Source organism: Kitasatospora sp. NPDC096204 (assembly GCF_044763205.1).
GTDB lineage: Bacteria > Actinomycetota > Actinomycetes > Streptomycetales > Streptomycetaceae > Kitasatospora.
The window spans coordinates 112,088-153,291 of sequence record NZ_JBIWFT010000022.1; the positions used below are offsets into that span (position 1 = coordinate 112,088).

Below are 41,204 nucleotides of genomic sequence, written 5' to 3' on the forward strand. Positions count from 1 at the left end.
TATGGCAGGGTCGCGCACCAGGTCGGGGGCGTACTTCAGCTGCGAGGTCTGCTCCTCGTCGAACATCCAGCCCATGTGGGCCCACCACAGGCCCTTCATCAGCGCCGGGACGCTCTCCCCGTAGCGCCACGGCGAGTGGGGGTCGCCGTCCTTGTCGCTGAACCGGTGGTGCTTGCGGTGGTCGGCCACCCAGCGCACCAGCGGGCCCTCGACGGCGAGGCTCCCGGCGATCGCCAGCGCCAGGCGCATCGGGCGGCGGGCCTTGAAGGCGCCGTGGGTGAAGTAGCGGTGGTAGCCGATGGTGATGCCGTGGCAGGTGAGGTAGTACATGCCGACGGTGATCGCGAGGTCCGTCCAGCCCAGCCCCCAGCCCCAGGCCACCGGGACGGCGGCCACCAGGGCGGCGAACGGCACCAGGATGAACAGGGAGAGCGCGACCCGCTCGGCCGGGCCCTGCTTCTCCCCGCCGCGGGTGGCGGACAGTCGGGTGGCCGCGGTGTCGGGGTCGGCGGTCCCGGCGGTCGGGACGGTCTCGACGATGTCGGCGGACTCGATGACGTCGGCCGGGTCGGAGTCGGGCGACGGAGTGCGGGACGCGGCGTTCCCCGCGCGCGCCTCGCCTGCCTGAATGGTCATGGGCGTCCCTTTGCGGCGTCCCGGAACGGGAGAGAAGCGGAGTTACGTTGGCGTAACCTACGGCATCGTAGGTTGCGCTCCGTGCCCAGGGGAACACTCCGCCGCGCGGCGCTTGAGTGAATTCACCCGACTGGATGGATGAACCGCGGGTCCGGCGGGTTCGGCCGCCGGAGGCCGAATCGGGGCCGTGGATCGGTGCAGTTCGATACCCACGGCAGGGCCCTCTCGGGTAGGGTCTGACACGACTGTCCGCCGTGGTGTAATGGCAGCACAGGGCCCTTTGGAGGCCTTTGTCTGGGTTCGAATCCTAGCGGCGGAGCCTCTGCGCGCCTCGGGTTCGGGCGTTTTCCCCCGCGCCGGTATTGTCGGTGCTGCTCGGCGGACTGTGCGAATGGCGACCGGCCTGGGTCCGGGCCGGGCCTGCTCTGCCCTCTCTGTGAACCTACCGAGGAGCCTCCCCGCATGGGTGCCAATTCGCTTGCCGCCGTTGTCGTGCTCGCCGCCGGTGGCGGGACCCGGATGAAGTCGAACAAGCTGCCCAAGGTGCTGCACGAGGTGTGCGGGCGCTCGCTGGTGGGTCACGCGGTCTCTGCGGCCCGGGAACTGACCCCGGGCCAGCTGGTCGTGGTGGTCGGACACCAGCGCGAGCAGGTCGTGGCGCATTTGACGGAGCACTACCCGGCCACCCGCACCGCGGTGCAGGAGGAGCAGAACGGCACCGGGCACGCGGTGCGCACGGCGCTGGAGTCGCTGTCCGCCGACGGCGTGGCGCTGGACGGCACGGTGATCATCACCGCCGGCGACTCGCCGCTGCTGACCGGGGAGACCCTGCGTCGGCTGGCCGACGCGCACACCGCCCAGCAGAATGGCGTCACCGTGCTGACCGCCGTCGTCCCGGAGCCCTTCGGCTACGGCCGCATCCTGCGGGACGAGGACGGCACCGTCGCCGCGATCGTCGAGGAGCGCGACGCCAGCGCCACCCAGCGCGCGATCACCGAGATCAACTCCGGCGTCTTCGCCTTCGACGCCAAGCTGCTCACCACGGCGCTGGGCGAGCTCACCACGGACAACTCGCAGGGCGAGGAGTACCTGACCGACACCCTGGAGATCCTGCGCAAGGCGGGCCACCGGGTCGGCGCCGTGGTGGCCGAGGACCACCGGGACATCCTGGGCATCAACGACCGGGTCCAGCTGGCGCACGCCCGCCGGCTGCTGAACGACCGCCTGCTGGAGCGGGCGATGCGCGAGGGCGTCACCGTGGTGGACCCGGCGACCACCTGGTTCGACGTGCAGGTCAGCTACGAGCCGGACGCCGTGGTGCTGCCGAACACCCAGCTCCAGGGCGCCACGCACCTGGGCGAGGGCTGCGAGGTGGGCCCGAACTCCACCCTCAGGGACACCCTGGTCGGCGCCGGTGCCCGGGTGAGCAACACCACGGCCGACCGCGCCGAGGTGGGCGAGCTGGCCACCGCCGGTCCGTACGCCTACCTGCGTCCGGGCGCCAAGCTGGCCCGCAAGGCGAAGGTCGGCACCTACGTCGAGGTGAAGAACTCCGAGCTGGGCGAGGGCGCCAAGGTGCCGCACCTGTCCTACATCGGCGACGCCACGATCGGCGAGGGCACCAACGTCGGCGCGGCCTCGGTCACCGTGAACTACGACGGCGTGAACAAGCACCGCACGGTCATCGGCGCGCACTGCCGGACCGGATCGGACAACATGTTCATCGCCCCGGTCACTATCGGTGACGGCGCCTACACCGCGGCCGGCTCGGTGATCACCGGCGACGTCCCGGCCGGGGCGCTCGGTGTGAGCCGGGCCACCCAGCGCAACATCGAGGGCTGGGTCGAGCGCAAGCGCCCCGGGACGGCATCCGCGCAGGCCGCGCAGGCGGCGGCGGGCGGGGCCGAGCAGGCCTGAGCGGGCGGCGCCCCGGGGCAGTCGGTAGTCCCGGGGCGGACGGTTTCTGCGCGGGCGCGTAACCTTGGGGACATACGTGCGCCACTGGGCTTACCGCCCGTGTCCAGGCGTACCGATATTTCCCCTACCCGTGCCGCGAGCGGGCCGCGCCTGCCCGCTGCCGGGTCGAGGGTTCAGCGTCCGCAACGCGAGGAGACGGTGCAGTGAGCGGGATCACGACGTCGGGTGAGAAGAAGCTGAAGCTCTTCTCCGGCCGTGCCCACCCGGAGCTGGCGAGGGAGGTGGCCGAGGCGCTCGGGACCGAACTGGTGCCCACCAAGGCCCTGGACTTCGCCAACGGCGAGATCTACGTCCGCTTCCTGGATTCGGCCCGCGGTGCGGACTGCTTCGTGATGCAGAGCCACACGGCTCCCATCAACCAGTGGATCATGGAGCAGCTGATCATGATCGATGCTCTGAAGCGGGCCTCCGCCAAGAGCATCACCGCGATCCTGCCGTTCTACGGCTACGCCCGCCAGGACAAGAAGCACCTCGGCCGCGAGCCCATCTCGGCCCGCCTGATCGCCGACCTGCTGCGCCAGGCCGGTGCCGACCGCCTGATGGCCGTGGACCTGCACACCGCGCAGATCCAGGGCTTCTTCGACGGCCCGGTGGACCACCTGTTCGCGCTGCCGCTGCTGGCCGACTACATCGGCGAGAAGGTCGACCGCTCCAAGCTGACCGTCGTCTCGCCGGACGCCGGCCGCGTGAAGGTCGCCGACCAGTGGTGCGACCGGCTGGACGCCCCGCTGGCGATCATCCACAAGCGCCGCGACATCACCCAGGCCAACACCATCCTGTCGGCCGACGTCGTCGGTGACGTCAAGGACCGGGTCTGCGTGCTCGTCGACGACATGATCGACACCGCCGGCACCATCTGCGCCGCGGCCGACGCGCTGTTCGACAACGGCGCCGCGGACGTCGTGGTGGCGGCCACCCACGGTGTGCTCTCCGGCCCGGCCGCGGACCGGCTGAAGAACTCGCGGGTGAGCGAGTTCGTGTTCACCAACACGCTGCCCACCCCGGCCTCGCTCCAGCTGGACAAGATCACCACGCTGTCCATCGCCCCGTCGATCGCCGCCGCGATCCGCGAGGTCTTCGAGGAGGGCTCGGTGACCAGCCTCTTCGAGGGTGTGCACTGACGAAGTCCCGTGCAGGCGGCCCCGGTCCGGACGGACCGGGGCCGCCGCCGATTTCACGGGAGGCCGCCGGTGCGGTTAGACTCGTGAAACTGCTCGGCGAGGGATGCCGTGTGCCCGCTCGCCGGGTGCCCGCTCCGTGATCGACGCGCTGCCGGTGCCGGACTCCCGTCCGCCCGGCAGGCCGTTGCCGCCGAGTGACCCCCGAACGTACTGAGGGTGTGGTCCCGGCGGTTTTTCGCGTTGCCTGCACCCCCGCGCCAGTTTCCACGAGGAGTGCAGTCGTGTCCGAGATCCGTATTGCCGCTGAGACCCGTTCCGAGTTCGGCAAGGGTGCCGCCCGTCGTGCCCGTCGCGCCGGCTTCGTCCCCGGTGTCGTCTACGGCCACGGCCACGCCCCGGTTCACCTGAACCTGCCCGGCCACGACCTGATGATGGCCCTGAAGACCCCGAACGCCCTGCTGGTCGTCCCGATCGAGGGCAAGGACGAGTACGTGCTGCCGAAGGCCGTCCAGCGCGAGGCCATCAAGCGCACCATCGAGCACGTCGACCTGCTGCTGGTCAAGCGCGGCGAGAAGGTCACCGTCGAGATCCCGGTCCACACCGAGGGCGAGCTGGCCCCGGGCGGCAACCTGGTGGAGCACGTCCTGCAGGCCCTGCCGATCGAGGCCGAGGCCACCCACCTGCCCGAGTCGGTCACCGTCTCCATCGAGGGCCTGGAGGCCGGCGCCTCCGTCCACGCCAAGGACATCGTCCTGCCGGCCAACGTCTCGCTGGCCGTCGAGGCCGACGCCGTCGTGCTGCAGGTCATCGCCGCCCAGGCCGCCCCGGCCGAGGACGAGGCCGCCGAGGCCGAGGGCGCCGAGGCCTGAGCCTCGCGTCACTAGCTGAGACCGCTGCCCCGGTCGCTCCCGCTGGAGCGGCCGGGGCAGCGGTGTGTCCGGGATGATGGCAGGGCCTAGCGCGAAGGAGGAAGAAGGCATGGCGGACGAGTACGAGGGCCCCTGGCTGGTGGTGGGGCTGGGCAACCCCGGGGAGCAGTACGCCCGGAACCGGCACAACATCGGCTTCATGGTGGTGGACCTGCTGGCGCAGCGGATGGGCGCCAAGTTCAAGGCGCACAAGAGCCGGGCGCAGGTGGCCGAGGGGCGGCTGGCGGGCAAGCGGGTGGTGCTGGCCAAGCCGATGTCCTTCATGAACCTCTCCGGCGGGCCCGTGACGGCGCTGCGCGACTTCTACAAGGCGCCGGCCTCGGCGCTGATCGCGGTCCACGACGAGCTGGACATCGACTACGCGGCGCTGCGGCTGAAGCTGGGCGGCGGGGACAACGGCCACAACGGCCTGAAGTCGATCACCAAGTCGCTGGGCCCGGACTACCACCGGGTGCGGTGCGGGATCGGCCGCCCGCCGGGCCGGATGGAGGTCGCGGACTTCGTGCTGAAGGACTTCTCCTCGACCGAGCGCAAGGAGCTGGAGTGGTTCGTGGACCGCTCGGCGGACGCGGTGGAGGCGCTGCTGTCCGAGGGGCTGGAGCGGGCCCAGGGCACGTACAACTCCTGACACATGCTGACGAGCCGTCAGAACGCCTACGCGGTACGCAACGGTCGTACAACGCTTGCCCGTCCAAACCTGAATCCGTGTGAGAACCCTGTGCGGGATCGGATAGCGTCGGTCCCGTACGCGAACGAGTCCTGGGGAGTTCTCGATGCGGGGAATGCGTCCGGTCCGCCGGGTGGTCGAGCTGAAGCGGCTCGGACGGCGGGTCGGTACGGCCGGTGCGCTGGGAGTGGCCGGGGTGCTGCTGTCGGGCGGCGCGCTGGCGCACGCGGATTCGGCCGTCGAGTCGGACCCTGCGGTCTCCCCGGAGCCGGCGGCGGCGCAGTTCGGCCCGGTGCTCGGCGATTCGATGGGCCCCGACGCGGGGCTGCTGGCGGTCGGCGGCGGCCTGGTGGTGGCGGCCGGTGGCGCGGCGCTGTGGCTGAAGCGCAGGCGCGCGGGCGAGGGCGCGGAGTAGGGGCCTCACCCGGCGCCCACACGGCCTCACCCAGTGCCCCACGCGGCCCACGCGGCGCCTCGCGGAGCGGGAAGCCCGCGGAGCAGGAACCTCACGGCCGAGGGCCGGTGTCCCGGACGGGACACCGGCCCTCGGCCGTTCGCGGTCCGGCCGTCAGCCGGTGTTGCGCAGGCCGGCGGCGATGCCGTTGACGGTCAGCAGCAGCGCGCGGGCGCGCAGCGGGTCGTCCTGGCGCCCGGCCGAGAGCTCCTCGCGCTGGCGGCGCAGCAGCGCGACCTGGAGGTAGGAGATCGGGTCGAGGTAGGCGTCGCGGACGGCGAAGGTCTGCTTCAACACCGGGTTGTGCTCCAGCAGTTCGCTCTCGCCGGTGAGCCGGAGCACCTCGCGCAGGGTGAGCGCGTGCTCGGCCTTGATCTCGTCGAAGACGTGGTGCAGCTCGCCGGGCACCAGCTGCTCGACGTAGTGGCGGGCGATCCGCAGGTCGGTCTTGGCCAGCGTCATGGCGACGTTGGACAGGAAGTTGCGGAAGAAGTGCCACTCGCCGTACATCTCGGTCAGCACGTCGCCGAGGCCGGCCGCGCGGGCGGCGGCGAGGCCGGAGCCGACGCCGAACCAGCCGGGGACGATCTGCCGGGACTGGGTCCAGCCGAACACCCACGGGATGGCCCGCAGGCCGTCCAGGCCGGCGCCGGAGTCGGGGCGGCGGGACGGGCGGGAGCCCAGGTGCAGCGAGGCGAGCTGGTCGACCGGGGTGGAGGCGAAGAAGTACTTCGGCAGGTCCTCCTGCTCGACCAGGGCGCGGTAGGCGGTGTGGGCGGCGTCGGAGACCCGGTCCATCGCGGCGTCCCAGCGGGCGAGTTCCTCGGGGGCCTGGCGCGGGGCGGTGTGCAGCGCGGAGGCGGAGAGGGTGGCGGAGAGGGTCAGCTCCAGGTTCTCCCGGGCCAGCGAGGGGAGCAGGTACTTGTCGGAGATGACCTCGCCCTGCTCGGTGACCTTGATCTCGCCCTCCAGGGTGCCCCAGGGCTGGGCCAGGATGGCCTCGTGCGAGGGGCCGCCGCCGCGGCCGACGGTGCCGCCGCGGCCGTGGAACAGGCGCAGCCGGATGCCGTAGCGGTGGGCGACGTCGCGCAGCCGGCGCTGGGCGCGGTGGATCTCCCACTGGGAGGTGGTGATGCCGCCGAACTTGGAGGAGTCGGAGTAGCCGAGCATGACCTCCTGGACGTCGCCGCGCAGCGAGACGAGCAGGCGGTAGGACGGGTCGGAGAGCATCTCGTCGAGGATGCGGTCGGCCTGCTGGAGCTCGTCGGTGGTCTCCAGCAGCGGCACGATGCCGATCTTGGCGAGACCGGCGTGCAGGTCGATCAGGCCGGCCTCGCGGGCCAGCACGGTGGCGGCGAAGACGTCGTCGGCGCCCTGGCACATGGAGATGATGTAGCTCTCGACGATCTCGTCGCCGAAGCGCTCGAAGCCCTCGCGGATGGTGTTGAACACGCCGAGGGTCTTGGTGCCGGCCTCGTCCAGCGGGGCCGGGGTGGGGGCGAGCGGGCGGCGCGAGCGGAGTTCCTTGGCGAGCAGCTTCTGCCGGTACTCGCGGGGCATGTCGGCGTAGCGCCAGGCCTCCTCGCCGAGCCGGTCGAAGAGCTGGCCGAGGGCGTGGTGGTGGGCCTCGGCGTGCTCGCGCACGTCCATGGTGGCGAGCTGCAGGCCGAAGGCCTCGACGGTGCGGATGGCGCGGGCGAGGCGGCCGTCGGCGATCAGCTCGCCGCGGTGGGAGCGCAGCGAGTCCTGGATCAGCCGCAGGTCGGCGATCAGCTCGCGGGTGCCGAGGTAGTCGCGGCCCGGGACGTGCGGGGTGCCGCCGGCCAGCCGCTCGCGGGTGTTCTCCAGCTTGAGCCGGATGCAGGTGGCCTTGAGGCGGTACGGCTCCTCGGCGTTCATCCGCTTGTAGCGCGGGCTGAGTTCGGGGAGCAGGTGCAGGTCGGTGTTGAGCGAGGCGAGCAGCTCGACCGAGGCGCCGGCCAGCCGCTCGGAGGTGGAGAGGGTGTTGCGCAGGTCGTCGATCGCGTCGAGCGCGTCCTTGATGCCGTACTCGTGCTGGAGGTTGAGGACGTCCCAGGTGACCTTCGGGGTGACGTTGGGGTTGCCGTCGCGGTCGCCGCCGATCCAGGTGCCGAAGGTGAGCGGCCGCACGCCCTCGGGCAGGCTCAGGCCGACCCGGGCGAGCTCCTCGTGCAGCTCCTCCAGGACCTCGGGGACGGCCTCGCGGTAGAGCTCGTCCAGGTAGTAGACGGCGTTGCGGGCCTCGTCGGTGGGCTCGGGGCGGGCGATGCGCAGTTCGTCGGTCTGCCAGAGCAGGTCGATGACCTCGGCCAGGCGGCGGTCGGCGGAGCGCTTGGCGCTGCTGGTGCGGGCCTGGTCGGCGGCGGCCAGGCCGGAGGTGACCTCGTCGCGGTGGATGCGGTCGAGGAGTTCGCCGATCCGGCGCAGCTTGTTGAGGACGCTGCGGCGGGCGGCCTCGGTGGGGTGGGCGGTGAAGACCGGGCGGACCGCGAGGTGGGCCAGGGTGTCCTGGAGGTGCTTGGCGTCGGCCTCGGCGAGCTGGTCGGCGGTCTGCGCGAGCAGCGAGCCCTGCCGGGCGCGGCGGGTGGCGAACTCGCGGCCGCGGTGCACCTGCTCGGTGACGTTGGCGAGGTGGAAGTAGGTGGAGAACGCCCGGACCAGCTTGGCGGCGGTGTCCAGGTCGATGTCGGAGAGGAGCTCGGCGGTGGCCTCGCCGTCGGTGCGGCTCAGCAGGCGGACCTGTTCGACCAGGCCCAGCAGCTGGGGGCCCTCCTGACGGACCAGCGTCTCGCCGAGCAGGTCGCCGAGGCGGCGGATGTCCGCGCGCAGGGCGGCGTTGTCGGCGCTGACGGGCGTGGGGTTGTCCGCCGGGGCGGGGACCGGAGCGGTCACGGCTGGCTCCCTGTGGTGGTGGGGGTTCGGCAACGGCTCATCGTCACGGTCCACACGCGTGTGGCCGGCGTGACGCGTGCGGACCGCGCTGTCCGACGCGACCCAGCATAGGTGTCGGGGCGGATGCTGTCCGCGAGGTGGCCGGATGGCGGACAGCGCCGCCGAAAACCACCTGTGGTCTGGACCACTTGACGGGTTCGTGGAGTGTGACGGGCAATCCCGGTGGGGAGGGGAGGAGGTTGCCGCTTACCCTGTGGGGCATGAGCAAGTCGCCTGGGGAGCGCGTGCCGGTCCGGTCGTTCTGGTGGTGGAAGCGGCCGCGCAGCGCTTTCCTGGACATCGGGCTGGCGATGCTCGCCGCGGTGGAGTGCGCGGTCAGCACGATCGCCTTCCTCTCCGCCCGGATCCACGTCAGCACCGCGGGAGCGGTCGGGATAGCCGTGCTCGGCACGCTGGCCGGCGGCTCGCTGATGGTGCGCCGGCGCTGGCCGGCCGTCCCGGTGCTGGTGACGCTGCTGGTGATGCCCGGGATGCTGGGCGTGGTGCTGCTGGTGGTGGCGCTGTACACGCTGGCCTCGACCTGGGAGTGGCCCTCGCGCCGCCGCCGGGTGGTGGCGCTGTCCGCACTGGCCTTCGCCGAGGCGGCCGCCGTGATGACGGTGTCGCTGATGACGCCCGGCGACGCGCCGGTGGATCCGCCGCCGTGGTGGGGCCAGATCCTGCTGTCGCTGCTGGTGTCGGTGGGGCTGACCGTCGCCCCGGTGGTGACCGGACTGTACGTCGGCGCGCGGCGGCGGCTGATCGAGTCGCTCAAGGACCGCGCGCACGGCCTGGAGACCGAGCTGGACCTGCTCGCCGAACAGGCGCAGGAGCGCGCCCGCCGGGCCCGCCTGGAGGAGCGCACCCGGATAGCCCGGGAGATGCACGACGTGGTGGCGCACCGGGTGTCGCTGATGGTGGTGCACTCCGGGGCGCTGGAGCGGATCGTCGCCAAGGACCCGGAGAAGGCCGCGCAGAGCGCCAAGCTGATGGGCGAGGTCGGCCGGCAGGCGCTGAACGAGCTGCGGGAGATCCTCGGGGTGCTGCGGATGGACGACGAGCGGCAGCCGGAGCCCGACTCGCTGGCCGGACTGCCGCGGCTGGTCGACCAGTCCAGGGCGGCCGGGATGGCGGTGACGCTGACGGTCAGCGGCAGCCGGCAGGAGTTCACCGGCGAGGCCGAGCAGACCGCCTACCGGGTCGTCCAGGAGGGCCTGACCAACGCCCACAAGCACGCGGGCGGCGCCCAGGTGTCGGTGCTGCTCTCGTACGCGCCGAACGGGGTGCGGGTGGCCGTGGTGAACGCCTGCCCGGGTGGGGAGCGGGGCGCGGCGAAGCTGCCCAGCGGGGGCAACGGGCTGGTCGGGATGCGGGAACGGGTGATCGCGCTGGGCGGCACCTTCTCCTCCGGGCCGGAGGCGGACGGCGGGTTCCGGATCGAGGCGGTGCTGCCGTCCCGGCTGGCGGTGCGGGCCGAGCGGCTGCGCTGAGCGGCCGCGCCGAGCGGACGGGCCGGGCGGTCCCCGGGGCTGCTCGGCGCTCTTCCGGGGCCCTCAGTACGCGTCGGCGGTGCGCAGCAGCTCCGGGGCGGTGCCCAGGACCAGCGTGGAGATCGCCTGGTCGATGCCGTGGCCGAGGAACCACTCGCCGGTGTGGTCCAGGCTGTAGACCCGGCCCTCCTCGTCGACGGCCAGCAGCGCCTGCCCGTACGCCTCCTCGCCGAGCGGGGCCAGCTGCGTCCCCAGCGCCCGGCCGAGGTCGAGCAGGGTGCGCGGCTGGTGCAGACCGCACAGCGGGTCGATCAGGAACGGGGTGCGGGCCAGCTGGCGGCCCGGGCCGGACAGGTCGAAGGCGAGGCCGCCGAACTCGGCCCAGGCCTCCACTGCCGCCGGGAACACCGCGTGCCGGACGCCGGTGGGCGCGCCGTGCCCGACCAGGGTGTCGGCCCACTCCTCGGCCTGCCGGATCTGCCAGCGGCCGGGGTGCCAGCCGGCCGCCTTGAGCTCGGCGGCGACGTCGGCGGGGAAGCGGGGCCGGGTCCGCGTGCCGGCGGGGGAGAGGGTGGCCGGTGCGGGCGGGATGGGCGGGTTCAGGGCGGGCTCCAGGGCTGGGGGACGGGGATGTGCCGGCCGCTCGGCCGGTCAGTGCGCGGGCGGGCCGACGGCGACGCTGCGCACGGTGAAGTGCTCCAGCATCGGGGCGCAGGAGCGGCACGGCGGCGCGTGGCTGCCGTGCGCCGGGTCGCCCTCCTCGCGGATGCGCACGGTCGTCACCCGGGAGCCCTTGAGCGCCTTGCGGGCCTCGTGCAGCGTCATCGGCTTGCGGGCGGCGCGCTTGGAGCGCCTGCCGTCGACGGCGGTCAGGTACTGGGAGAGCAGGACGGCCTCCGGGCAGCGGCCGGTGAACCGCTCGCGGGCCTCGGCCGGCAGGGTGTCCAGGAACTCGGCGACCAGGTGGTGCAGCACCGGGCGGCGCGGGTCCTTGTCGCCCGCCAGGGTGTGCACCTCGCCGCCCTTGAGCGACAGCGCGGCGGCGACGGCGGGCAGCAGGCTGTCGCGGTGGTGGCGCAGCACGGGCGGGCCCGCCGGCTCACCGGTGGTCATCCGTCGTCCTCCTCCTCGTCATCCCGACGTCGGCCGCGGTGGCCGGGCCGGTCCGGGGCAAGCCTGTCAAACGACACCGACAACCGCACATCCGGGGTGCGGCGCAGGCCGGTGCGGCGACGGCCCGGCCGCCGCCGCACCCGATGCTGTCGAACGCTCACCGGTCCGTCACGACTTTTCCGTCGATGTACCGAAACGGCCTCCGGGCCCGGCTCGCGGCCGGTACCGTTCCGGCCGCGAGCCGGAGGGGACACGGCCGACCGCCCGGGGGCAGGTGCCCGCCGGTGGGCCGTGTCCGTTGCCCGCGCCGGACGTCGGGGCCACCGGGATCCGGGCCGGGGCGCGCTGCCCGGTGCCGGTCCACCGGCAGCCCGCGTTCCGTCACCTCGGCCACCGCGAAGGGGCGTTCCCGGTCGCCGGGCGGGCCGCCCGCGCGGGTGCCGGGCGGTCGCCGGTGACGGCGGTGGGGCCGGGTGGTGCGCCGAGCCCGTCGTCCGCCTGGCAGCCCGGGGGTTGAGGGCAGGCCCTAGGCTGGTGCCCAGCAGGCACCGTATTTTGCAGCAGCCAGTGGGGGCTCCCAGATGACGACAGGTCGGCCCGGCGTCGCCGCCGCACCGAACGCGGCGTACGCAGGTCAGGTGGTGCAGTTCCCGGACCCGGTCCGCGCGGAGCGGCACCCCGCCGGGGTCAGGGTGGACGAGTACGGCTTCCCGGACTTCGGCCCGTACGCCGCCGCGGCGGCCGAGGTGGCCGACCCGCCGGAGGGCTTCGGCGTGGACGAACTGCGGCTGACCGACTACGTCTCGGCCAACGCCGCGCTCTACACCCAGGGCCACCCGCTCTGGGCCGACCTCCCGACCGCCGTCGCCACCCCGCCCGGCTGGACCTGGCACCACGCGGTCGGCCGGGCCGCCCCCGGCTGGCGGCGGATGGAGCTCGTCCCGGTCGAGGTCAAGGCGCTGCTGCGGCACCACGGCGGCCTGGCCATGTCCGGCGCCGACCACACCCGCCGAGGCACCCGCCCGCTGCAGGAGCGCCGGCCGGTGCACTTCTCGCTGGCCGGGGACGGCGGGGACCCGATCGGCGTCCCCGAGGACCTGGTGCAGCGCGCCGAGGAGCGCCTCGGCTACCGGCTGCCCGACGCCTACCGCACCTTCCTCAAGCTGGGCGGCGGACGCGCCCCGGTCGGCGTGGGGCTGGACACCGAGCTCGGACTGCTGCTCGACCAGCCGTTCCTGACGCTCACCGAGGAGTACGGCACCCAGGACGTCGTGTACGCCAACAAGTGCCTGCGCGACCACCTCACCAAGGACTACCTGGGCATCGCCTACGCGCAGGGCGGCCTGGTCGCGCTCAAGGTGCGCGGTGAGCGGGCCGGCTCGGTCTGGTTCCACCTGTACGACGACGCCCGCGACACCGGCGCGCCGGAAGCCCCGGAGGACCGCTGCGCCCGGCTGCTGCTGCCCTGCGGCGAGGACTTCGACGCCTTCCTGCTGCGGCTGGCGGGCAGCCCGCCGGAGCTGGAGACGGTCGCGGCGCTGATGGTGGACGGCGGGTTCGCCCGGGCCGTCCCGGTGGGCTGAGGCGCGTGGTCGCGGTGGTCGCGGTGGTGTCGGTGGCCGCGGTGTGCGCGGTGGAACGGGGGACGAAGAGGATGCGGACAGGGGTGAACCGGGCGTGGTGACGTACGCGCAGGCGCAGGAGCTCGCCGAGGAGTGGATCAACGGCGGGGTGCCGCGCACGCGGCAGCGCGAGGTACGGGTCCGGGAGTTCGACCTGGGCTTCGTCTGCTGGGCGGTGGCGCCCGCGGGCTCGGCCGAGGGCACGGGCGAGGGCACGGGCGGTGTGGGCGGCGGCTCGGGGGAGGCACGGCTGGTGATCGCCCGGGACTCGGGCGCCAGCACGCTGTGGCCCGCGCTGCCCGTCAACGAGGTGGTCCGGCAGTACGAGGAGGCCTACGGGCGGCCGGTGGCGGCCAACCCGGCGGGGGCGGCGAAGCCCGCGCCCGGGCCGGTGGAGGCGACCTCCTTCCTGCTCAGCCCGCCGCAGTGGCTCCAGGAGGCGGGGGCCGCGGCGATCGCGGCGGAGGCGGAGCGGCTCGGGACGGCTCCGGCCGCTGCCGCGGCCGCCGCGCCCGTCGAGGAGCCGCCGGCTCCGGCGCCGCAGGCCGTGCCGGCCGAGCCGGTCGCGTACTCCGTGCAGCCGGCGCCGGCCGTGCTGACCGAGCCGCCGGTCTCCGACCGGCCCGCCGGGGACGCGCCGACCATGCTCGCGCCGCCGCCGGGGCAGGACGAGCCGGCCGCCGTACCGCAGCCGGCATCGGCACCGGCCCCGGTGCCGCACGCGGCCGCACCGGTCACGCCTGATGTGCCCGCCGCGCCCGTGCCGCCCGTCGCACCCGTCGCACCCGTGGCGCCGGGCCCGCCGGCCGGGGCCGAGGCCGCGACCATGCTGATGCCCGAGGGGCTGCGGACCACCGGCTCGGATCTGCCCGAGCCCGCCGCGCCGACGGGTGCCGAGGCCGCGACCATGCTGATGCCGCCGACGGGTGGTGGCTACGGCATGCCCCCGGTCCCGCCGGCCCCGGTGCCCGCCCCGGCCGCCGCGGAGCAGCCGCCCGTCACCCCGCCGGCCCCGGTGCCCGCCCCGGCCGCCGAGCCGGCGCCCACGCTGCTCGCCTCGCCGGACGCCATGCCCGGGCTGATGGGCCTGCCGGGCGCTCCGGCCACCCCGCCCGCCGGTGGTCCGCAGGTGGAGCACGCGCCGACGATGCTGGCCCCGCCCGGCGGTCCGCCCGGTCTCGCCGGTCTGCCGGGCGCCCCGGCCCCCGGTGCCCCGATCCCCGGCGTTCCGGCCCCGGGCGCCCCGGAGGGCGGCGCGCCGCAGGCCGGGCTCGGCCGGGGCGCGGGCTCCGGCCCGCCGCCGCCCCCGCCGGCCGGGCTGCGCGGTGGCCCCGCCGGGCCTGCCGCCGCGGGCGCCGCTCCCGCCGGGCTGGGACGCAACGCGGGTTCCGGCCCGCCGCCGCCCCCGCCCGCCGGGCTGAAGCACACCCCGGGTTCCGGCACGCCCGTCGCCGGCCCCGGCGGCCGCGGTGCCGCCTCCGCCCCGCCGCCCCCGCCCCCGGCGGGCCTGCGCGGTGGCGAGGCCCCGGTGGCCCCGCCGGGCGCGCCGACCGCCGGCCCGGCCGCGTCCGGGACGGCGTACGAGGCGACCCAGCTGGCGGGCGCGATCGACCCGGCGCTGGTGGCCGGCCCGGCGGACCCGGGCACCCCGCCGTCCGGCGGTCCCGCCGTCCCGCCGCCGCCCGGCGGCCCGGCGGCCCCCGTCGCGCCCGCGGCCGGCTACGGCTACCCGAACGCGGGCGGCGCCGCCGGTGTCGTCCCGCCGGCGGTGGTGCCCGGCTCGCCGCAGCCCGCGCCGGTGCCCCCGGGCGTGCCCGCGGTCGGCCCGGGGTACTTCGCCGCGCTCAGCTATCGGGGCCCGGACGGCTCGGAGCAGAAGCTGCTGCACCGCAGCGAGCCCGGCACCCCGCACCCGGAGTGGAAGATCCTCCAGGACCTGCGCCGGCTCAACGTGCCGCCGGAGCAGGTGCTGGAGCTCTACACCGAGCTGGAGTCCTGCGACCTGCCGGGCGGCTACTGCAACCGCATGATCGCCGCGTCCTGGCCCAACGTCCGGCTCACCCACACCGCCCCGTACGGCCGCGACCACGCCTCCCGGCAGGCCGGGATGTCCGAGCTGCTCGACCACCTGGACGAGCTGCACCAGCTGGCCTCCGGTGCCCAGCGGGTCCGCCCGTTCCGGGTGCCGGCGCCCGCGCCGGGGACGGTCCAGGCGCTGCCGCCGCTCCCGCCGCAGCAGCTCGCCCAGGAAGTCGGCGCCGCCTTCGGGCAGAACGTGTTCCGCTACGAGCAGCGCGCCGTCTCCCGCCAGGGCGTGCCCGAGCCGGTGTCCCAGAGCCTGATGTGGGCCGGGCTGCCGCGCGACTTCGGGCCGTTCTTCTGGGCGCAGGCGCAGGAGGGCCGCCCGATCCCGACGCTCGCCGAGCTGGCCGCCGAGCGCGGCCTCGGCGCGGGCCCGGACTTCGGCGGCTACCTGGTGCTGGGCAACGACTACGGCCGCCAGCTGTGCGTCCAGTACGGCACCGCGCACGTGGTGGCGGTGGACATCGATGGAACCGGCCAGCCGCCCCGGTTCGTCAACAGCGGTGTACCGGAGTTCGTCCGCTCGCTGGCCCTGCTGGGCCGGATGTGGCGGCTGCGGTACGGGCTGACGCCGGACCAGGCCGGTCGCTGGACGACCGACTTCCAGGCCCAGCTCGCCGCGATCGACCCGGCGGCCCTGCAGAACGCGGACACCTGGTGGGCCGTGCTGCTGGAGCAGTTCTGGGACGGCCTGCTGTAGCGGTCCGTCGCCGATCCTCGCAGGTGGGGAGGGGTCGTTCCGGTGTCCGGGACGGCCCCTCCGGCATGCCGCCGCAGCCGTGCCTCGTTGGGGTTTCGCCCGGATCTGCGCAAAATAGGTCAAGAGGATGGGTCTATTCGTCCCGTCCTCGACGCAATCCGGTCCGTAGGACAGCGGAATCCGGCCCCGGCCTCCCAACCGGTTCCGGATCCGACCGTTCCGTCCGATCATGGGCTCCGCAGCCCGCGAAACGAGGGGAAGAGCCCATGAGCGACGCCGTCCCCCAGTACGGCTTCACCCAGGCCCGCAAGGGCTACGCGCCCGAGCAGGTCGACCGAGCCCTGGCCGCGCTCACCGCGCAGCGCGACGAGGCGTGGGAACGGCTGAGCGTCCTGGGCGCCGGCATCCGGCAGATGGAGGCCCGGCTGGCCGACATCCGCCGGACCGCCGAGGAGGCCCCGGAGCCCGACTACCAGGTGCTCAGTGAGCAGGCCGCCGGACTCGCCGCGATGGCCGAGAACGAGGCGCGCGCCGTCCGGGAGAAGGCCGAGCGCTTCGCCGAGGACCTCCGGGACGAGGTCTACGAGGCCGGGCAGGCGGCCGACCGCGCCGCCAGGGAGTTCAGCGCCACGACCCGTACCGCCGCCGACGCGGCCGCCCGCCGCACCGAGGAGCGGACCCGGGCCGAGGCCGAGGGCATCCGGTCCGACGCCGACCGGGAGAGCCGCGCCATCCGGGACGCCGCCACCGCGTACGCCGCCAAGGTGCGGGTCGCCGCCGCCGAGGCCAGCGAACAGGCCGAGGCCGAGCTGGCCACCCGGCGCCGCAAGGCCGACGAGACCTTCGCCGCGGCCCAGGCCAAGGCCGACGGCGAGGAGGCCGAGGTCTCGGCGACCGCCGAGCGCCGGGTCAAGGAGGCGGAACAGCAGCGGGAGACCGTGCTGAACCGGATCAAGCAGCTGGAGACGGACGCCCAGGCCAAGGCCGACCAGCTGATCGAGCAGGCCCGCCGCGAGGCCGAGGAGGTCAACGCGGCGAGCGAGCGCGAGCAGCGTGAGTTCGACACCCGGCTGGAGACGGTGCAGCACCACCTGGACCACATCAAGGCCACGCTGGCCTCGCTCACCGGGGCGGCGGTCGGCCAGATCGAGCCCGAGGTGGCGGCCGCGGCCGTCGCGGCGGCCCGGGCCGCGCAGGGCTCGGCCGGGGAGCCCGCCGAGGAGTCCGCCGGGGAGTCCGCCGAGGCCACTACGGCCCCTGTGGCCCTGACGACCCCGACGACCCCGACGACCCCGACGACCCCGACGGCCCCCGCTCCGCGGGACGCGATCGAGGACGCCGTCGCCGACACCGCGCCGGTGGACTCGGAGGCGGACACCGGGGAGATCCCGGTGGCGAACCTGCGCAAGGCCCTGGCCACCGCGGCTCCCGCCGGAGCCAAGGCCTCCGCCCCGGAGAAGCCGGCGCCCGTGCTGCGGACGCCGGTGGTCGGCAGCAGCGCCACCAGGGCCATCGGCGGGCCCGTGGAGACCGGCCCGGTGCCCCCGAAGCCGGCCTCGCCGCCCGCCGGGGAGACGGTGGCCTCCGACGCCGCCGCTGCCGGGACGGCCGCCGAGGGACGGGCGGAGGACGAGACCCGGATCGTTCCGAAGATCATCATCGTGGACGACGGAAGCGGCTACGCGACCCCCCACACGGTGAGCTACCGCCGCCGCTGACCGGCCGCCGACCGTACGTCGTCGCGAAGGCCCCGGCCGCTTCCCCTCTGGGGAGGCCGGGGCCTTCGCCGTGCTCGACGCGGCCGTGTTCGACGCGGCCGGGCCCGCCGAACGAGCCTGCCGGAACGGGGCGCGGGAAGCGCGGACGAAGGAAGCGGGTCGAGAAAACGGGCCGGGCTCCGGGATAGGGCGGCGGCCGACCGGGTAGGCCCCGGGAGCGAAAGAGGCCGAGACCCGTGGCGCCCTCCAGGAAAGGGCGCCACGGTTCCCGGCGCTTGGGCGGGCGCCCCCACCCAGGGCCGCCCGGCCTCGCACCTCCGACCCCCATCGAGGGTGCGACAGTGCCCCCACAGCCATCCCCCACGGTTGGGTGCGGCGGGCACGTTCACCATGGTGCGCGATCTCCATGGACGGCCAGTGACAGGAGTATGTCCAGTTCGTGGCGGATAGCCGTGCCCGGTTCGGTGGTGCTCCGGGTTGGTTCGTCCACCGGCCGGTCCGGTGTTCCGTCCAGTCGTTCGTTCCCGGACGTGCCCCTGACAAAAATCGGCGAGGGGGTGAACGTCCGCCCGGCGCTCCGGCCCCGCGTCGGCCCCGCGCCGATCCCGCTCCGGCCCCGCCGACGTCGTGGACCGCGTGCCTGTCCGTGCCGCGGCGTAGGCTGGAGACCCCCGGCCGCTCGGCGCGCCGGGCCGTTCGCGTTGCCCCGGCGGGCCTTCGACCGCCCCGGGGCGGCACCAGCCACGGGACGAAGAAGAGACCCCAGATGAGCCTGACCGGACTGCTCGATGTCGTCGCGCGGGACGCGGCGCTCGCCGAGGCTATCGAGGCGGCCACCGCCCCCGGAGCCGCGGCCGGCGGACGCCGCCACCTGGACCTGGTCGGGCCGCCCGCCGCCCGGCCGTTCGCCATCGCCGCGCTGGCCCGCGCGCTCGCCGGGCAGTCCGCCGGGGAGCGGGGCCGTCCGGTGCTCGCCGTCACCGCGACCGGTCGCGAGGCCGAGGACCTCGCGGCCTCGCTGCGCTCGCTGCTGCCCGCCGACACCGTCGCCGAGTTCCCGGCCTGGGAGACGCTGCCGCACGAGCGGCTGTCGCCCCGCTCGGACACCGTCGGGCGCCGGCTGGCCGTGCTGCGCCGGATCGTCCACCCGCGGGCCGACGACCCGGCGGCCGGGCCGGTGCAGGTGATCGTGGCCCCGGTCCGCTCGGTGCTCCAGCCGCAGGTCAAGGGGCTGGCCGAGCTGGAGCCGGTGGCCGTCCGGCGCGGTGGGTCGTACGACCTGGAGGAGGTGGCCCGCCGGCTCTCCGCCGCCGCCTACGCGCGCGTCGAACTGGTCGAGAAGCGCGGCGAGTTCGCCGTCCGCGGCGGCATCCTGGACGTCTTCCCGCCCACCGAGGAGCACCCGCTGCGGGTGGAGTTCTGGGGCGACGAGGTCGAGGAGGTCCGGTACTTCAAGGTCGCCGACCAGCGCTCGCTGGAGATCGCCGAGCACGGCCTGTGGGCGCCGCCCTGCCGCGAGCTGCTGCTCACCGACGAGGTGCGGGCCCGGGCCGCCGAGCTGTCCGCCGAGCACCCCGGGCTGGCCGAGATCCTGGACAAGATCGCCGAGGGCATCGCGGTCGAGGGCATGGAGTCGCTGGCGCCGGTGCTGGTCGACGACATGGAGCTGCTGCTGGACGTGCTGCCGCTCGGTTCCGTCACCGTGGTCTGCGACCCGGAGCGGGTCCGCACCCGGGCCGCCGACCTGGTCGCGACCAGCCAGGAGTTCCTGCACGCCTCCTGGGTCGCGGCCGCGGCCGGCGGGGACCGGCCGATCGACCTGGAGGCCATCGACGTCTCCGCCGCCTCGCTGCGCTCGCTCGCCGAGGTGCGCGAGCACGCCGACGAGATCGGGCTGCCCTGGTGGTCCGTCAGCCCGTTCGCGACGAGCCAGTCCTCCGTCGACGGCATCCTGGAGTTCGACGCCAACACGCTGACCCTCGGCATGCACGCCGTCGAGGCCTACCGGGGCGACACCGCCCGGGCGATCGCCGACGCCAAGGAACGGCTGGCCGCCGACTGGCGGGTCGTCATGGTGACCGAGGGCCACGGCCCCGCCGCCCGGCTCGCCGAGGTGCTGGGCAACGAGGGCATCCCGGCCCGTCTGGTCGCCGACCTCGCCGAGGCGCCCACCCGGGACGTCGTCCACGTCTCCTGCGGGTCCATCGAGCACGGCTTCGTGGACGAGAACCTCAAGCTCACGGTCATCACCGAGACCGACCTGTCCGGGCAGAAGTCCTCCACCAAGGACATGCGCCGGATGCCCTCGCGCCGCCGCAACGCGATCGACCCGCTGGCGCTGGTGGCCGGCGACTACGTCGTCCACGAGGCGCACGGCGTCGGCAAGTACGTCGAGATGGTGCAGCGCACCGTCCAGGGCGCCACCCGCGAGTACCTGGTGCTGGAGTACGCCCCGGCCAAGCGCGGCCACCCCGGCGACCGGCTGTTCGTGCCGACCGACCAGCTGGACCAGGTCACCAAGTACGTCGGCGGCGAGGCCCCGACGCTGCACCGGCTCGGCGGCGCGGACTGGGCGAAGACCAAGCAGCGGGCCAAGAAGGCCGTCAAGGAGATCGCCGCCGACCTGATCAAGCTGTACTCGGCGCGGATGGCCGCCCCCGGCCACACCTTCGGCCCGGACACCCCGTGGCAGCGCGAACTGGAGGACGCCTTCCCGTACGCGGAGACGCCGGACCAGCTGACCACCATCGCCGAGGTCAAGTCGGACATGGAGAAGTCCGTCCCGATGGACCGGCTGATCTGCGGCGACGTCGGCTACGGCAAGACCGAGATCGCGGTGCGGGCCGCCTTCAAGGCCGTGCAGGACGGCAAGCAGGTGGCCGTCCTGGTGCCGACCACGCTGCTGGTGCAGCAGCACTTCTCGACCTTCGCCGAGCGCTACGCCAACTTCCCGGTGACGGTGAAGGCGCTGTCCCGCTTCCAGACCGACACCGAGGCCAAGGCCGTGCTGGAGGGGCTGTTCGAGGGCTCGGTGGACGTCGTGATCGGCACCCACCGGCTGTTCTCCTCCGAGACCAGGTTCAAGGACCTCGGCCTCGTCATCGTCGACGAGGAGCAGCGGTTCGGCGTCGAGCACAAGGAACAGCTGAAGAAGCTGCGCGCCAACGTGGACGTGCTCACCATGTCCGCGACGCCGATCCCGCGCACCCTGGAGATGGCCGTCACCGGCATCCGCGAGATGTCCACCATCACCACCCCGCCGGAGGAGCGGCATCCGGTGCTGACCTTCGTCGGCCCGTACGACGAGAAGCAGATCTCGGCCGCGATCCGGCGTGAACTCCTGCGCGAGGGCCAGGTGTTCTACATCCACAACCGGGTGGAGTCGATCGACAAGGCGGCCGCCCGGCTGAAGGACCTGGTGCCCGAGGCGCGGATCGCCACCGCGCACGGGCAGATGGGGGAGACCCAGCTGGAGAAGGTCGTCGTCGACTTCTGGGAGAAGGAGTTCGACGTCCTGGTGTCGACCACGATCGTGGAGTCCGGCATCGACATCTCCAACGCCAACACCCTGATCGTGGAACGCGGCGACACCTTCGGCCTCTCCCAGCTGCACCAGCTGCGCGGCCGGGTCGGGCGAGGGCGCGAGCGCGGCTACGCGTACATGCTGTACCCGCCGGAGAAGCCGCTCACCGAGACCGCGCACGAGCGGCTGGCCACCATCGCCCAGCACACCGAGATGGGCGCCGGCATGTACGTCGCGATGAAGGACCTGGAGATCCGCGGGGCGGGCAACCTGCTCGGCGGCGAGCAGTCCGGGCACATCGCGGGCGTCGGCTTCGACCTCTACATGCGGATGGTCGGCGAGGCGGTGGCGGAGTTCCGCGAGTCGCTGGCTGGCGGCGGGGAGCCGGAGGAGGAGCCGCTCGAGGTGAAGATCGAGCTGCCCGTCGACGCCCATGTGCCGCACGACTACGCGCCCGGCGAGCGGCTGCGGCTGCAGGCGTACCGCTCGATCGCCGCCGTCAACTCGGAGGAGGACATCCAGCAGGTCCGGGACGAGCTGGTGGACCGCTACGGCAAGCTGCCCGAGCCGGTGGAGAACCTGCTGCTGGTCGCGGCGCTGCGGCTGTACGCCCGGCGGTGCGGGATCGCGGACATCACCCTCCAGGGCTCCAACGTCCGCTTCGGGCCGGTGGAGCTGCGGGAGTCCCAGCAGCTGCGGCTGAACCGGCTCTACCCGCGCAGCCAGGTGAAGGCGGCGGCCCAGCAGCTGCTGGTGCCGCGCCCGAGCACCGGGCGGATCGGCGGCAAGCCGCTGGTCGGGCGGGAACTGCTGGGCTGGTGCAGCGAGTTCCTGTCGGCCATGTTCGACGACCTGGCGGGGGCGAAGAAGTAGCGTCTGCCGCTCGGCGGTTCCCGACTGGTTCACGGCCGGGCCCCCGCCGGGTTCACAGCTGGATCGCGGCGGTCTCGGGTTTCGGCCCGGGGCCGCCGTTCCGTGCGTGTGGGGGGCGGCGGGAGGTCAGCCGAGCTTCCACTGGCCGGCCTGGTTGGAGAAGCCGTTGTCCAGGGCGAACTGGACCTTGTCGAGCTTGGTGCCGTCCGGGACCTCGAAGGTGACGAAGCCCTTGCCCGTTTCGCCGGGAGCGATGTTGGTGGGGGTCTGGAAGGCGGGGCCGGCCTTGGTCTCCTCGAGGTTCGGGCCGTACGCCTGGCCCTGGGTGTCCACGACCTTGGCGCTGCTGGCGGGGACCTCGCCGTACGCCTGGGCGCCGGTGGCCTTGATCTGGAACTGCACCGCGACGTAGTGCTTGCCCTCGGCCGGCTTGAGGTACTCGCTGGCGCTCTCGGCCGGGTCGACCACCTTCACCGCGGTGACGTCGGCGGTGTTGCCCTTGTCCATGCCCTTGAGCGCGATGGTGTCGCCGAGCTTGGCGGGGGCCTTGGCGATGTCGGCGGGCTTGGAGCCGGCGCCGGCGGCCGCGGTCGGCTTCGCCTCGGTCGAGACGGAGGCACCACCGGTCGAGTCGCAGGCGGTCGCGGTGAGGGTGACCAGTGCGGCGCCCAGCAGCAGGGCGGCGGTGCGGCGGGTGGTGACACGGCGGGCGGTGGCGGACATGGCTGTTCTCCCGGTGGTCGGTGGTCTTCCTGGTGTCGCCCCCGTCCGGCGGCGACGGAGAGATCACACCACTGGAGCGTGAATCGTGTCAACGGGATTTTATAAAAGACCTCTGTTCACACGTGAACGGAGCCGGAGGGCCACATCGCTATGCTGTGCGGTCACACCCCTGCCCGCCCGCGCCACCGAAGGAGCCCCCGTGCCGGACCGTCCCGAAGTGACCGCCGCCGAGATCGCCCGGCTCGCCGGCGTCGGCCGGGCCGCGGTCAGCAACTGGCGCCGCCGCCACCCCGACTTCCCCCGCCCGGTCGGCGGCACCGACGCCAGCCCGGCCTTCGCGCTCGCCGAGGTCGAGTCCTGGCTGCGCGCCCAGGGCAAGATCGCCGAACTCCCGCTGCTGGAGCGGGTCTGGCAGCTCGTCGACACCCTCCGCGACCCGGCCGGCCACCCCGCCGCCCCGCTGGTCGAGGCGGGCGCCCTGCTCCTGCTGCTGCACCGCGAGCACGGACAGTGGGCCGAGCTCGCCGGCCGGCCGGACACCCGGCTCGCCCTCGCGCTGCCCCGGGCCGTCGCCGGCGCCGCCGTGCACGCCTTCGGCCCCGACGGCGCCCGCACCCTCGGCCTCCCGGGCCTGCTCGGCAGCACCCAGCTGGACCTCGCCCGGCTGCTCGCCGAACTCGCCGCCCAGGCCGGCCCGGTCGGCGCGTACGAGCAACTGCTCACCCGGTACGCCGAGGCCAACACCCGGCAGCTCAGCCCCACCCCGCCGGAGGCCGCCCAACTGCTCGCCGCCGTCGCCGGGGTCCCCGCCACCGTGCTCGACCCGGCCGTCGGCCTCGGCTCCGTCCTGCTCGCCCACCCGCCGACCACCGGCCGCTACGGCCAGGACGCCGACCCGGTCACCGCCGCCCTCGCCCGGCTCCGGATCGCCCTGCACACCCCGGCCGACGAGCCCGGCCCGCTCCCGCTCGACCTGCGGGCCGGCGACGCCCTGCGCGCTGACGGCTTCCCCGGCGACACCTTCGAGGCCGTGCTCTGCCAGCCCCCGTACAACGAACGCGACTGGGGCCACGACGAGCTGCAGTTCGACACCCGCTGGCCCGGCGGGCTCGTCCCGCCGCGCGGCGAGTCCGAACTGGCCTGGGTGCTGCACTGCCTCGCCCACACCCGCCCCGGCGGCCTCGCCGCGCTGCTGCTCCCGCCGACCGTCGCCGCCCGCCGGGCCGGCCGCCGGATCCGGGCCGAACTGCTCCGCTCCGGCGCGCTGCGCGCCGTCATCGCGCTGCCCGCCGGCGCCGCCCCGCCGTACGGCGTCCCACTGCACCTGTGGGTGCTGCGCGCGCCCCGGCCGGGGAGCGACTTCCGCCAGGTGCTGATGCTCGACGCCGGAGCGGCGCCCTCCGCTCCGGCCGGGACCGCCGGGGCGCCGGCCGCCGAGGGGGGCCGGGACAGGGTCGACTGGCCCGAGCTGCGCCGCACCGTCCTGGACGCCTGGCGCGGCTTCGACCTCGCCGCGCGCGAGGGCCTGCCGGTCCCCGCCGACCGCCCCGGCGTCCACCGGGCCGTGGCCGCCATCGACCTGCTCGACGACGAGACCGACCTCTCCCCGGCCCGGCACGTCCCGCCGGCCGCACCGCTCGGCGGCGCGGCCGAACTCTCCCACCTCGGCGGCCGGCTGGCCGAACTGCTGGCCGGCCTGCCCGACCCGACCACCCTGCTGCCGCGGCCGGGCACCGCGCCCGACGGGGCGTCCGGCGCCGCGCCCGCCGGGCTGGTCACCATCGGCGAACTGGTCCGCGGCGGCGCGCTGGAGGTGTACTCCTCCGGCACCGGCGCCGCCACCCGGCCGGCCGGGCCGGGGGCCGGCGGGCCGCGGGCGGGCGGATCGGGGTCGGGCGGGTTGGAGTCGGGCGGGTCGGAGTCGGGCGGCACCCCCGTCGTCACCGACCAGGACCTCGCCACCGGCGCCGCGCCCAGCGCCGTCCTGACCACCGGCCCCGGCCCGGCCGGGGACGTCCGCACCCGCCCCGGCGACGTCCTGGTCCCCGCCCTCGGCGGCGGCACCGCCCGGGTCGTCCCCGCCGAGGGCCCACTGGTCGGCGCCGCCCTCGGCCGCCAACTCCACCTCCTGCGGCCCGATCCGGCCGCCCTCGACCCCGAGTTCCTGGCCGGCCAGTTCCGCTCCACCGCCGGTACCCGGCGCGCCGCCAGCCACGCCACCACCACCGCCCGCCTCGACATCCGCCGGGTCGAACTGCCCCGCCTCCCGCTCCCCGCGCAGCAGCGCCTCGGCGCCGCCTTCGCCCGCCTTGCCGCCTTCGACACCGCCCTCGCCCAGGCCGCCGCACTCGGCCGCGGCCTCGCCCAGGCCGCCACCGACGCCCTGGCGACCGGCACGCTGCCGCCGCCGGACTGAGGGCGGTCCACGACGGGCGCCGCGGAGGTGACCCCGGGTCAGTAGCGGCGTGGTACCGGCGGGATACCGATGCGGCAGCGGGCGGACGGAAGCCCTCCGGAGCGACCGGGCCGGGCGGTACGGTGGGCGCAGCCGTCCGCACCGCCCTCGGTGCCGGTCCTCACCAGCTCAGGAGCGCGCATGTCAGGGCACCACCCCGGGCAGTTCGGACCGCCGCCCGGCGGAACGCCGTACGGGCCGGGGCAGGGGCCGGTTCCCGCGCCGGCGCCGGTGGCCGGGCAGGCTCCGATTCCGGGGCGGTTCGGGGTGGTCGCGCGCGTCCTGTGCGCGCTGGCCCCGCTGCTCACCTTCGGCCTGCTCGGGGCCGTCCCCTCGCTACTGCTGGCGGTCCGCCGCCGGCGGGCGTACGACATCGCGGGTGCGGCGGTGTTCTGCGCGCTGCTGCTCGCCATGGTCGTCTCCGCCGGGGTCGCGGGCAGCCTGAAGAACCCCACCGCCGACACCACCGGCCAGATCACGCTGGCCGTGCTGTGGCTCCTGCCGACGGCGCACTTCCTGGTGATGGACAGCCGCGCGGTCTGGCTGGCCGGGCCGCCCGCGCCGCGGGCCGTGCCGTCGGCCGTGCCGTACGCGGTGCCGCAGGCCGTTTCGCCGTACGCGGCGCCGAACGGCTCGCCGTACGCGGCGACCGTGCCCGGGTACGGGGTGCCCGCGCCGGCGGCCCCCGGCCCCTCGGTCGCGCCCCGCTCGGTGCAGGGTCCCTCCGTGCAGGCTTCCGCGGCGCAGGCCCCCTCCGTGCAGGCTCCCGAGACCGCCCACGACCTGCGCGAGCTGGGCGAGTTGCTGCGCCGCCAGGCCCGCGAGGACCGGCCGTGACCGCCGCCCGGCTCATCGCCGGTCGCTACCGGCTCACCGAGAAGATCGGCCACGGCGGCATGGGCCAGGTCTGGGCCGGCCAGGACGAACGGCTGCTCCGCCCGGTCGCGGTCAAGTTGCTCCGCCCCGAGCACCTGCTCCCCGGTGGGACCGGCGCCGGTGGCGAACGGGCCGGACACGGCGACGAGTTGCGCCGCCGCTTCCTGCGCGAGTGCCGGGTCACCGCCGCGCTCGACCACCCCGGGCTGGTCACCGTTTTCGACGCGGGCGAGGACGAGGGCGAGCTCTACCTCGTCATGCAGCGCATCCCCGGAGTCAGCCTGGCCGATCTCATCGCCGAGGACGCGCCCTTCCCGATCGAGCGCGCCGCGGCCGTCGCCGCGCAACTGTGCGCCGCGCTGGCCGCCGTCCACGCCATCCCGGTGGTCCACCGCGACCTCAAGCCGAGCAACGTCATGGTCCGTGAGGACGGCCGCACCGTCCTGCTCGACCTCGGCATCGCCACCGCCCTCGACACCGAGACCACCCGGCTCACCCTCACCGGCGTGCCCGTCGGCAGCCCCTCCTACATGGCCCCCGAACAGGCCCTCGCCGCCACCACCGACCCGCGCAGCGACCTCTACGCGCTCGGCTGCCTGCTGCACGAGATGCTCGCCGGCGAGGAGCCGTTCCGGGCCCCCACCGCGCTCGGCGTCCTGCGCCGGCACGTCGACGAACCACCCGTCCCGCTACGGCAGTTGCGCCCCGAGGTGCCGCAGCCGCTGGAGCAGCTGGTGCTCGACCTGCTCGCCAAGCAGCCCGCCGACCGCCCCGCCGACGCCTGGACCGTCCACACGCGGCTGCTCCCGCTGCTGCCCCCGGCCGACGGCACCCCGCAGCCCCGCTACACCCCGCTGCCGGACCCGGCCCGCCCCTTCCGGTACCCGCACCAGCCACAGCCGCCGGCCGCGCCGGCCACCCCGGTGCCGCCCGTCCGCTCCGAGCCGCGGCCCTTCCTCATGCCGCCCGCCGCCCCTCCGACACCGCCCCCCGTCCCCGCGGGCCCGGACCTCGGCGCCGAATGCGCCCGGCTCTCCGACCTGGTCGACGCCGGCCGCCACACCGAGGTGCTCGGCCTCGCCGCCCGCCTGCTGCCCCGGGCCGAGGCCGAACTCGGCGACGCCGCGCCCCTGGTGCGCACCATCCGCACCATCTACGCCCGCACCCTCCTGCACGAGGGCCACCCCCAGCAGGCCCTCCCCGAATACCGCCGCCTCGCCGCCACCGCCGACGGCGGCCCGCACGGCCCCCAGGGCCTCGACCACCGCTACCGCGCCGCGATCTGCCTCGACCGGCTCGGCCACGGACCCGAAGCCCTCGCCGAGTACCAGGCCCTCCTCACCACCCACACCGCCCGCCTCGAATCCGGCCTCGACACCGACCCCGAGCGCAGCTACGACCTCCGCGAACGCATCGGCCTCCACCTCGCCGCCACCGGCGACCCCCAGAACGCCTGGCAGTGGCTGCTCCCCCTCCTCCTCGACCGCGAACGCCGCGACGGCCCCCACCACCCCACCGTCCGCCGCCTCCGCCAGACCCTCTCCACCCTCACCCCCACCTCCACCCCCTGGCCCCCGACACCCCGCTGACCCACCCCGCCCCCTGGCCCCGGCACGGGCACCCCTGGCGTGGTGGTGTGGCCCTCCGTCTCGCCCTCGGCGCGTTGGTTCCTGCGCCTCTTCCGGCTGTCACGCCCTGTGTGTGCCGCGGCGGCTGCCGCTGCTGCCGTGCTGGTTCGGGCGCCCTCGGCACGGGCGCCCCGCGCCCGTCCCGGGACGTTGCCCCGGTGCCCCTCCCGGCTGGTACGACGTGTGTGTGCCACGGAGGCTGCCGCTGTGCCGGTTCGGAGCCTTCGGCACGGGCGCACCGCGCCGGCTCCGGGCGTTGGCCCTGCGCCTCTTCTGATCGCCATGAACAGCTCCAGCCCCCTTGGGCCTCCACGTGTCCCAGGCGCTGCCACCCGCCAGCCCGGTCGCCGAACGCGCATGCCACGGCCGCTCTCCACTCCCGACGGAGGGCGCCGCCATCTCGGATCAGGAAGTCGACCGGGCCGACTTTTCGTGCTGGTGGCTTGCGGAGAAGCAGGGCGGCGTCTGGGAGGGGAAGTCGGCGGGCTCGGCTTCGTGTGCGGGTGCGGGCTTGGTCGAGGTGTCGGCCCGGGGTGGGGTGGGGGCCGGAGTGGGAAGCCGGCTGGGCCGACTTCCCGTGTCGCGGCGGGACTGGCCGGCGAGACCGAGGGCGTGGGAAGTCGGCGGGTTCGACGTTCTGCGCTGGTGGGGGCGTGCCCGGGGGCGGAGGTAGGTTCGGGGTGTGACGACGAATGTTCCGGGCGCGAAGTTGATCCTCCTGACCACCACCCACCGGGTGGCTCCCGGGCTGCTGGCGTGGCCGGCGTGGGAGGCGTTGCGGTCGGCGGGGCGGGTGTTGGTGGGGGACGAGGGGCATCCGCAGGTGGCGGCGGTGCGGCAGGCCGGGGTGGGCGTGGAGGTCGTGCCGGCCGGGTCGGCGCCCGCGTTGGCGCGGCTGCTGACCGGGCAGCCGGCCGGGGGCGGGCCGACGGTGTGGCTGGGCAGCCCGGACGGGGATCCGGGGCTGACCGACGCGCTGGCGCGGCTCGCGGTGGAGCGGGCCGGTGAGGTGCCCGAGATCGAGGTGCTGCCCGGTTCGTACGACCTGCCGGGGTCGCGGCTGCTGGACCTGGTGACGGTGATGGACCGGCTGCGCTCCCCGGGCGGTTGCCCCTGGGACGCCGAGCAGACGCACGAGACCCTGGTGAAGTACCTGGTCGAGGAGGCGTACGAGCTGGTCGAGGCGATCGAGGACGGGGAGCGGCAGACGCTGCGCGAGGAGCTGGGCGACGTCCTGTTCCAGGTGTTCTTCCACTCCCGGATCGCCGAGGAGCACCCGACCGACCCGTTCACCGTCGACGACGTGGCCGGGGACATCGTCGAGAAGCTGATGTACCGGCATCCGCACGTGTTCGGGAACGTCGAGGTCGAGGGTGCCACCGAGGCGGAGGCGAACTGGGAGCAGCTGAAGGCGGCCGAGAAGGCGGACCGCGAGTCGGTGCTGGACGGCGTGCCGGCCGGGCTGCCCGCGCTGGCGTACGCGGCGAAGCTGGTGTCCCGGGTGCGCCGGTCCGGGTTCACCGGGATGCCGGACGAGCCGTACGAGCTGCCCGCCGAGCTGACCGCCGACTCGGCGGGCCGACTGCTGCTCGCGGTGGTGCAGCGGGCCCACGACGCCGGGGTGGACGTGGACGCGGCGCTGCGGTCGGCCGCGCGCGGTTACCGGGACGGGGTGCGCGCGGCCGAGGGTCTCGAGCCGGACGGGGAGTAGGCGCTCAGGCCGCCGTGGCGGTGTGCTCCGGGCGCCGCTGCGGCGGGACGAGTTCGCCGATGGCCTCGCCGACGAGGAGGACGAGTTCGGCGAGCCGCTCCAGGTCGAGGTGGTCGGGCAGGTCGGCCAGCGAGATGATCCGCTCGCCGCCCGGGCCGGCGACGGCGAACAGGTCGATCGGCCCGAGGTGCTTCTCGGCGGTGTCCACGAGGGCGGCGACGTCGCTGGGGCGGCGGATGTCGCCGCAGACGCCGACGACGGGGCAGCCCGGCCGGTCGAGTTCGGTGGCGAGGTCCTCGGCGACGCCGACGTACTGGTCGGCGATCAGCATTCCGGCGGCGCCGGCCGCGGAGAACCGGCGGGCGAGGCCCGCGCCCGACCCGCCGTCGAGGACCGCGATGACGACGACTGACCCGCTGACCCGCATGGCCTGCTCCTCCCTGTGGACGACACCGCACCGGCGCCCACGCGTACTGCGGAGGATCGTAGGCACGTCCTGACCCTCCGCGACAGGGATTACCCCTCAGGTGACCAGGCTCACGCCCGCCCCGCGGCCAAGAGTCGGCCAAGAGCTGTCCACGGACCGTCCACGACCCCGCCACGGACGGTCAACGGCCCGGCTACGGCCCGTCCATGAGCCGGCCGTGGCCCGGTCATGCCCCGGTCACGACGCCGCCGCGGAGCGCCGCCCGACGGGCGCGGCCCGCCGGAGGGCGGGTGCGCCCGTCGCACCGGATACGGTCGGTCCATGCCAGCTCAGCCCGACCCCGCCCGGCCCGCCGCCGCGTCCTGCGACACCCCCGCCCCGCAGCTGTTCACCTGGGAGTTCGCCTCCGACCCGTACCCCGCCTACGCCTGGCTGCGCGAGCACGCCCCGGTGCACCGCACCACCCTGCCGAGCGGGGTGGAGGCCTGGCTGGTGACCAGGTACGCGGACGCCCGGCAGGCGCTCGCGGACAGCCGGCTGTCGAAGAACCCGGCGCACCACAGCGAGCAGGCGCACCGCACCGGCCGGGTGGGCATCCCGGGGGAGCGGCAGGCGGACCTGATGACCCACCTGCTGAACATCGACCCGCCGGACCACACCCGGCTGCGCCGCCTGGTGTCGAAGGCGTTCACGCCGCGCCGGGTGGCCGAGTTCGAGCCGCGGGTGCAGCAGCTCACCGACCGGCTGATCGACGGCTTCGCGCAGCGCGGCTCGGCGGACCTGATCCACGAGTTCGCCTTCCCGCTCCCCATCTACGCGATCTGCGACATGCTCGGGGTGCCGGCCGAGGACCAGGACGACTTCCGCGACTGGGCCGGGATGATGATCCGGCACGGCGGCGGCCGGCGCGGCGGCGTGGGGCGGGCGGTGAAGCGGATGCGGGCGTACCTGCTGGAGCTGATCCACCGCAAGCGCGCGGACCTCGGGGACGACCTGATCTCCGGTCTGATCCGGGCCAGTGACCACGGCGAGCACCTGACGGAGAACGAGGCCGCGGCGATGGCCTTCATCCTCCTGTTCGCGGGCTTCGAGACGACCGTGAACCTGATCGGCAACGGCACCTACGCGCTGCTGCGCAACCCGGAGCAGCGCTGGCTGCTGCAGGAGTCGGTGGCGCGCGGGGAGAGCGCGCTGCTGGAGACCGGGATCGAGGAACTCCTGCGCTACGACGGGCCGGTGGAGCTGGCGACCTGGCGGTTCGCGACCCGTCCGCTGACCATCGGCGGGGTGGACATCCCGGTCGGCGACCCGGTGCTGGTGGTGCTGGCCGCGGCGGACCGCGACCCGGCCAGGTTCGCCGCCGAGAACACCCTGGACCTGTCCCGGACGGACAATCCCCACCTGGGCTTCGGGCACGGCATCCACTACTGCATCGGCGCTCCGCTCGCCCGGCTGGAGGGGCGTGCCGCGCTGGCCACGCTGCTTTCCCGGCTGCCCGACCTGCGGCTCGCGCAGAGCCCGGACGACCTGCGCTGGCGCGGTGGCCTGATCATGCGTGGGCTGCGCGAACTACCGGTGGAATTCAGCCCGGAGAGCCGCTCTCCGCACACGCCTCCACAGGCCTCTCCGCACACCCCTCCACAGGCCCCTCGAACGCCTCCGACGTGCTGAGATCACGCTGACGGGACGTCGCCGATCGCCCGCCGACGGGGGTGTGAACACCCATCAATCCGGACATAACACCGCCGTTGGTAGGCGATTGAACACGGGCCGTAATTGTCGTGTGATATCGACGATATGAGCTTGTGATTGTCCTGATGATCTGTCTACTCTCCCTGGAGTTCGCAGCTGCGGACCTCGTGCGCGGAACGCCGAATCCTGCCCGCCGCGCCCGGGAAACCGACCAGACCCTGGGCAGGGGCGGGGGAACCAGGTTTGTTGCCGTCTCCCACGGCTTGGGGTGAAGCCGCCCGAGCGGAATCGTTTCCGCGTACGGCGGCCGGGCCACCTCCCGGTCCGAACCCGACAGCTCACCTCGCAGGCGTGCGGAGAGGGACCTCTTCATGCTGTTCGTTGGAACTGGCCGTCACCGTCGTCGCACCCAGGCCGAGAAGGCCATCGCCGTCGCCGGTGTGGCCGGCGTCGGACTCGCGATGCCGCTCCTCACCGCCACCGGCGCCTCCGCCGCCCCGGCCTCCACCTGGGACGCCGTCGCCCAGTGCGAGAGCGGCGGCAACTGGAGCATCAACACCGGCAACGGCTTCTACGGCGGCCTCCAGTTCACCTCCAGCACCTGGAAGGCGTACGGCGGCACCGCCTACGCGTCGCAGGCCAACCAGGCCAGCAAGGCCCAGCAGATCTCGGTCGCCGAGAAGGTGCTGGCCTCGCAGGGGCCGGGCGCCTGGCCGGTCTGCTCCCAGAAGGCGGGTCTGACCAAGGGTGGCGCCGCGGCCGTGGTCGACACCTCCTCGGACGCCAAGCCGCAGTCCGCCCCCAAGCAGCAGACCCCGAAGCCCGCCGCCAAGCCGGCCGCGCAGCAGCCCGCCGCCCAGAAGCCGGTGCAGAAGCCCGCCGCGCAGCCGGTCCAGCAGGCCGCCCCGCAGCAGCAGGCGCAGCCGCAGACCCCGGGCTTCTCCGGCAAGGCCGGCTGGGACGCCGACGCCAAGGTGTTCTGGTACCAGAACAACGGCGCCTGGTACTGGACCAGCCACCAGAGCGTCTACCAGCAGTACGCCGGCCAGGCCGCCGCCCAGCCGCAGTACGCCCCGCGCGCCGCCCAGCAGGCCCCGCAGGCCGCCGGCCACGACTACACCGTCCGCGCCGGGGACACCTTGTCGACCATCGCCGCCGCCCAGGGCGTGTCCGGCGGCTGGAACGCGCTGTACGAGCAGAACCACGCCACCGTCGGCGGCGACCCGAACCTGATAATGCCCGGCCAGGTGCTGCACCTCGGCTGAGCCCCCGCACCGCCGTCACCCCGGTCACCGCCCCCGCCGTGACCCGGCGTCGGTGCCGCTCCGCCCCGCCGTCCGAAGGGGACCGGTCCTACCGGTCCCCTTCGTCCGCATTCGCCCGCGCCGGTGGGACAAGCTGGGACAAGCAGGTGAACTACCGGTGGGTAGTGGGGCCACACGCTGAGACGGAACCGAGGTGGAGGTGGCCCCGGGAGCCCGGGCGGTTAGGCTCTGGTCGTAACGACTCCGCAATCGTCCTGCTGACAGCACCCACCGTCAGACCGGACCCTGCTTCCGCAAGGAGATGCCTCGTGCCGTCCATCGATGTCGTCGTAGCCCGTGAGATCCTCGATTCGCGCGGCAACCCCACGGTCGAGGTCGAGGTCGGCCTCGACGACGGCAGCACGGGTCGTGCCGCTGTCCCGTCGGGTGCCTCCACCGGCGCCTTCGAGGCGCTGGAGCTGCGCGACGGCGACAAGAACCGCTACTTCGGCAAGGGCGTCGAGAAGGCCGTCCTGGCCGTCATCGAGCAGATCGGCCCGGAGCTGGTCGGCTACGACGCCACCGAGCAGCGCCTGATCGACCAGGCCATGCTGGACCTGGACGCCACCCCGGACAAGTCCTCGCTCGGCGCCAACGCCATCCTGGGCGTCTCGCTGGCCGTCGCGCACGCCGCCTCCGAGGCCAGCGACCTGCCGCTGTTCCGCTACCTGGGCGGCCCGAACGCGCACGTCCTGCCGGTCCCGATGATGAACATCCTCAACGGTGGGTCGCACGCCGACTCCAACGTCGACATCCAGGAGTTCATGATCGCCCCGATCGGTGCGGAGTCCTTCTCCGAGGCCGTCCGCTGGGGCGTCGAGGTCTACCACACGCTCAAGGGCGTGCTGAAGGAGCGCGGCCTGTCCACCGGTCTGGGCGACGAGGGCGGCTTCGCCCCGAACCTGGACTCCAACCGCGAGGCCCTGGACCTCATCGTCGAGGCCATCAAGAAGGCCGGCTACGTGCCCGGCCGTGACGTCGCGCTGGCCCTGGACGTCGCCTCCTCCGAGTTCTACGAGGACGGCGCCTACCACTTCGAGGGCAAGGAGCTCACCGCCGCCGAGCTCATCGAGTACTACGCCGAGCTGGTCGCCGCCTACCCGCTGGTCTCCATCGAGGACCCGCTGGACGAGTCGGACTGGGACGGCTGGAAGGCCATGACCGAGAAGCTGGGCGACAAGGTCCAGCTGGTCGGCGACGACCTGTTCGTCACCAACCCGGCCCGCCTGGCCCGCGGCATCGAGACCGGCACCGCCAACGCGCTGCTGGTGAAGGTGAACCAGATCGGCTCGCTGACCGAGACCCTGGACGCCGTCGAGCTGGCCCAGCGCAACGGCTACCGCTGCATGATGTCGCACCGCTCCGGCGAGACCGAGGACGTCACCATCGCCGACCTGGCCGTCGCCACCAACTGCGGCCAGATCAAGACCGGCGCCCCGGCCCGCTCCGAGCGCGTCGCCAAGTACAACCAGCTGCTGCGCATCGAGGAGATCCTCGACGACGCCGCCGAGTACGCCGGCCGCGGCGCCTTCCCGCGCTTCCGCTCCGCCGAGTGACCAGCGGATCAGTACGGCGAGTCCGGGGCTGAGCGCCCCGGGCCCGGGGGCCGAGTGCTCCCGGTAGCGCACGCCTGACCGGTGCCCCGCCGTTCACCCCGTAGGGTGGACGGCGGGGCACCGTCGCGACCAGGAGGGGATACGGGAGATGGCTGGCTGGAGGATCCCGGGCTTGGCGGCCCGGCCCCGGTTCACGAGCCGGGCGACCGTCCTCGTCCTGGTGCTCTGCTCCCTGGTGGCGATCCTCGCCTACCCGACGCGGCAGTTCATCTCCCAGCGCGCCGAGATCTCCGCCCAGCGGGCGAAGGCCGACCACGCGCGCCAGCAGGTCGAGCAGCTGCGCCGGGAGCGGGCCCGCTGGCAGGACCCGGAGTACGTCAAGGCGCAGGCCCGCGCCCGGCTGCACTACGCGGTGCCGGGGGAGACCCCGTACATCGCGGTGGACCCGGCCGGCCAGGGCTCCGCCCAGCCCTCCTCGTCCGCGGCCGGTGCGGCCTCCGCCCGGAACGCGGCCCCCGGAAGCGCCACCGGCCAGGCGATGGCCGCCAAACCCTGGTACGCCAGCATCTGGGACTCGGTGGACGCCGCCGACACCGCCGCGGCGGTCCCCGCCACCCCCCTTCCCCTCCCACCGTCCCCCGTTGGAGACACCTCCCCCCATGACCACTGAGAACCACCCCACCGTCTCCGACGCCGACGTCGCGGCCATCGCCGCCCAGCTCGGCCGGGTCCCGCGCGGCCTGCGCGGCGTGGCGCACCGCTGCCCCTGCGGCAACCCCGACGTCGTGGAGACGGCCCCCCGTCTGCCGGACGGCACGCCGTTCCCGACGCTCTACTACCTGACCTGCCCCAAGGCCGCCTCGCTGATCGGCACCCTGGAGGCGGAGGGCGTGATGAAGGACCAGAGCGCCCGGCTCGCCGAGGACCCGGAGCTGGCCGCCGCCTACCAGAAGGCGCACGAGGACTACATCGCCCGGCGTGATGCGATCGAGGTGCTGGAGGGCTTCCCGAGCGCCGGCGGCATGCCGGACCGGGTGAAGTGCCTGCACGTGCTGGTCGGCCACTCGCTGGCGGCCGGCGAGGGCGTCAACCCGCTCGGCGACGAGGCGCTCGGCATGCTGGAGGACTGGTGGGCCAAGGGCCCGTGCGTCTCCCCGGCCGAGGTCGAGGCCGCCGGTGAGCGGGTCGCCCGCAACCGCGCCAAGGGGCAGGACCACGACGCGGTGATCGCCGCCAAGCAGCAGCTGACCGCCGAGCGCGCCGCGAAGAAGCGCGCCGCCGAGGAGGCCGCCGCCGGGGACGCCGCGACGGAGCAGGAGTCCGAGTGAGCACGACCCGCGTCGCCGCGATCGACTGCGGCACCAACTCGATCCGTCTGCTGGTCGCCGACCTCGACCCGGACACCGGGGAGATCACCGACCTCGACCGCCGGATGATCGTCAACCGGCTGGGTCAGGGCGTGGACCAGACCGGCCGGCTGCACCCGGACGCGCTGGCCCGCACCTTCGCGGCCTGCCGGGAGTACCAGGAGATCATCTCCGGCTTCGGCGTCGGCCCCGAGCGGGTCCGCTTCGTCGCCACCAGCGCCTCCCGGGACGCCGAGAACAGCGACGAGTACGTCAAGGGCGTGCGCGACATCCTGGGCGTCGAGCCCGAGGTGGTGAGCGGCGAGGAGGAGGCGCACCTCTCCTTCGTGGGCGCCACCAAGGAGCTGACCGGCGGTCAGTTCCCCGGCCCGTACCTGGTCTTCGACCTCGGCGGCGGCTCCACCGAGTTCGTGCTCGGCACGGACGACGTGCAGGCCGCGCGCTCGGTGAACATCGGCTGCGTGCGGCTCACCGAGCGGTACTTCGGGGACGCCGAGCTGCCCTCCGAGGAGCAGGTCGAGGCGGCCCGGGCGCATGTGCGCGCCGAGCTGGACCGGGCCGAGGAGGTCGTCCCGCTGACCGGCGCGGGCACCCTGGTGGGCCTGGCCGGGACGGTCACCACGGTGTCCGCGATCGCCCAGGGCCTGCCCGGCTACGACTCGGTGGCGATCCACCACTCCCGGATCAGCCGGGAGCGGGTCGCCGAGATCACCCGGGAGCTGCTGGCCGCCGGCCACGCCGAGCGCGCGGCCATCCCGTCGATGCACCCGGGCCGGGTGGACGTGATCGCGGCCGGAGCGCTGGAGCTGCTGGAGATCATGGAGCGCACCGGCGCCGCCGAGGTGGTCGTGAGCGAGCACGACATCCTCGACGGGATCGCCTTCGGTATCGCCTCCTGACCCCGTGCGGGGCTTACCCGCCACGGCCCCGGCACCCTTTCGGGGGGTGTCGGGGCCCTGGCGCGCCCGCACGCGGGTGGGAAAGTTCGTGAATTTCTTCACATGGCGATCGGGTCATTCGTCACACCGGCTCGCCCGCTACGTCCGAAATGTGGGACCGAAGGTCCGTCGGGCGGGTGGCCCATGGGATCGCAGGTCAGGCCTCGTTTGAGGTTTGAAAATCGAAATCACGCGCGGGAACCCAGGCGGTGTGCGGATCGTTGCTGCTCAGGCCGGGGGTGCTCCGGCGAACGTTCGCGCGGGGCCGCCCGGGGGTGGGGGCCGCCGCGCCGGGCCCGATTTTGCGGCCGCGCAGTGTAGCACGGGGGGTCCGTCAACTTGTGACCGGGCTCACGAAGGCTGCTCCGGACGGTGCTGGATACTTTCGGATATGAGCACCACGGAGCGTCCTCGCATCCTCATTGTCGGCGGTGGTTACGTCGGCCTGTATGCCGCGATGCGCATCCTCAAGAAGATGCGTTACGGCGAAGCGACCGTCACGGTCGTGGACCCGCGGTCGTACATGACGTACCTGCCCTTCCTCCCCGAGGCGGCCGGCGGCAGTGTCGCGCCGCGCAACCTCATCGCGCCGCTGCGCAGCACCCTCAAGAAGGCGGAGGTGCTGACCGGGTCCGTCACCGGCATCGACCACGCCCGCAAGGTCGCCACGATCCAGCCCGCGGCCGGCGACAGCTACGAGCTGCCGTTCGAGTACCTGGTTGTCGCGACCGGCTCGGTCTCCCGCACCTTCCCGATCCCGGGTCTGGCGGAGAACGGCCTCGGCATGAAGACGGTCGAGGAGGCCATCGGCCTCCGCAACCACGTCATGGCCCAGCTCGACAAGGCCGAGTCCACCACGGACGAGGAGATCCGCCGCAAGGCGCTGACCTTCGTGGTGATCGGTGGCGGCTTCGCCGGCATCGAGACGGTCGCCGAGGTCGAGGACATGGCCCGCGACGCGGCCAAGCTGTACAAGACGGTCAGCCGCGACGACATGCGCTTCGTCGTGGTCGAGGCGGCCAACCGCATCCTCCCCGAGATGGGCCCGGACCTCGGTCTGTGGACCAAGGAGAAGCTCGAGGAGCGCAACATCGAGGTCTACATCGAGACCTCGATGGACTCCTGCGTCGACGGCCACGTCATGCTGAAGAACGGCATGGAGATGGACGCCTCCACCATCGTGTGGACGGCCGGCGTGAAGCCGAACCCGGTGCTGGCCAACTTCGGCCTGCCGCTGGGCCCGCGCGGCCACGTCGACACCGCGCCGACCCTGCAGGTCCAGGGCTTCGACTACGTCTGGTCCGCCGGCGACAACGCCCAGGTGCCGGACCTCGCCGCGGGCGAGGGCGCCTGGTGCCCGCCGAACGCGCAGCACGCCAGCCGCCAGGCCATCGTCCTCGGCGACAACGTGATCTCCGGCATGCGCGGCTTCCCGCAGAAGGAGTACAAGCACAAGAACCTGGGTGCGGTCGCCGGTCTCGGCCTGCACAAGGGCGTGGCGATCCTCTTCGGCAAGTACAAGCTGAAGGGCCGTCCGGCCTGGTGGTTCCACCGCCTGTACCACGGCGCGATGGTGCCGACCTTCAACCGCAAGGTGCGCGTCTTCACCGACTGGACGCTCGCGATGTTCCTCAAGCGCGAGATGGTCGGCCTCGCCCAGATGGAGAAGCCGCAGCTGCCGATCCAGGAGGTCACTCCGCCCACCAAGCCCGTCGAGGCCGCCAAGCCGGCCGCCGACAAGGAACTCGCCAGCAAGTAAGCGACTGAGACCCCGGTGTGGGAGCACCGGGGTATGAGTCGGAGGCCCTCCGCCCGGCAGCGTTGCCGGACCACGACCTCCGTGGTGCTCAGCCGGCCGTGCGACCGGGCGGAGTACAGAAGTAGAAGGTCCCCTGCCGAAACCCTCCGGCAGGGGACCTTTCTCGTTCCGGGGCCGGCCGACCGGGAGCGGTCGGCCGGCCCCGGCCGGTCAGTCGGTCTTGATGCTCTCCAGGATGTCCAGCTTGGACGCCCGTCGGGCCGGCCAGATCGCGGCCACCAGGCCGACCACCCCGGCCAGCGCCAGGAACATCGCCAGCTGGCCGTACGGCAGGACCGTGGTCAGGCCGGAGAGGCTGGACTTCAGGGTGCCGTTGACCGCCCAGGCGATGAAGCAGCCGAGCACCAGGCCGATGCCGGCGCCGAACAGCGAGATCACCACGGACTCCAGACGGACCATCCGCTTGATGCCGCCGCGGTCCAGGCCGATCGCCCGCAGCATCCCGATCTCGCGCTTGCGCTCGAAGACCGACATGGCCAGCGTGTTGACCACGCCCAGGATCGCGATCAGGACCGCCATCCCCAGCAGGCCGTACATCAGGTTCAGCGCGAAGGTGATGGTCTGGCTGAACTCGTCCCGGACGTCCTGCTTGGACTTCACCTCGATCACCGGGTTGGCGCCGGTGGCGTCCTTGAGGGCCTGCTTGAGGCCGTCGGTGGCGCCGTCCTTGCCCTTGACCAGGACCTCGGAGACGTACGGCTTCGGTTCGTGCTTGGCGACCTCGCTGTTGGCCAGCAGCGTCCGGCCGAGCACGCCGGCGTTCTCGTACACGCCGCCGATGGTGAGCTGCCCGGTGGACTCGTCCGGGAAGGTCACGTTCACGACCGAGCCGGTGGTGGTGTTCAGCTTCTTGGCCGTGTCCTCGCTGACCAGCAGCTGCCCCTTGGCGAGGTTGGCGGTGGAGCCGGCGGTCAGCTTGACGTCGGTGAGCTGGTCGAGGTTGGCCGGGTCCACGCCGTTGATCGTCGTGCCGGTGCCGTTGAGGTCCCAGTAGGAGGTCGTCAGCGCCGAGGAGGCGGCCACTCCGGGCGCCTTGGCGATCTGCGCGGGCACCTGCTCGGACAGGCTCATGTTGTTGGCGGCCCCGATGATGTAGTCGGCCTTCATCGCGCTGGTGACGGCCCGGTCGACGGTGTCGTTGACCGAGGCGCCGATCACGGTGAGCCCGGTGACCAGGGTCAGACCGATGGTCAGCGCGGCCGCGGTGGCCGCGGTGCGGCGCGGGTTGCGCACCGCGTTCTGCTGGGCGAGCCTGCCCGGGGTGCCGCCGAGACCGCGCAGCAGCGGGCCGACCAGCGCGACCACCGGACGGGAGAGCAGCGGCAGCAGGACGAACACGCCGATCAGGGCCAGGAAGGCGCCGGCGCCGACCGGCAGCCGGCCGCTGTCGTCGCCGGTGGAGGCGCCGAAGCCGATCAGGGCGAGGCCGCCGCCGGCGAGCACCGAGCCGATCGTGTTGCGGACCACCAGGCTCTTCTGGGAGACCGGCTGGTCGCCGCTGCTCATCGCGGCCACCGGGGCGATCCGGGAGGCGCGCATGGCGGGCAGCAGGGCCGACAGGACCGTCACCACGACGCCGACCACGATCGTCACCACGGCGGTGAGCGGCTTGATCACCAGCGAGCCGTTCGGCATGTTCTCGTTCAGCGAGCCGATCAGCGACTGCATCCCGGCGCCGATCCCGACGCCGGCGAGCAGGCCGGCCACGGCGGAGGCGGTGCCGATCAGCAGGGCCTCGATCAGCACGGACCGGGTGACCTGCTTGCGGCTGGCGCCGATGGCGCGCAGCAGGGCCAGCTCCTTGGTGCGCTGGGCGACCAGCATGGTGAAGGTGTTGGCGATGATGAAGATGCCGACGAAGAGCGAGATGAAGGCGAAGACCAGGAGCATGGTGCGCATGCTGCCGGTGGCCTTGGTGATCATCTCCTGCTCGTCGGCGTTGAGCTTGGCGCCGGTCTCGACGTCGAACTGGTGGCCGGACGGCACCTTGGGCTGGGCCTCGGCGAGCAGCGCGTCCTGGCTGGTGCCGGGCTTGGCGGTGAGCACGATGCTGCTGTAGCGGCCCGGCTCCAGCAGGGTCTGCTGGGCGGTGGCCTTGTCGAACAGGGTGAGCGTGCCGCCGGTGTTCACCACCGGGTCGTCGGTGGTGAAGACGCCGGTGAGCTTCGCCTCGACGACCGGGCCGTTGGCGGCGACCCGGACGGTGTCGCCGACCTTGTAGCCCGCCTTGTCGGCGGTCTTGCGGTCGAGCGCGACCTCCTTGGCGGTCTTCGGGCCCTGGCCCTCGACCATCGGGTAGCGCGGGTCCTTGCCGTCCTGGCCGGGGGTGAAGTTGGCGCCCTTGGCGGCCCAGACCTGGCCGATCAGGTTGCCCTTCTTGTCGGCGACGCCGGTGAAGCCGCTGACCACGCCGCGGGCGTTGGCGGTGCCCGGCAGGGCGGCCAGCTGCTGGACGGTGGCGTCGGTGAGGGTGGCCGAGCCGCCCTCGCCCTTCTGCCGGGCGGAGGCGGTGGAGCCCGCCGCGCGGTCCACCACCTGGACCGAGACGTCCGAGTAGCTCTTGGAGTTGCTGTCCCGCATGGCCTTGCCGAAGGTGTCGGAGAAGACCATGGTGCCGGCCACGAAGGCGGTGCCGAGCATGACGGCCAGCGCCGTCATCAGCAGTCGGCCCTTGTGGGCCAGCACGTTGCGCAGTGCGGTGCGATACATGGGGTGTCCTGGGAAGAATGGGTGAGCGGGCTACGGCTGCGGGTGTGTCAGCTGGTGCGGCCCTTGGCGTCGAAGCGGCGCATGCGGTCCAGGACGGTGTCGGCGGTGGGGTGGTGGAGCTCGTCGACGATGCGGCCGTCGG

27 protein-coding genes, 1 tRNA gene, 2 pseudogenes and 1 riboswitch (1 of these 31 cut by a window edge) are annotated in these 41,204 nt (G+C 73.9%); of the genes and pseudogenes, 22 read left to right on the forward strand and 8 right to left on the reverse strand.

Going from position 1 to position 41,204, the window contains the following annotated elements; translation table 11 throughout:
• Window positions 1-636, reverse strand: the 5' portion of a protein-coding gene (locus tag ACIQ87_RS24175) for an acyl-CoA desaturase (protein ID WP_402409998.1). Its footprint begins 423 nt before the window's first position; the window shows 636 of its 1,059 coding nt (coding positions 1-636); it begins with the start codon at window positions 634-636; its stop codon lies off the left edge, out of view.
• 248 nt (window positions 637-884) lie between these two features.
• On the opposite strand from ACIQ87_RS24175, the gene ACIQ87_RS24180 reads away from it, so the two are divergent.
• From ACIQ87_RS24180 to ACIQ87_RS24205, 6 genes are all read left to right on the forward strand, one after another.
• Window positions 885-955: transfer RNA gene (locus ACIQ87_RS24180), tRNA-Gln, on the forward strand.
• A 143-nt stretch (window positions 956-1,098) separates the two neighbouring features.
• A complete protein-coding gene (gene glmU / locus ACIQ87_RS24185; protein WP_402409999.1) occupies window positions 1,099-2,553 on the forward strand; it encodes a bifunctional UDP-N-acetylglucosamine diphosphorylase/glucosamine-1-phosphate N-acetyltransferase GlmU in 1,455 nt (484 codons plus the stop codon).
• Window positions 2,554-2,756: 203 nt separating this feature from the next.
• Window positions 2,757-3,734 carry a ribose-phosphate diphosphokinase gene (locus tag ACIQ87_RS24190; RefSeq protein WP_402410000.1) on the forward strand — a complete coding sequence of 326 codons (978 nt, stop codon included), beginning with the start codon at window positions 2,757-2,759 and terminating at the stop codon, window positions 3,732-3,734.
• A 281-nt stretch (window positions 3,735-4,015) separates the two neighbouring features.
• Complete coding sequence (locus tag ACIQ87_RS24195) at window positions 4,016-4,603, forward strand: 50S ribosomal protein L25/general stress protein Ctc (protein WP_402410002.1); 588 nt, start codon at window positions 4,016-4,018, stop codon at window positions 4,601-4,603.
• Between the two features lie 109 nt (window positions 4,604-4,712).
• The gene (pth, locus tag ACIQ87_RS24200) at window positions 4,713-5,291 is read left to right on the forward strand and encodes an aminoacyl-tRNA hydrolase (RefSeq protein WP_316526589.1); all 579 of its coding nucleotides are present in this window, start codon (window positions 4,713-4,715) and stop codon (window positions 5,289-5,291) included.
• A gap of 145 nt (window positions 5,292-5,436) precedes the next feature.
• On the forward strand, window positions 5,437-5,745 hold the full coding sequence (locus tag ACIQ87_RS24205) for a hypothetical protein (protein ID WP_402410005.1): 309 nt from the start codon (window positions 5,437-5,439) through the stop codon (window positions 5,743-5,745).
• A gap of 153 nt (window positions 5,746-5,898) precedes the next feature.
• Here the strand turns inward: ACIQ87_RS24205 and ppc are convergent, their stop codons facing one another.
• Window positions 5,899-8,697, reverse strand: a complete 2,799-nt coding sequence (gene ppc, locus ACIQ87_RS24210; RefSeq protein ID WP_402410007.1) for a phosphoenolpyruvate carboxylase — start codon at window positions 8,695-8,697, stop codon at window positions 5,899-5,901.
• A gap of 260 nt (window positions 8,698-8,957) precedes the next feature.
• Between ppc and ACIQ87_RS24215 the strand changes: the two genes are divergently transcribed.
• Entirely contained in the window at window positions 8,958-10,226 is a 1,269-nt protein-coding gene (locus ACIQ87_RS24215) for a sensor histidine kinase (RefSeq protein WP_402410009.1), read from the forward strand.
• Between the two features lie 63 nt (window positions 10,227-10,289).
• On the opposite strand, the gene ACIQ87_RS24220 is transcribed toward ACIQ87_RS24215, so the two are convergent.
• Together ACIQ87_RS24220 and ACIQ87_RS24225 are read right to left on the reverse strand one after the other, a co-directional pair.
• Window positions 10,290-10,817, reverse strand: coding sequence for an SUKH-3 domain-containing protein (locus tag ACIQ87_RS24220; RefSeq protein ID WP_392874277.1), 528 nt, complete (start codon window positions 10,815-10,817; stop codon window positions 10,290-10,292).
• Between the two features lie 60 nt (window positions 10,818-10,877).
• Window positions 10,878-11,339, reverse strand: coding sequence for a YwqJ-related putative deaminase (locus tag ACIQ87_RS24225; protein ID WP_402410011.1), 462 nt, complete (start codon window positions 11,337-11,339; stop codon window positions 10,878-10,880).
• Between the two features lie 581 nt (window positions 11,340-11,920).
• Here ACIQ87_RS24225 and ACIQ87_RS24230 point away from each other — a divergent pair.
• The 4 genes from ACIQ87_RS24230 (at window position 11,921) to mfd (ending at window position 21,857) form a co-directional block, all read left to right on the forward strand.
• The gene (locus tag ACIQ87_RS24230; protein ID WP_402410013.1) at window positions 11,921-12,922 is read left to right on the forward strand and encodes an SMI1/KNR4 family protein; all 1,002 of its coding nucleotides are present in this window, start codon (window positions 11,921-11,923) and stop codon (window positions 12,920-12,922) included.
• 94 nt (window positions 12,923-13,016) lie between these two features.
• Window positions 13,017-15,743, forward strand: a complete 2,727-nt coding sequence (locus tag ACIQ87_RS24235) for an SUKH-4 family immunity protein (protein ID WP_402410015.1) — start codon at window positions 13,017-13,019, stop codon at window positions 15,741-15,743.
• A gap of 266 nt (window positions 15,744-16,009) precedes the next feature.
• Window positions 16,010-17,461, forward strand: coding sequence for a hypothetical protein (locus ACIQ87_RS24240; RefSeq protein WP_402410017.1), 1,452 nt, complete (start codon window positions 16,010-16,012; stop codon window positions 17,459-17,461).
• Window positions 17,462-18,227: 766 nt separating this feature from the next.
• Window positions 18,228-21,857, forward strand: a complete 3,630-nt coding sequence (mfd, locus tag ACIQ87_RS24245) for a transcription-repair coupling factor (protein WP_402410018.1) — start codon at window positions 18,228-18,230, stop codon at window positions 21,855-21,857.
• 126 nt (window positions 21,858-21,983) lie between these two features.
• Here the strand turns inward: mfd and ACIQ87_RS24250 are convergent, their stop codons facing one another.
• The gene (locus tag ACIQ87_RS24250; RefSeq protein ID WP_402410020.1) at window positions 21,984-22,580 is read right to left on the reverse strand and encodes a DUF4352 domain-containing protein; all 597 of its coding nucleotides are present in this window, start codon (window positions 22,578-22,580) and stop codon (window positions 21,984-21,986) included.
• 199 nt (window positions 22,581-22,779) lie between these two features.
• On the opposite strand from ACIQ87_RS24250, the gene ACIQ87_RS24255 reads away from it, so the two are divergent.
• The 4 genes from ACIQ87_RS24255 to ACIQ87_RS24270 all read left to right on the forward strand — a co-directional run bounded on the left by ACIQ87_RS24255 (window position 22,780) and on the right by ACIQ87_RS24270 (window position 29,250).
• On the forward strand, window positions 22,780-24,996 hold the full coding sequence (locus ACIQ87_RS24255; protein WP_402410022.1) for an N-6 DNA methylase: 2,217 nt from the start codon (window positions 22,780-22,782) through the stop codon (window positions 24,994-24,996).
• Between the two features lie 180 nt (window positions 24,997-25,176).
• Complete coding sequence (locus ACIQ87_RS24260) at window positions 25,177-25,872, forward strand: hypothetical protein (RefSeq protein WP_402410024.1); 696 nt, start codon at window positions 25,177-25,179, stop codon at window positions 25,870-25,872.
• A complete protein-coding gene (locus tag ACIQ87_RS24265; protein ID WP_402410026.1) occupies window positions 25,869-27,500 on the forward strand; it encodes a protein kinase in 1,632 nt (543 codons plus the stop codon). Before ACIQ87_RS24260 ends, ACIQ87_RS24265 begins: the two co-directional genes overlap by 4 nt.
• Before the next feature lie 721 nt (window positions 27,501-28,221).
• Window positions 28,222-29,250 (forward strand): MazG family protein, encoded by a 1,029-nt coding sequence (locus ACIQ87_RS24270; RefSeq protein WP_402410028.1) that lies wholly within the window; start codon window positions 28,222-28,224, stop codon window positions 29,248-29,250.
• Between the two features lie 4 nt (window positions 29,251-29,254).
• On the opposite strand, the gene ACIQ87_RS24275 is transcribed toward ACIQ87_RS24270, so the two are convergent.
• Window positions 29,255-29,677, reverse strand: coding sequence for an SDR family NAD(P)-dependent oxidoreductase (locus ACIQ87_RS24275; RefSeq protein ID WP_392873917.1), 423 nt, complete (start codon window positions 29,675-29,677; stop codon window positions 29,255-29,257).
• Window positions 29,678-29,998: 321 nt separating this feature from the next.
• Here ACIQ87_RS24275 and ACIQ87_RS24280 point away from each other — a divergent pair, with 321 nt between their 5' ends.
• From ACIQ87_RS24280 to ACIQ87_RS24310, 7 genes and pseudogenes are all read left to right on the forward strand, one after another.
• Window positions 29,999-31,348: a cytochrome P450 gene (locus ACIQ87_RS24280; protein ID WP_402410029.1), complete on the forward strand. Its 1,350-nt coding sequence runs from the start codon at window positions 29,999-30,001 to the stop codon at window positions 31,346-31,348.
• A 220-nt stretch (window positions 31,349-31,568) separates the two neighbouring features.
• A riboswitch (cyclic di-AMP (ydaO/yuaA leader) is annotated at window positions 31,569-31,735 on the forward strand.
• A gap of 5 nt (window positions 31,736-31,740) precedes the next feature.
• Complete coding sequence (locus ACIQ87_RS24285) at window positions 31,741-32,634, forward strand: transglycosylase family protein (protein WP_402410031.1); 894 nt, start codon at window positions 31,741-31,743, stop codon at window positions 32,632-32,634.
• 308 nt (window positions 32,635-32,942) lie between these two features.
• Window positions 32,943-34,229, forward strand: a complete 1,287-nt coding sequence (gene eno, locus ACIQ87_RS24290) for a phosphopyruvate hydratase (protein WP_402410032.1) — start codon at window positions 32,943-32,945, stop codon at window positions 34,227-34,229.
• 148 nt (window positions 34,230-34,377) lie between these two features.
• Window positions 34,378-34,899 (forward strand): septum formation initiator family protein, encoded by a 522-nt coding sequence (locus ACIQ87_RS24295; RefSeq protein ID WP_402410034.1) that lies wholly within the window; start codon window positions 34,378-34,380, stop codon window positions 34,897-34,899.
• Window positions 34,871-35,410: pseudogene (locus tag ACIQ87_RS24300) on the forward strand (DUF501 domain-containing protein); the annotation flags it as partial. The gene ACIQ87_RS24295 and the pseudogene ACIQ87_RS24300, both read left to right, overlap by 29 nt.
• Before the next feature lie 143 nt (window positions 35,411-35,553).
• The gene (locus tag ACIQ87_RS24305) at window positions 35,554-36,495 is read left to right on the forward strand and encodes an exopolyphosphatase (protein WP_402410035.1); all 942 of its coding nucleotides are present in this window, start codon (window positions 35,554-35,556) and stop codon (window positions 36,493-36,495) included.
• A gap of 430 nt (window positions 36,496-36,925) precedes the next feature.
• Window positions 36,926-38,293 (forward strand): NAD(P)/FAD-dependent oxidoreductase, encoded by a 1,368-nt coding sequence (locus ACIQ87_RS24310; RefSeq protein ID WP_392873899.1) that lies wholly within the window; start codon window positions 36,926-36,928, stop codon window positions 38,291-38,293.
• Between the two features lie 210 nt (window positions 38,294-38,503).
• On the opposite strand, the gene ACIQ87_RS24315 is transcribed toward ACIQ87_RS24310, so the two are convergent.
• Together ACIQ87_RS24315 and ACIQ87_RS24320 are read right to left on the reverse strand one after the other, a co-directional pair.
• Complete coding sequence (locus ACIQ87_RS24315; protein WP_402410037.1) at window positions 38,504-41,062, reverse strand: ABC transporter permease; 2,559 nt, start codon at window positions 41,060-41,062, stop codon at window positions 38,504-38,506.
• A gap of 47 nt (window positions 41,063-41,109) precedes the next feature.
• Window positions 41,110-41,204, reverse strand: a pseudogene (locus ACIQ87_RS24320) (ABC transporter ATP-binding protein); the annotation flags it as partial.

What these genes read in the sequence shown, in the direction of transcription:
- glmU (WP_402409999.1), top strand. Translation starts at nt 1,099, where the DNA reads ATGGGTGCCAATTCGCTTGCCGCCGTTGTCGTGCTCGCCGCCGGTGGC.
- pth (WP_316526589.1), top strand. Translation starts at nt 4,713, where the DNA reads ATGGCGGACGAGTACGAGGGCCCCTGGCTGGTGGTGGGGCTGGGCAAC.
- ACIQ87_RS24205 (WP_402410005.1), top strand. Translation starts at nt 5,437, where the DNA reads ATGCGGGGAATGCGTCCGGTCCGCCGGGTGGTCGAGCTGAAGCGGCTC.
- ACIQ87_RS24215 (WP_402410009.1), top strand. Translation starts at nt 8,958, where the DNA reads ATGAGCAAGTCGCCTGGGGAGCGCGTGCCGGTCCGGTCGTTCTGGTGG.
- ACIQ87_RS24225 (WP_402410011.1), bottom strand. Translation starts at nt 11,339, where the DNA reads ATGACCACCGGTGAGCCGGCGGGCCCGCCCGTGCTGCGCCACCACCGC.
- ACIQ87_RS24230 (WP_402410013.1), top strand. Translation starts at nt 11,921, where the DNA reads ATGACGACAGGTCGGCCCGGCGTCGCCGCCGCACCGAACGCGGCGTAC.
- ACIQ87_RS24240 (WP_402410017.1), top strand. Translation starts at nt 16,010, where the DNA reads ATGAGCGACGCCGTCCCCCAGTACGGCTTCACCCAGGCCCGCAAGGGC.
- mfd (WP_402410018.1), top strand. Translation starts at nt 18,228, where the DNA reads ATGAGCCTGACCGGACTGCTCGATGTCGTCGCGCGGGACGCGGCGCTC.
- ACIQ87_RS24250 (WP_402410020.1), bottom strand. Translation starts at nt 22,580, where the DNA reads ATGTCCGCCACCGCCCGCCGTGTCACCACCCGCCGCACCGCCGCCCTG.
- ACIQ87_RS24260 (WP_402410024.1), top strand. Translation starts at nt 25,177, where the DNA reads ATGTCAGGGCACCACCCCGGGCAGTTCGGACCGCCGCCCGGCGGAACG.
- ACIQ87_RS24275 (WP_392873917.1), bottom strand. Translation starts at nt 29,677, where the DNA reads ATGCGGGTCAGCGGGTCAGTCGTCGTCATCGCGGTCCTCGACGGCGGG.
- ACIQ87_RS24280 (WP_402410029.1), top strand. Translation starts at nt 29,999, where the DNA reads ATGCCAGCTCAGCCCGACCCCGCCCGGCCCGCCGCCGCGTCCTGCGAC.
- ACIQ87_RS24285 (WP_402410031.1), top strand. Translation starts at nt 31,741, where the DNA reads ATGCTGTTCGTTGGAACTGGCCGTCACCGTCGTCGCACCCAGGCCGAG.
- ACIQ87_RS24295 (WP_402410034.1), top strand. Translation starts at nt 34,378, where the DNA reads ATGGCTGGCTGGAGGATCCCGGGCTTGGCGGCCCGGCCCCGGTTCACG.
- ACIQ87_RS24310 (WP_392873899.1), top strand. Translation starts at nt 36,926, where the DNA reads ATGAGCACCACGGAGCGTCCTCGCATCCTCATTGTCGGCGGTGGTTAC.
- ACIQ87_RS24315 (WP_402410037.1), bottom strand. Translation starts at nt 41,062, where the DNA reads ATGTATCGCACCGCACTGCGCAACGTGCTGGCCCACAAGGGCCGACTG.